Genomic DNA, 57,671 nt, shown 5'->3' on the forward strand with positions numbered 1-57,671 from the left:
CGAAATCAGAAGCGAATTGAAGAATATATTCGTAATCAATTACAAGAAGACGTGATAGCAGATCAGCTCAGTCTTTTTGAGGAGTATGATCCGTTTACAGGTGAGAAGAATAAAAGAAAGTAATCTTAAAGAGACCCGCTAGACGGGTCAGCTAGCAAAGGTGGTGCTGAAGGGAAACCATTCGGTAGGCCTTTAGGCCTCGGCCGGAAGCAGAGGCTTTCAGCCGAAGAGCAAGCCACCCGTTCTCACGGGTGGTTTTGACTTTTGTGTTCTGCTTTTCTAGAATCATTCTTGTTTAGGATAATATTGCGGAAAAGATGGATAAATATGCTATAATGATGCCATATCAAAAATAATAAAGTAGGTCAAGAAATATGCTCATATATGATGCGGCCTTAAAAACGCCTTACCGGATTCTTGGCATTAACCTCCCTAAGGATAGTCTTTTACACTTATCTAACCTAGGGTTGGCTGCCGGTGAAACGATTGAGGTGGTAACTAAGACCAAGAACAGTGCTATTATTATCGTTAAAGGGAGTCGCTTAGCCTTTGATGCGTCGATTCTGGATAAGATTGATTTGGCACCTGCGGAGGAAGATCAGGAAAAGATACCTCTTTCAGAATTACCAGTTGGACGTTCGGCTATCGTAACTGATATTTTTTCAGCCAATGAAACCAAACGACGTCTTATGGATATGGGAATTACAAAGCGTACTCGAGTGTTGTTGCGTAAGGTAGCCCCTTTGGGAGATCCTCTTGAAATTAGCTTGAGAGGGTATGAATTAACCCTACGCAAGTCGGAAGCGCAAATGATTAGTGTGGTCATGCTGGATGAGGGAGAGGAAAAATGACAGAAATTGCATTAATAGGTAATCCTAATAGTGGTAAAACCAGTTTATTCAACCTGATAACAGGGAACAATCAGCGTGTTGGTAACTGGCCGGGTGTTACTGTCGAACGAAAAAGTGGTCTGGTCAAAAAGAATAAGGATTTAGAAATCCAGGATTTACCAGGGATTTACTCAATGTCACCCTATAGTCCTGAAGAAAAGGTGGCGCGCGACTATTTGTTGAGCCAAAGGGCCGACAGCATTTTAAATGTAGTCGATGCGACAAATTTGGAGCGTAACCTTTATCTGACAACGCAGTTGATTGAGACAGGTATTCCAGTCACTTTAGCGCTTAACATGAGTGATGTTTTAGAGGCTCAGGGAAAACAGATTAATGTTGATAAATTATCTTATCATCTAGGCGTCCCAGTAGTAGCTACTAGTGCTCTCAAGCAAACTGGTGTTGATCAGGTTGTGAAGAAGGCAGCTCATACGACAACCTCTACAGTTGATGATATTGCCTTTCCAATTTATGACGATAAATTAGAAGCTGCTATTTCACAAATTTTGGAAGTTTTGGGAAATTCGGTACCGCAAAGGTCTGCGCGTTTTTATGCCATTAAACTCTTTGAACACGATGCTTTAGTTGAGACTGAGCTAGACTTGTCCCCATTCCAACGAAAAGAAATCAAAGATATCATTCGTATCACTGAGGAAGTTTTCACCGAAGATGCGGAGTCAATTGTCATTAATGAGCGTTATGCCTTTATCGAACGAGTTTGTCAGATGGCTCAAAGTCATACAGAAGATTTTGCTCTGACTTTGTCGGACAAAATTGATAGGATTGTCACCAACCGTATTTTGGCCTTGCCAATTTTCGCAGCAGTTATGTATTTGGTTTATTTCTTATCTATCCAAACTGTTGGAACCATGTGGACAGACTGGGCTAACGATGTGCTTTTTGGTAAGTATGTTCCAGATTTGGTAACTTCTGGTCTTGACTATCTTCAAGTTCAGGACTGGCTTAAGTCTTTGATTGTTGATGGGATTGTCGCTGGGATTGGGACAGTACTAGGATTCCTTCCTCAAATTTTTGTGCTCTTTATCTGTTTGGGCGTGCTTGAGGACATTGGATATATGAGTCGTATTGCCTTTGTTATGGACCGTATTTTCCGTCGTTTTGGACTTTCTGGGAAATCCTTCATTCCTATGTTGATTTCTACAGGTTGTGGGGTGCCAGCGGTTATGTCTAGTCGAACCATTGAAAATGAAAGGGACCGTCGCATTACCATTATGACGGCAACCTTCATGCCTTGTTCGGCCAAGTTGGAAATTATTGCCTTGATTGCTGGAGCTTTCTTCCCTAGTAATTCTTTAGTAGCACCAAGTACCTATTTTATTGGGATGGCTGCTATTATCCTATCGGGTATTGCCCTCAAAAAGACGAGTTTTTTAGGTGGTTTAACCAGTCCGTTTATTATGGAATTGCCTGCCTATCACTGGCCTAAAGCCATGTCAGTCTTGCGTTATGCTTTTGGTAAGGCTATGAGTTTTGTCAAACGTGCGGGAACCATCATTTTCAGTTTGACCGTTCTTATCTGGTTTATGTCTAACTACAACTTTACCCTACATACTGTAGATACGGAAGTTAGCATTTTGGCGACTTTAGGTAAGGGCTTGTCTTGGATTTTTGACCCACTCGGATTTGGAAATTGGAAGGCAACAGTTGCGGCTCTTACAGGTTTAGCTGCCAAGGAGACCGTTGTTGCCACCTTTGGTATTCTCTATCATAATAGCAGTGAGGTGGGTCTGGCTGAGGCTCTACGAGGAGATTATTCTTCCTTAGCTGCCTTTTCCTTCTTGATTTTTAACTTGCTTTGTGCACCATGTTTTGCGGCTATTGGAGCTATTAAGCGTGAAATGGCCAATCTGAAATGGACGGTTGGGGCTATCGGTTTCCAAACAGGTCTAGCTTATTGTGTGAGTTTAATCCTTTACCAGTTTGGTCAAGTCATCCTGTACGGTAAGTCAATGACAATTTGGACTTTTGTTGCTTTCTTACTTTTAGTAACGATGATTTACTTTGTTGTTCGTAAACCACGTCAGATTAAGGATCAAATCATTAGCTTGGATAATCTTCAAGAAGCTCATATTTAGGTTTAGGAGGAATTGTTATGTCTACCTTTATCATTGCTTTCATTATTTTTGCTTTGGCTGGTCTTGGCATCCGTCACTATATCAAAGGCAAAGGCTCTTGTGGCGATTGCGAGTGTTCTTGTCCGGTTAAGGAAGAAATGCATAAGGCTAATCGCTAATAAAATAATATATAGAAAAATGGTCTCTTATTCATTTAAGAGACCATTTTCTTACGATTGTAAGAAATGTATAAAGGTATCTAGGTTGGAAGTGTGATACTATAAGATAGATAAATAATCTAAATTTTTAACAAAAAAGGGAGATGTATAAGGAATGGTTTTGAACAAAGAGATTGTCCTAATTCATGGGACCTGGTGTGATGGCAATGTTTGGGGAGAATTTGCGACAGGTCTACGTCAAATGGGATATAAGGTTCATACACCTAGCTTTCGTTACCATGACCTACCTTATCAAGAGTGTCTAGCTAAGGTTGGGACTGTTACCCTGCAGGACTATCGAGATGATTTAGTGGCCTTGATTGAAAGTCTTGACCAACCACCACTTATCTTGGGACACTCTTTAGGGTGTTTAGTGGCTCAGATGGTTGCCGAAAAAACAGAAGTAGCTGGTATGATTCTCATGGGACCAGCACCAACAGCAGATATTTTTGCCTTTTATCCAACCATGTTAGCTTGTTTTGGCAAACACTTTTTACGTTGGGGATTTTGGAAAAAAGCCATGCCTCCGTATAAAAAGGAGTTTTTCAAGTATTGCATGAATGAACAAGAGGAATCTTTGAAAGAGGAAGTTTTTGCTGATTTGGTTCCTGAATCAGGAAAAGTTTATACTCAAATGGCCCTCCATTGGTTTGATAAGACAAAAGCAGCTTACGTAGACTTTAGTCGGATTTCATGTCCTGTTCTCGTCATTTCTGGGACTAAGGATAAGATGACTCATCCTAATATTGCCAGAAGAACGGCTAAGAACTACCGTGATTCCGTTCTTGTCTCCTTAACGGGTGCAGATCATATGTATGAAAGTGGCAAATTCCAGCAGAAGACCTTGAAGGTTATTAAGGGTTGGAGTCAGCAAAATGGTTTTGTGGACTAGTCACGAAGCTTAATCAGAAAAAAGTTGGAAGGTGACTCCAGCTTCTTTTTTAAGTTTTTCATTTGAAATGTCTTTTTGAAAATTTAGAAAATTTAGTCACAAAGAGCTCTCACTATGGTATAATTGAAAAAAAAAGTATGTATTGGAGAACACCCATGGCGATAATAATGGATGGTAAGGCCCTAGCTGCTAAAATGCAGGATCAATTGCAAGAAAAGGTAGCACGTCTTAAAGAAAATGAATGGATTGTGCCTGGACTCGTGGTAATCATGGTTGGTGACAACCCAGCTAGTCAGGTTTATGTGCGCAACAAGGAACGTGCTGCTAAAAAGGCTGGCTTCCATAGCCAGACAGTCAACCTTTCTGAGAGTATCAGCGAGGAAGAATTGATTGAGGTTATTGAACAATATAATCAGGACCCACTTTTCCATGGTATTTTGGTTCAATTGCCATTACCAAATCATATTAATGAAATGCGTATTCTTTTGGCTATTGATCCTAAAAAAGATGTCGATGGTTTCCATCCTATGAATACTGGTAATCTTTGGAATGGTCGCCGTCAAATGGTGCCTTGTACACCAGCTGGGATTATGGAAATCCTTCGTGAGTACAATGTTGAATTAGAAGGTAAGACAGCAGTTATTATTGGACGTAGTAACATTGTTGGTAAACCTATGGCTCAGCTTCTTTTGGAAAAAAATGCTACAGTTACCTTGACCCACTCACGAACACCGCATTTGGCTAAGGTTTGTAGCAAGGCAGATGTCTTGATTGTAGCTATTGGACGTGCAAAATTTGTAACAGAAGACTATGTCAAAGAGGGTGCCGTTGTCATTGATGTGGGAATCAACCGTGATGAAGAAGGCAAACTTTGTGGTGACGTTGATTTTGATCAAGTGAAAGATAAGGTTGGCATGATCACGCCTGTTCCAGGTGGTGTAGGCCCTATGACCATTACCATGCTTATGGAACAGACCTATCAAGCTGCTCTTCGTAGTGCGAAAGGATAGTTTATGAAAGTTGATGACGATTTAGCTAGGCAAGTGATAAAACCTCGCTTGAGAGAGTCCCATAAGGGTTCTTACGGTCGAGTGCTTTTAGTTGGTGGGCTTTACCCTTATGGTGGTGCCATCATTATGGCTGCCGTAGCTTGTGTCAATAGTGGGGCAGGCCTGGTCACAGTAGCTACGGATCGTGACAATATCACAGCCCTTCATTCCCATCTCCCTGAAGCCATGGCTTTTGACCTTAGGGAGACTGAAAGATTTCTTGATAATCTTAGGGCAGCTGATGTGGTATTAATCGGTTCTGGTCTTGGTGAGGATGGTGCAGCTAGCCAGGCTATGGACTTGGTGCTAGCAAATATTAGGACAGATCAGAACTTGGTTGTTGATGGTTCAGCTCTCAATCTTTTGGCTAAGAAGACTAAGAAGGACTTACCAGATTGTCATCTTACTCTCACCCCGCATCAAAAAGAATGGGAACGCTTGTCTGGTTTAAGGATTCCAGAGCAGGCAGTTTCTAACACTCAGAAAGCCCTGAGAGAGTTCCAAGCTGGGACAATCCTAGTTGCCAAGAGTCACAAGACCGCTGTCTATCAAGGTGAAAAAGTAGCTCATTTAGAAGTTGGTGGACCCTATCAAGCCACAGGAGGCATGGGAGATACCCTGGCTGGTATGATTACTGGTTTTCTGGCCCAATTCGCTTCAATTGACTCCTATAAAGTAGTTACAGTTGCTGTCTGGCTTCACTCAGCTATCGCAGATGATCTGGCTAAAAATGCCTATGTGGTTTTACCGACTCATATCAGTAAAGCTATTCCTAGTTGGATGAAAAAGTTGTCATTATAATCTAAAAAAACATGTCTTATATTGAGGCAAGTTTTTTTAGATTTCGACATTTTTTTAAGTTTGCTAAAGCTTATTTGTGATAAAATAAAAGAGAATTTTTATGAGAACATAGAGGAAAAAAAGTGACATCATTTTCGAAAAAACTCAGTCAAAAATGGGAAAAACGGCGCCAAAAACGGAAAGAAAAACGAGCGAATAAACCTAGAAAGCCAGTAAACATCTCCCGTCGTGTTTACTTGCTTTTTGGTGTAGTCTTTGTCCTTTTTTTGTTGCTTTTTGCACGTTTGACCTATATGCAGGTTTATAACAAATCGTTTTATACTAAGAAATTAGAGGATAACTCCAAATATACGGTTAGAATTGCAAGCGAACGTGGGCAAATCTTTGATGCTAAGGGGGTCGCTCTTACGACCAACCAGAGTAAGGACGTTATCACCTTTACACGTAGCAATTTGGTGTCATCAGATACTATGAAGAAGGTCGCTGAAAAGTTAGCGACCATGGTAACACTAACGGAGACGAAGGTAACAGCACGCCAGAAACGCGATTTCTATCTAGCAGATTCTGCCACCTACAAACGTGTGGTTAATGATCTTCCAAAGGACAAGAAAACAGATAAGTTTGGTAATAAATTAGCTGAAGCTACTATTTACAACAATGCTGTTGATGCCGTTCCTGATGAAGCAGTGGATTACACTGAGGATGAGCTTAAGATTGTCTACATTTACTCACAGATGAATGCTGTTTCTAATTTCTCAACAGTCACCTTGAAAACAGGAGACTTGACGCCTGAACAAATTGCGATTGTAGCAGCTAAACAGAAGGAACTTAATGGTATTACGGTTGCTAAGGATTGGGAGCGTCATACGGTTGATTCAGCCTTGTCTCCTCTCATCGGGAAAGTCTCAAGTTCAGAAGCAGGTTTGCCACAAGAAGATGCCAAGGAATACCTCAAAAAAGGGTATGCCCTTAATGACCGTGTAGGAACCTCTTATCTAGAAAAAGAATACGAGGAGAAGCTACAAGGGAAACATACTGTTCGTGAGATTACAGTGGACAAGGAAGGCGAAGTTGATAGTGATAAAATCACTCAAAAGGGAAGTAAGGGTAACAATCTGCAGTTGACCATCGACCTTGATTTCCAAAAAGGAGTTGAAGATATCCTAGGTCAACAGCTTTCTTCAGAGATTTCAGAGAACAAAGCTACCTATTCTGAAGGAATGTATGCAGTTGTTATGAATGCTGACACTGGTGCTGTACTTGCCATGGCGGGGCAAAAACATGAACAAGGAGCACAAGATTTTAAAGCAAATGCCTTAGGAACAATCACTGATGTCTTTATTCCAGGATCTGTTGTTAAGGGAGCAACCCTAACTGCTGGTTGGCGTTCAGGTGCCATCTATGGAAATCAGGTCTTGACTGACCAACCAATCAACATTGCTGGTTCAGCCTCGATTACGTCTTGGTTTACAGATCAAGGTAGCCGTCCTATTACCGCGACACAGGCTCTAGAATATTCATCAAATACCTATATGGTGCAGATTGCAATCAAACTACTTGGCCAACAATATGTTCCAGGCATGGCCTTGTCGACTGACAATATGGATAAGGCCATGACGACACTTCGTGATACCTACGCTGATTTTGGTATGGGGGTATCTACAGGGCTTGATTTGCCTGGAGAATCAGAAGGGTATATTTCTAAGAATTACAATGTAGCCAACGTCTTGACAGAAGCTTTTGGTCAGTACGACTCTTATACAACTATTCAATTGGCTCAATATGTTGCTTCAATTGCAAATGGTGGTAAACGTGTAGCACCTCATATTGTGGGAGGTATCTATGATGCTGGTACTAATGGTAGCTTAGGAACTCTAGCTTCAACGGTAGATACACGTGTATTAAATACCTTACCTCTTGATTCTGAGCAGATGGGGATTATCCAACAAGGCTTTAATGATGTCGTTAATTCCGGTTCTAGCCTTGCGACTGGTAAAGCTATGGCAAGTTCTATCATTCCAATTAGTGGTAAAACAGGGACAGCCGAAACCTATACGACAGACAGTTCAGGTAACACAGTAAAAACATATAATCTTAATGCCGTAGCCTATGCGACCGCCAAAGATGGTACTAAGTTGGCTGTTGGAATCATGTACCCACATGTTCTTGATTGGAAGAGTAAAAGCCCCCAAGTTGCAGTCAAAGCTATCATGGAACTTTATCAAAATACTCACTAAATATGAAAATCTCTTGTGCCTTGCACGAGGGATTTTTCTGTGATATAGTGTTTGAGTATTTGTTCTTGGGTAAAGACATATCCATGACAGTGACAAAAGATAAGAGATGAATAAAATCATATAAAGAACAGGAGACCTTCATGCTTTATCCTACTCCAATTGCGAAGCTGATTGATAGTTTTTCAAAACTCCCTGGAATTGGGGCTAAAACAGCGACACGCCTAGCTTTTTATACCATTAGCATGTCTGATGAAGATGTCAATGATTTCGCAAAAAACCTCTTGGCAGCCAAACGTGAATTGACTTATTGTTCGGTCTGTGGTCGTTTGACAGATGATGATCCCTGTAACATTTGTACAGATGAAACGAGAGACCGTACTAAGATTTTGGTTGTTGAAGACTCCAAAGATGTTTCGGCTATGGAAAAGATTCAGGAATACCGTGGTCTCTACCATGTGCTTCAAGGACTTATTTCCCCTATGAATGGTGTTGGACCAGATGATATTAACTTGAAAAGTTTGATTACTCGTCTTATGGATAGCGAGGTTGACGAAGTTATCATTGCTACTAATGCAACAGCAGATGGTGAGGCAACATCTATGTATATTTCACGTGTCCTCAAACCTGCGGGAATCAAGGTGACTCGTTTAGCGCGTGGTTTGTCTGTTGGTTCTGACATCGAGTATGCTGATGAAGTGACCTTGCTAAGAGCTATCGAAAATCGAACAGAACTTTAGGAAAAGTGTTGGTAAGTCCAGCGCTTTTTGTTTACAGTATGTAGGTTTCTCATTAAAAATTTGGTAAAATAAAGTAAACGCTTTAATGACGAGGGATCATGATGCAGATTGAAAAGATTTTAAACAACAATGTTGTTCAGGCTTTGGATAATAATGTGGAATACATTGTCATGGGCAAGGGACTGGGCTTTCAAAAGAAGGTCGGAGACTTTGTTGATAAGGAAAAGATTGAAAAGACTTTTGTTTTGGAAAATACAGAGGCAGTAGATGAATGGTCTCGTGTTTATGTCAATTTGCCTGAAGGTGAAATGCAGGTCTTTTTGAATATCCTTACTTTTGCTGAAGCGGTCTTACAAACCAAGTTTGATCCCTCTTTTTTCATTGCCCTAGCTGACCACCTACATTACGCCATTGAAAGAAGTGGAGAAGGTATTTCTCTGCAGAATCCCTTGGCTTGGGAGGTTCGAAAATTTTACCCTCGGGAGTATGAGATTGGAAAACAAGCTCTTCGTTTGATTGCCAAGGATTTAGAAGTTAAATTGGCAGATGATGAGGCTGCCTCTGTCGCTTTACATTTTGTCAATGCACAAAAGGATGCGGGTCTCCATGAAAAAGACCGACAGATGACTCAAATTGTGGTTGGAATTAGTGACATTGTCCGTCTTCATTTTGGTTGTGATTTGGAGGAGGATAGTTTCTCTTATAACCGATTTATTACACATCTTCGCTATCTAGCGCAACGGATTGTGAGTGGGGTTAGTGGTGGTAAAAATGATGCTTTTCTTTACGAGCAGGTTAGGGTAAATTATCCAGAATCCTTTATCTGTACCCAAAAGATTGCTAACTATATTAAGACAGGTTATACTTTTGAATTGAGTTTGGACGAACAGGTCTATTTAACCATTCATATTCAACGTCTTAAGGATAGTTTGGATAAGTAAATTGATTCACGGAGAGGCCATACAAAAAGCAGACAATTAGGCTTAAGTCTGCTTTTTCTGTGTCCTTATGGTATAATGAGGTGATTAATATTAAACTAAAAATACTCAAAGTTAGGATTCTATGTATTTGAGTATTTCTATAAAAAGCTAATGAGTTAGTGAAAGGAAGCGAGCGGTTCTGTGCTTGAAGTGAGCATAGCCGTTCCTAAAGAATCTTATGTATATTGAAATGATTGACGAGACTGGACAAGTCTCTGAGAAATTAAAAGAACAAACTTTGGAGTTGCTAGATTTTGCAGCAGAAAAACTTGGCAAGGAAGACAAGGAAATGGCTGTTACATTTGTAACCAACGAACGCAGCCACGAACTAAACTTGGAATATCGTGATACAGACCGTCCAACGGATGTCATTAGTTTGGAGTATAAGCCTGAATTAGATATTAGCTTTGATGAGGAAGAGTTGGCTGAAAATCCTGAATTAGCTGAAATGATGGGAGAGTTTGATAGTTATATCGGTGAACTCTTTATTTCCGTTGATAAGGCTCATGAACAAGCTGAGGATTATGGACATAGTTTTGAACGTGAGATGGGTTTCTTGGCTGTTCACGGTTTTCTCCATATCAATGGCTATGACCATTACACCCCAGAAGAAGAAGCGGAAATGTTTGGATTACAGGAAGAAATTTTGACTGCTTATGGACTTACGCGACAATAATCCACAAAAAAAGTGGAAAAATAGAGAATTTACAGCTAGTTTTGAGTTTGCTCTGACAGGAATAATAACGGCTTTTAAAGAAGAACGCAATATGCGCAAGCACTTGGTTTCAGCTATCTTGGTGGTATTGGCTGGCTTAATCTTTCGTGTGTCTGCGACAGAATGGCTCTTTCTTTTGATGGCAGTTTTTCTCGTAATAGCCCTAGAGATTGTTAATTCTGCCATTGAAAATGTTGTCGATTTAGCTAGTAATTATCACTTTTCGATGCTAGCCAAAAACGCCAAGGATATGGCCGCTGGTGCTGTTTTAGTGGTTTCTTGTTATGCAGTCATTACGGGGATGATTGTTTTCATACCCAAAATTTGGCACTTAATTTTCAATTAAAACGAAATAGGAAAGAAGTTATATGACATTTAAATCAGGATTTGTGGCTATTCTCGGCCGTCCTAATGTAGGAAAATCAACGTTTTTGAACCATGTTATGGGGCAAAAGATTGCTATCATGAGTGATAAGGCTCAAACAACCCGCAATAAAATTATGGGAATTTACACAACCGATAAGGAACAGATTGTCTTTATCGATACCCCAGGGATTCACAAGCCTAAGACGGCTCTTGGGGATTTTATGGTGGAATCTGCTTATTCAACCCTTCGTGAGGTTGATACAGTCCTCTTTATGGTACCAGCGGATGAGCCCCGTGGTAAGGGTGATAATATGATTATCGAACGCCTCAAACAAGCTAAAGTTCCAGTTATCTTGGTAATCAATAAGATTGACAAGGTCCATCCAGATCAGCTCCTAGAGCAGATTGACGATTTCCGTACACAAATGGATTTCAAGGAGATTATTCCGATATCTGCCCTCCAAGGGAACAATGTTTCCCACCTTGTGGATGTCTTGAGTGATAACCTTGAGGAAGGGTTCCAATATTTCCCAGCGGACCAAATCACCGATCACCCTGAGCGTTTCTTGGTGTCAGAGATGATTCGTGAAAAAGTCCTTCAGTTGACACGTGAAGAAATTCCACACTCCGTTGCGGTTGTCATTGATGAGATGAAGCGTGATGAAGACACGGATAAGATTCATATTCGTGCGACAATCATGGTTGAGCGTGACAGCCAAAAAGGGATTGTTATTGGTAAACAAGGTTCCATGCTCAAGAAAATTGGTACCCTTGCTCGTAAAGATATTGAAGTCATGCTTGGGGACAAGGTCTTCCTTGAAACCTGGGTTAAGGTTAAGAAAAATTGGCGTGATAAAAAACTTGATTTGGCCGATTTTGGTTATAATGAAAAAGAATATTAAAAAGCTGGGCACTTGCTCGGCTTTCTTGCTAGAAGGAGGAGCAGATGCCTGAGTTACCTGAGGTAGAAACTGTTAGACGAGGTTTAGAAAGGTTAGTAGTAGGTCGGACTATTTTGTCGCTTGAGGTCAAGGTTCCAAAAATGATTAAGACCTCCCACGATAGTTTTTTGACTGATTTACCTGGTCAAACCATTCAAGCCCTGCGACGAAGAGGTAAGTACTTGATTTTTGACTTTGGCCAGTTGATTATGATTTCCCACTTGCGTATGGAGGGAAAATACCTGCTGTTTACAGATCAAGTTCCTACCAACAAGCATTTTCATTTATTTTTTAAGTTAGATGATGGCTCCACCCTCGTCTATCAAGATGTCCGTAAGTTTGGGACCTTTGATTTATTGGCTAAAAGTCAAGAGGAGGCTTATTTTACAAGGAAAAAGCTTGGTCCTGAGCCTACTAAGAAGGCCTTTAAATACGCTCTATTTGAGAGAGCCTTGATGAATTCTGCAAAGCCCATTAAAAGTCTCCTCTTGGAGCAAAAATTGGTGGCTGGTCTAGGAAATATCTATGTTGATGAGGTGCTTTGGGCGGCCAAGGTTCATCCTGAAACGCCAGCAAAGGAACTCAGCAAGGCAGCCATGAAGCGGGTCCATGATCAAACGATTGCCATTTTACAGCTTGGCATTGAAAAAGGCGGCTCAACCATAAGGACCTATCGTAATGCCCTTGGTGAGGACGGAACCATGCAGAACTATTTGCAGGTTTACGGAAAAACGGGACAGCCTTGTCCACGCTGCGCAAGCACAATTGAGAAAATCAAGTTAGGAGGGAGAGGGACACATTTGTGTCCTCATTGTCAGAAACGATGATTATTGGGTTAACAGGTGGTATTGCTTCAGGAAAATCAACGGTTGTTGAAATGATTAAAGAGGCAGGTTACAAGGTCATTGATGCTGATCAGCTTGTCCACGATATGCAGGCCAAAGGAGGCCGTTTGTATAGTGCCTTGCTTGATTGGTTGGGAGAGGAGATTCTCCTTCCTAATGGAGAATTGAATCGTCCTAAACTAGGGCATCTGATTTTTTCGAATGAGGAGATGAGACATCGGTCTGCTGAGATTCAAGGGACAATTATTCGAGAGGAACTAGCAACTCAAAGGGATTGTTTGGCCAAGAAAGAAGATGTTTTTTTTATGGATATTCCCTTACTTATTGAGAATGGGTATCAGGACTGGTTTGACCAGATTTGGTTGGTGGCAGTGTTACCTGAGGTCCAGCGCCAACGCTTGATGAAACGTAATCACTTAAGTTCAAAGGAAGCTAGTATGCGTATCGCTAGCCAGATGTCTTTAGAAGAGAAAAAGCCTTATGCCAGCTTGGTTCTTGATAATAATGCTAGTCTCGATGATTTGAAGGAGAAAGTGAAGAGCGCAATAAATGATTTACCTAGCTCCTCATAGCTAGTCATTGTGATATAATGGATAGTGAATTTTAGAAAGAAGATGATTATTTGCGCCAAAAAGAGCTTAAAAGTACTGATTGGCAACGTAACCTTAAAATTGCATGGATAGGAACCTTCTTTACTGGAGCTAGTTTCTCCATTGTTATGCCTTTCATGGCCCTCTACATTGAGGAACTAGGTGTTAAAGGAGACATGGTTGAATGGTATACTGGTTTGTCTGTTGCCATCTCTGCTTTAGCCTCGGCCCTAGTTTCTCCTATTTGGGGACGCTTGGCTGACCGTTATGGCCGAAAGCCCATGATGATTAGAGCCAGCATGGTGATGACTTTTACAATGGGAGGTCTTGCCTTAGTCCCAAATGTTTTCTGGCTGCTTTTCTTAAGAACGCTGAATGGTTTGTTTGCGGGGTATGTCCCAAATGCCACAGCTTTAATTGCTAGTCAGGTTCCTCAGAACCGTTCTGGCTATGCCCTGGGGACCTTATCTACGGGTCTAACGGCAGGTGTTCTGATTGGCCCTTTGTTAGGTGGTACCTTGTCTGAGGCGTTTGGTATGAGAGGGACCTTTTTATTGGTGGGCCTCATTCTATTTATCTGCTGCCTCTTAACTGTCTTTGGTTTGCGAGAGAATTTTCAACCTATCGAAAAGGGAGAGATGATGACTCTTTCTCAGGTTTTTGCGAAAATTCCCAGCAAATCTATGTTGATTGGCCTTTTTGTGACCAGTATGATTATCCAGATTTCTGCCCAATCGATTGCGCCTATGTTGGCCCTTTATATTCGTTATTTAGGTCAGAGGGACAATATCCTTTTTTACTCAGGTTTAATTGTTTCTGCTATGGGCTTCTCTAGTCTCTTGAGTACCCCTTTTCTGGGAAAAGTGGGAGACCGTATTGGGAATCATCGCTTGCTTTTAATGGGGCTATTTTATAGTTTTCTCTTGTATTTCCTCTGTGGTTTTGCCGGTTCAGCCTTGCAACTGGGTATCTTACGTTTTGCTTATGGCTTTGGTGTAGGTGCTCTGATGCCTAGTGTCAATTCTTTATTGACCAAGATGACACCCAAAGAAGGAATCTCAAGAATATTTAGCTTTAATCAAAGCTTTTCATACATTGGACAAGTTTTAGGTCCTTTTGTTGGTTCAGCAGTTGCGACTGGACTAGGTTATCGCTGGGTCTTCTTTGTGACCGCAATAATTGTCTTTGGAAATTTTGTCTGGTCCTTAATCATTTTTAGAAAATCGCTAGGAGTCAAGAATATAGGTGAGAGTTAAAATCAATTTAAAGTGTAGTGAATGTGGGAGCATCAACTATCTCACAAGTAAAAATAAACAAAATCATCCTGAGAAAATTCAGGTACCCAAATTCTGCCCCAAGGATAGAAAAGTAACCTTACATGTTGAATCTTAAAGGGTTCTATGGTAGAATAAAAAGGACTTTTTCGGAGGAATAACTATGTACGACTTATTATTAACGCTGCTCTTGGTGATGTCAGCTATTATTGTGATTGCGGTATTCATGCAGCCACAAAAGAATCCAAGTAGCAATGTCTTTGATGGTGGTGGGTCAGAAGCACTATTTGAACGTAGTAAACCACGTGGTTTTGAAGCCTTTATGCAACGCTTTACAGGAATCATGGTTTTTCTATGGATTGTAGATGCAATCGTCCTTTCCATTCTCTCAAGTAAGTAATGAGCTGACTGAGGTTGGCTCATTTTTTGCGTTATAGTCAATAAATAAAAGAAAAGGAAATCATGAAAGAATCTATTATAAATTATTTGAAGGAGCATGGGAAATCCAGTGTAAACGACATTGCCCAGGCTCTTAATCATGCTGGGGGAGAAAAGTTTCCTCAGCTCATCAAGGCCATATCAGCCATGGAAAGTAAGGGACAGTTGCGTTTTAATCGAGATGGCTCTGTTTCCTTGCGTCCTAAGAAAGAAAATCCAAATCAGGTGACTGTTGAAGGTGTTTTCCGTGCCAATAAGAACGGTTTTGGTTTCTTGCATGTCGATGACAGTGAAGATGATATGTTCATTGGTCGTAATGATGTTGGCCATGCCATTGATGGTGATACTGTTGCTGTTGTTATCAAGAAGCCAGCGGATCGTTTGCGAGGGACGGCAGCGGAAGCACGAGTTGTTGAAATTGTAGAACGCTCGCTTAAGACTGTTGTAGGGAAATTTATCCTTAGCGACGAGAAAGAACCTTATGCTGGTTACATTAAGTCTAAAAATCAAAAAATTCAGCAGCCAATTTATATTAAGAAAGAACCAGTTGCCCTAGACGGTACTGAAATTATCAAGGTTGAAATTGAAAAATACCCTAACCGTCACTATGATTATTTCGTAGGAAGTGTTCGTGACATTATTGGTCATCAAGGGGATGCTGGTATTGATGTCTTGGAAGTCTTAGAATCAATGGATATTGTTTCAGAGTTCCCAGAGGATGTCATGGCGGAAGCAGAAGCTGTACCAGATGCACCTAGTCAGGAAGACCTCCTTGGTCGTGTTGACCTTCGTCAAGAGGTAACCTTTACTATTGATGGAGCTGATGCTAAGGACTTGGATGATGCGGTCCATATTAAACGTTTGCCAAATGGTAATTTTGAGCTTGGTGTTCATATTGCCGATGTGTCCTACTATGTCACTGAAGGTTCAGCTCTTAACCGTGAGGCCGTAGCACGTGGGACTTCGGTTTATGTGACAGACCGTGTGGTGCCAATGTTGCCTGAGCGTCTTTCAAATGGTATTTGTTCACTAAATCCCAATGTTGATCGCTTGACTCAGTCAGCCATTATGGAGATTACTCCAAAAGGTAAGGTGGTTAATCATAAGATTTGCCAATCTGTGATTAATACAACCTTCCGTATGACCTACAGTGATGTCAATGAGATGTTGGCTGGAAATCCAGAAAAGATTGAGCAGTTTAAGCCAATCATGGACTCTGTATCAGCTATGGCAGAACTGCATAAGATTTTAGAAGACATGCGTGAGCGTCGTGGTGCCCTTAACTTTGATACATCTGAAGCTCGTATCTTGGTAAATGAGAAGGGGATGCCAGTGGATATCGTGGTGCGTGAACGTGGAACAGCCGAGCGAATGATTGAATCCTTCATGTTGGCTGCCAATGAATGTGTGGCAGAGCACTTCGCCAAGGCTAAGTTGCCATTTATTTACCGTATCCACGAAGAGCCAAAAGCTGAGAAATTGCAACGCTTCATGGATTATGCCTCTATCTTTGGTGTTCAAATTAAAGGAACTGCCAATAAGATGGATCAGCTAGATTTGCAAGAGTTTATGGCCAAAGTTCAGGGAAAACCTGGAGCAGAGGTCATGAACATGATGCTGCTTCGTTCAATGCAACAAGCCCGCTATTCAGAACACAACCACGGACACTATGGACTTGCGGCTCAGTATTATACCCACTTTACTAGTCCAATCCGTCGTTACCCAGACCTCTTGGTTCACCGAATGATTCGTGAGTACACTAACAATATGTCTCAAGAAACACGTGAACATTTTGAAGAGGTTATTCCTGAGTTAGCGACATCATCTTCAACTCTTGAACGTCGTGCCATTGATGCTGAACGTGTCGTTGAAGCTATGAAAAAAGCGGAATACATGGAAGAGTTTGTTGGTCAAGAATTCGATGGTATTGTCGGAAGTGTGGTTAAATTCGGTATGTTTGTGGAATTGCCAAACACTATCGAAGGTTTGGTTCACATCACGACCCTTCCAGAATTTTACAATTACAATGAACGTACCATGACACTTCAGGGTGAGAAAACTGGTAAGACTTTCCGAGTTGGTCAGCCTATCCGTGTCAAGTTAACACGTGCGGATAAGGAAACCGGAGACATTGACTTCCAATACCTTCCAAGCGAGTATGATGTCACTGAAAAAGTAGACCACAAGGCTCGTCAGGAACGTGAAGAAAAGGCGAAAGCCTTCCGCAATAGAGGCCCACGTCGTGACCGTCAAAATGGAGACTTCGAACGTCGTGGTAAACGTGGGGATAACCGTAACCGTCAAGATGCTAATGGTCGTAAAGGCTCTTATGACGAAAAACGTAAGTCATCTAAGAAACCCGACAAGCGTAAGAATCAAAACCGTCCTCATAATGATAACAAGGGACGTGAGAGTGGCCGTCGTAAGAAGAAAGGGAACAAACCTTTCTACAAGGACGTTGCTAAAAAACGAAAATAGGATGAGAATGGAGGGACTGCTATGCCAAAGGGTGAAGGCAATGTTGTTGCTCAGAATAAAAAGGCTAGACATGACTATAGTATCGTTGATACTATTGAAGCGGGTATCGTGCTGACAGGGACGGAGATTAAATCCGTTCGTGCGGCACGCATCCAACTAAAAGATGGCTATGCCCAAATCAAGAATGGTGAGGCCTGGTTAATCAATGTTCATATTGCTCCTTTTGAGCAAGGAAATATTTGGAATCAGGATCCAGACCGTACGAGAAAATTATTGCTTAAGAAAAAGCAAATCACCAAACTTCAAAATGACCTTAAGGGAACAGGGATGACCTTGGTTCCTTTGAAGGTATACCTAAAAAACGGTTTTGCCAAGGTGTTGCTTGGTATTGCCAAAGGGAAACACGACTACGATAAGCGTGAGTCTATCAAACGTCGTGAACAAGAGCGTGATATCAAACGTATTATCAAGAGTGTTAACCGTTAAAACGCCTATCATCTAAGACTGCTATAGTCCTAGATGATTTTTTGTTTTTGGCTTTAAGACATGATATAATGGGAGTACCATACGGTCTTTAGTTGGGATAGTAGTTATACCTAACTCTGGTCGTGATACTGTAAAGGAGATTAGCGATGCCAGTAGATGCTAAAACAAAATACAAGGCCAAGAAGACAAAGATTGTTTTCTTCGACATTGACGACACCCTTCGTGTCAAAAAGACAGGCTACATTCCTGAATCTATTAAGGCTGTTTTCAAAGGGCTTAAAGAAAAAGGAATTTTGACGGGGATTGCCACAGGACGTGGCTACTATGGTGTCGTTGAGGACATTCGAGACCTAGAGCCCGATTATTTTGTAACCATCAATGGAACTTATGTGATTAATCGAAAAGGGGAAGAAATTTATAACCAGCCCCTAGCTCGTGAGGTTACAGAAGCTTTTGTTGCTTGGTGTAAAGAGATTGGGATTGCTTGGGGCTTTGCTGGTAAGGATAAGCCAGTTGTCTCAGAGCGTTCAGGTTTGATTGATGATGCTATGAAACCAGTCTATGGTCTTTGTGATGTGGAGCCAGACTTCCACTTGTCGAACGATGTTTACCATATGTGGACTTTTGCGGAAAATGATGGTGAGCTTGAGTTACCAGAAGAACTTGCGACACATGTTCGTATGGTACCTTGGCATGAACACTCATCTGACGTCGTAGCAAATGGTATCTCAAAAGCATCTGGTGTCGAGCATGTCTTGGAGCATGAAAACCTTAAACCGGTCAATGCTATGATGTTTGGGGATGGTCCAAACGATATGGAGATTTTTGACTATGTTGGACTTAAGGTTGCCATGGGTAATGCCACACCAGAACTGAAAGAAAAAGCAGATTACGTTACAGGAACAGTAGAAGAAGATGGCATTTTCAATGCCTTGGAGGAACTCGGATTGGTAGAAAAAGAACTTCATTTCCCACAACTTGACTTGGATGCAGTAGAAGGTCCAGTCGCAACAATTAAAACAAACCATGGTGATTTGGTCATCAAGCTTTTCCCTGATCATGCACCATTAACAGTTACTAACTTTGTCAATTTGGCCAAGAGTGGCTACTATGACGGTGTGATTTTCCACCGTATTATCAAGGACTTTATGATTCAAGGTGGTGACCCAACTGGTACTGGTATGGGTGGTGAGTCAAGCTTTGGTGGTAGCTTCCAGGATGAATTTTCTGAAGAGCTCTATAACCTCCGTGGTGCGCTTTCTATGGCCAATGCTGGACCAGATACTAATGGTAGTCAGTTCTTCATCGTTCAAACGCCTGAAATTCCTTATGCTAAAAAGGAACTCGAACGTGGTGGTTGGCCAGCACCAATCGCGGAAGCTTATGCTGAAAATGGTGGAACACCTCACCTAGACCGTCGCCACACAGTCTTTGGTCAATTGGTGGATGAAGACTCTTACAAGGTGCTTGATGAGATTGCCAATGTTGAGGTTGGGGCTCAAGATAAGCCACTTGAGGATGTTGTGATTGAAACAGTTGAGGTAGCAGACTAAGATGAAAATTGGAGACAAGCTTAGGGGTGTTATCACAGGCATCAAGCCTTACGGTGCCTTTGTTTCATTGGAAAATGGTACCACAGGCTTGATTCACATCTCGGAGATTAAGACAGGTTATATCGACAACATCTACAATACCCTCAAGGTAGACCAGGAGGTCTTGGTTCAAGTTGTTGATTTTGATGAATTTACACAAAAGGCTAGTCTTTCTTTGAGAACCCTTGAGGAAGAAAAAAATAAAATCCCTCATCGTCATCGTTTCTCTGATAGTCGTTTGAACTATGGCTTTAAACCCTTGGCAGAAGCAATGCCAGGATGGATTGAAGAAGGACTTGACTATCTTAGACAAGAGCATGAGGAAAAATAGTAAAAGCTGACTCTCGATGAGTCAGCTTTTTTGGTGTTTTCGATTTGGCTACAAACAAAAAGATCTTCAATTTAATTGAAGACCCATGTTTATTAATTAGACATCAAAATAGAGCAATTCTTTTGGTGTGTGTGTGAAGACTTCAAAGCCATCTTTTGTCACATAACCACAGTCCTCGATACGAACACCAACTTTTTCAGGAATGTAAATACCTGGTTCAACAGAGAAGCACATTCCTTCTTCGATTACCAAGTCATTTCCTTCCATGATTGAAGGGAATTCATGCACATCCATTCCGATACCGTGTCCGAGGCGGTGGTTGAAGTATTCACCATAACCAGCTTTTTCAATAACATTACGTGCTGCAGCATCGACTTCGCTGGCAGTTACACCTGGTTTAATCATATCTAGGGCAGCCTGTTGAGCTTCTAAAGTCAAGTGGTAGATTTCTTTTTTGAAATCATCGGGTTTTCCAACAGCGACTGTTCGCGTCATATCTGAAGCATAGCCATTCACCATACAGCCCAAGTCGAAGAGAAGAAGAGCATCTTTTTCAATTTTGTTGCTTCCAGGAATGCCGTGTGGGTTGGCTGCATTGTTACCAGTCAAGACCATAGTTTCAAAGCTCATTTCATAGCCCAAGCGTTTGATGCCAAATTCGATTTGAGCAATGATGTCTGTTTCAGTAACGTCAAGAGAGATATTGTCGAAACCGATATTAACAGCTTTATCAGCATAATCACCGGCAACAATCATTTTTTGAATTTCATCAGCTGACTTGATAACGCGCATTTTTTGAATGAATGGTGTCAAGTTTTCAAAGCGACCTTCAAAGACTGTTTGCAATCCTTGGAACTTAGTCACATTGAGATTGTCAAACTCTGCATAAATAATAGAGCTGTCTGTACTTGCTAGACCAGCTTTGATTTTTTGCCATGGATTTTCAGAATCCACATAACCAAAGACTGGGAAGTCGAGTACAGCAGAGGCACGTGCAACCTCAAGAGCAGGAACAAAGAGGGCAGGTTCACGATTTTCGTAGACGAAGAGGAACATTTGGCGTTCATGTGGGTCACAATCAAAACCAGTAAGATAATTGACAGTTACAGGATCTGAAACAATAGCTAGCCCTGCTTTATTTTCATTCAAAAAATGACGAATGCGATCAAGTTTAGACATAGAAAAAACTCCTTTGTATTTCTTACACTCATTCTGTCACTTTTATAGGGAAAATGCAAGTTGTTTTTTGGCTTTTCATTAAATCATTTACTTTCATTGAGACTTTTTTAGGCTAGTTTTGTAAGCGATGGATAGTCTTGGAAACACGAAATGAGAGGCCTTTTTCTGAAATGGCTTTCTTCCTCGTAACCATAAAGAAGGAATCCCTTTCATTTTTTTGTAAAAAATCAGTCAAAATAATTGAAAGTGTTTTCAGAATCTGATACAATTAGCATGAATAAGTGAGCGTAAAATGAGAAAGGAAGTGTTTTTATGAATACTGATGAAACAATTACTATATACGACGTTGCGCGTGAAGCAGGTGTTTCGATGGCGACTGTGTCTCGTGTGGTAAATGGAAATAAAAATGTAAAAGAAAACACCCGAAAAAAAGTGCTTGAGGTCATTGATCGTTTGGATTACCGTCCAAATGCGGTTGCGCGTGGCTTGGCGAGTAAGAAAACCACTACTGTAGGAGTTGTTATTCCAAATATTGCTAATAGTTATTTTGCTACTTTAGCAAGGGGGATTGATGATATTGCTACGATGTACAAGTACAATATTGTTCTTGCATCTAGTGATGAAAATGACGATCATGAAGTTACCGTGATTAACTCTCTATTTGCCAAACAAGTAGACGGTATCATCTTCATGGGTTACCACTTGACGGAAAAAATTCGTGCAGAATTTTCTCGTACCCGTACGCCGATTGTTCTAGCAGGAACAGTAGACCTCGAACACCAATTACCGAGTGTTAACATCGACTATAAAGCTGCCGTTGAGGATTCTGTAACGCAGCTTGCCAAGAATAATGAAAAGGTTGCCTTTGTATCAGGACCACTAATTGATGATATTAATGGCAAGCTCCGTCTAGCTGGTTATAAGGCTGGACTTGAAAAGAATAATTTGCGTTACAATGAAGGTCTTGTCTTTGAAGCTAAATATAGCTATAAAGATGGCTTTGATTTAGCACAACGTGTTTTGAACTCTGGTGCCACTGCTGCCTATGTTGGAGAAGATGAATTGGCTGCAGGTCTCTTGAATGGCCTCTTTGCTGCAGGTAAATCAGTTCCAGAAGACTTCGAAATCATCACAAGCAATGACTCACCAATTACAAGCTATACACGTCCAAACCTTTCTAGTATTAATCATCCTCTCTATGATTTAGGGGCAGTTAGCATGCGTATGTTGACTAAAATCATGAATAAGGAAGAACTTGAAGAAAAAGATGTTATTCTTAATCACGGTATTACCTTACGTCAGTCAACAAAATAAAAAAGGAGTTGGGACATAAGTTTGTCTCAACTTCTCTTTTTTAGAAAAAGGGAGAACCAATGACTTTTGAGGATGCTTATTTTAAAAAGAAAGTCCTAAAACCTGATAGCCTAGAACCTTTTGGTTTTACAGCTACTGAGCAAGGCTATGAGTTCAGAAAAACACTGATAGCTGAAGAACTTGAAGCTCGATTGTTTATTGATTTAGAAGGTAAGTTGACGGGACAGGTTGTCGATAGTGATCTTGATGAGCCTTATGATATCTTCAGGAGTCCTCAGGCTACTGGAACTTACGTTGGTCAAGTCAGAGAGGCTTATGGAGAACTTCTGTCACAGGTAGCTGATTCTTGTTATGAAGATCAATTATTCTCATCTCCACAAGCTAATCGCCTGGCTAAATTTTTAGCTCAAGAATTTTCAGACCAAGCAGACCATCCTTTCGAGAAAGAACCAAGCTATCTATCTTTTAGAGTTGATGGTAAATGGTATGCCTTGTTTTTTCCTCTTAAGGGAGAAAAACTAGGGCTTGATGGAGAAAAGGCAGAATTAACATATGATGTGGTTAACCTCAAGGTTAATCCGACGCAAATGGATAAGCTCTTGAAAATGGATGGCGTTTTTCCTAGCTACCATATGTCCAAGAAGACCTGGGTTAGTCTTGTTTTAGATGAGACCTTGCCAGACCAGACTGTTTTTGAGCTTCTTAGTGAAAGTCGTTCCCTAGTGGCTCCCAAACATCTTAGAAAGGCTTCGGAGCCTCATTATTGGATTATCCCGGTAAATTTGAAATACTACGATATTGGGGATGAGTTTTCCGCAAATGAGGAGATTCTTTGGACACAGAAAGCTAGTATGCAAAAGGGAGATTTTGTGGCTATCTATATTACGGCACCTACCAAGGCCATCCGTTACGTCTGTCAGGTTTTAGAGGCAAATATCCCTAATCAAGGTTATCGTGAAGAGGAGAGTATTAAAGAGTTGATGCGGATTAAGCCCTTATACACTTTTAATGACACTGACTTTGATAGTGATAGACTAAAGAGTTTAGGTATTAAAACTGTTCGAGGTCCTCGACATATGACGGAAGAGTTAGTTCAGGCTTTATCCCCTTACCTAAAAGAAAAATAGAAGGAGGACATCATGCGAATTTTGATTGCACCTGATTCATTTAAGGAAAGCTTATCTGCAAAAGAGGTCGCCTTAGCTATTAAATCAGGCTTTGAAAATGCCTTACCCGACGCTGATTTTGACCTCATGCCAATAGGGGATGGTGGCGAAGGCACCTTAGATGCTCTTGTTGAAAATCTAAATCTTGAGAAGAAAAGTATCAATATTCCTCATGCCTATACAAGTGATGGAAGTGTTTCTTTTGCCAGCAATGGCCAGACTGCCGTTTTTGAAATGGCTGCGATTTGTGGCTTGGAGCATATTCCTAAGGAAAAACGAAATCCTCTAGCTCTAACGACACAAGGCGTGGGTGAACTCATTGTTGATTTGGTTCAATCTGGCATTCGAGAGTTTATTATAGGCGTAGGTGGATCTGCTACCAATGATGGTGGTATCGGTATGGCATATGGATTGGGTTATCGTTTTTATGATTCTGAGGGACAGGAGCTTGAGCCAATAGGTGCTAATCTTGGTCTCATTAAGAAGGTATCCTCTAAAAATAAGCTTGATTTGTCTGGTGTCACCATTCGTCTGATTACTGACGTAGACAACCCCTTGTGTGGTCAATATGGAGCGACCTATATTTTTGGTGAACAAAAAGGCTTGTCTCCTTCACAATTTAAAAAAGTTGACCAAGATATGTCACAATTCTACACTGACTTTGCTCCAGGAGTTTTAAAACTGGCTGGTTCAGGGGCGGGAGGAGGCATGGCTGCAGGCCTGGTGGCCTTTGCAAATGCAGAAATTAAATCAGGGATTGACTTTGTACTTGATTGTGTTGATTTTGACAAACGTGTGAAGTCTGCTGATTTGGTTATAGTAGGAGAAGGACGGATGGATAGCCAGTCCTTGTCTGGTAAGGCACCGGTCGGGGTGGCTAGGCGGACACCATCAGCTATTCCCGTCATTGCTATCTGTGGTAGTTTGAAGGATGACTTGCCTGATTTTCCAGTAGCAGGTATCACAGCTGCTTTCCCTATCATTGGACAAGTATTAGAGTTAGACCAAGTTTTAGCTACCGCTAAGGAGAATCTCTATCGCACAGGACTCAATATTGGGAATGTCATCAAGCTCAGTAAAACATTGTGATATAAGAAAAAGCTGACTTTGCATCAGCTTTTATTTTCCGAATAGTTTAGCAAAAAATCCCTTTTTTTCAAGGATAGGTTCAGTTTCACTAGGAGCAAGGATATCAGGATAGAGTTCTGAAAATAACACTTTATCAAGATTCTCTGCTTGATTACTATGTACGATAAGACCGTATGGTGAGTGGGCCTTGGCCTCGTCAACGATAGTTGCAGAAATATTTAGTGCTTGAGCGGTCTTGATATAGGTAAATTGTGTCTGGTCGGCTAATTTTGGCGAAAGTTTGAGACTAAGATTAGGGTAAACGGCTAATAAGTCTTTTAATATTTGCGGAAAATTGTCAATTACAGTTTTCTTTTCGGCATTTTCCAATAGAACAGCTAGGACTACACGTTCCGCATAGGTTCCAAAATACTGACGAAGTTCATCGGGATTAAGGCGTTTTTCGCCACTAGCGCATTGGAGTACTTTGTTTTCAAGTGAAGTCATAGGAATCTCCTGTAAGTTTTCTACTTGTATTATACAATATTTTGAATTCCTTTTCATTCGGGTCGTTTTCTGAGATTTTCAAAAACAATTGAAAATATTAAAAAATAGAAAATCGCTAGAAAATTCTGGTTTTAATTTGCTTAAGCCTTGATATTATGGTAATATATAGGTGTAAAAAATTTTAACTCATAAGGAGAGTATTGTAATGTCAATTATTACTGATGTTTACGCACGCGAAGTCCTTGACTCACGCGGTAACCCAACACTTGAAGTAGAAGTTTACACTGAATCTGGTGCATTCGGTCGCGGTATGGTTCCTTCAGGAGCTTCAACTGGTGAACACGAAGCAGTAGAACTTCGTGATGGTGACAAAGCTCGTTACGGTGGTCTTGGTACTCAAAAAGCAGTTGATAACGTAAACAACGTTATTGCTGAACACATCATCGGATTCGACGTACGTGATCAACAAGGTATTGACCGCGCAATGATCGCTCTTGACGGTACTCCAAACAAAGGTAAACTTGGTGCCAACGCTATTCTTGGTGTGTCTATCGCTGTAGCACGCGCAGCTGCTGACTACCTTGAAGTTCCACTTTACAGCTACCTTGGCGGATTCAACACTAAAGTTCTTCCAACTCCAATGATGAACATCATCAACGGTGGTTCTCACTCAGACGCTCCAATCGCTTTCCAAGAATTCATGATCGTACCTGCTGGTGCACCAACATTCAAAGAAGCTCTTCGTTGGGGTGCTGAAATCTTCCACGCACTTAAGAAAATCCTTAAAGAACGTGGACTTGAAACAGCCGTAGGTGACGAAGGTGGTTTCGCACCTCGTTTCGACGGAACTGAAGATGGTGTTGAAACTATCATCAAAGCTATCGAAGCTGCTGGATATGTACCAGGTAAAGACGTATTTATCGGATTTGACTGTGCATCATCTGAATTCTACGATGCAGAACGTAAAGTTTACGACTACACTAAATTTGAAGGTGAAGGCGCTGCTGTTCGTACTGCTGCAGAACAAATCGACTACCTTGAAGAATTGGTTAACAAATACCCAATCATCACTATCGAAGATGGTATGGACGAAAACGACTGGGACGGTTGGAAAGCTCTTACTGAACGTCTTGGTGGTAAAGTTCAATTGGTTGGTGACGACTTCTTCGTAACTAACACAGCTTACCTTGAAAAAGGTATTGCAGAACACGCTGCTAACTCAATCCTTATCAAAGTTAACCAAATCGGTACTTTGACTGAAACTTTCGACGCTATCGAAATGGCGAAAGAAGCTGGATACACAGCAGTAGTATCACACCGTTCAGGTGAAACTGAAGATTCAACAATCGCTGATATCGCAGTTGCAACTAACGCTGGTCAAATCAAGACAGGTTCATTGTCACGTACTGACCGTATCGCTAAATACAACCAATTGCTTCGTATCGAAGACCAACTTGGTGAAGTTGCAGAATACCGTGGTTTGAAATCATTCTACAACTTGAAAAAATAATTCTATAGTCATATAGAATAAAAAGAGGTTCCTTAGGGAATCTCTTTTTTTGCTTGTTCTAAAGAACTTTTGACTAAGCTAGGCACCGTCTCTAAATAAGACTTCTAGACATAAAAAGCCCCCGCAATCCTATTGACTGCGGGGATTTCGTCTTAGAATAGACCTTTAATCTTGTCTAAAGCGCCACTGACCATTTCGTTGCCTGACACAAGAGATTTAGCTTGGTCGAAGTACTCGCCCAAATCATCTTTGTTTTCATCGACAAACTTTTTAGCAGCTTCGAAATCTTTCTTTTCGATCATTTCTTTTACTTGGTTAAATAATTCCATTGGATTCATATCTGTTCTCCTTTATAAGTTTTCTTACAAATCCTATTTAATCACGCTTATAGCAAACTAGCAAGAAATATGTTTGAGAGTAACTAGTGAGAAGAGAATTACAATTTTTCAGGCAAGTGGTTTTGAAACTTGTTTAATCTAAAAAAGCAGTCCATAGAGGACTGCCTTTTGGGGTTATTGTTGTTCCGTTGAAGAACTGCTTGGCTCTGATTCACCCGAACTTGAGCTAGAGCTTGATTCGGATTCTACAGGATGTAGCTCCTTGTAAGATGGGGTCTTGAATAGATCAGCTGTTGATTTATTGCCTTTTTGCTTGTAGAGGCTAGTTGATTTATCTTTCAGCTTTTTATTGATTTCTTTTAGTTGATCCATCTGTTTAGTGTAGGAAATCTTGCTAGAATCAACAGGCTTCAAACCGTTTGGCGTATAGAAACGAAGAAGGTCACCTGTTTGAACAGCGTCACTCATCGAAAGCTGAGTTGCTACTGCTTTACGAATGGCTTCGTTATCTTTTTTAGTTGTCTCATCAGGGTTGGTAATTTCTTCCCCTGTTTGAGTGTTATAAAGTCGACCAGAGTAGCTGGTGTATTGAGGAGTAACATATTGACCTGAGGTTCTAAATGCGACGGTTTGCTTATTATCAGGAGATAGGAGGTCTTGTCCCATCTGGATATAAGAGCTAGTGTCAACGCCAAGAACGTGAAGGAGAGTTGGAAGGGCATCAACCTCACCACCAAAGGTGTTAGAGATACCACCACCAGTATAGCCTGGAATATGAATCATGTAAGGAACACGTTGAAGCATGGCTTTATCATAGTTTGACCAAGTTTCAGGGTTCTTACCGAGAAGTTCAGCAAGATTGCCGCTTCGTGTATCAGAGATACCATAGTGGTCACCATACATGACAATAATCGAGTTATCGTAAAGACCGGTTTCCTTGAGGTAATCAAAGAAGTCTTTGATTGCTGAGTCAAGATAGTTAGCTGTTGCAAAATATCCGTTGACTGTTTCGTCTTTTGTTTCGGCAAGTGGGAAACCTTGTTCCTTTTCATCGCCTGAGAGAGAAGTATATGGGTAGTGGTTAGATACTGTAAGGTATTTAACGTAGAAAGGTTGTTGCATTTGTTCCAGATACTTGATGGAATCTGGGAACATGTATTTGTCATTTAGACCATACTGGAAGGAGTTTTCATCAGTTTTTTCAGTGAAGGCTGATGAGTCAAAGAAGTAGTTATACCCCCATTGTTTATAGGTATTATTACGATTCCAGAAGGATCCAGTGTTTCCATGGAAAACAGCTGATGTATAGTCACCTGTTTGAGCTAGGATAGATGGTGCCGCATAGGCTGTATTGGTACCCCCATAGTTTACCATGTATGACCCTGTGCTTAGTCCAAAGAGAGACGTTTCCATCAAGGTTTCAGCATCAGAAGTTTTACCTGATTTTACTTGGTGGAAGAAGTTTGAAAAGGCTAGAGTTTCATTTGAGTGATAAATGGAATTGATGAATGGTGTAACTTCATAGTCTTGACCGTCTACTTTGAGCTTGTAATCAATGAGGAACTGTTGGAAGCTTTCCAAGTGAATAACGATGACGTTTCTTCCTTTAGCAATTCCGTAATACTTAGGGTCAGGTGCCGCATAGTGCTCTTTAACGTAAGCCTCAACCTTTTTCATATCCTCAGCTGTTGCAGATGACCGAGCCTGTGAAGCTTGATAAGTTAAGTTACCAGAATAGGCTGTGAAGAAGGGAAGCCCCATAGCACGAACAATATAGTTATTTGAGAAACCACGTGTCAACAACTCGCCACGGTTAACTTCCGCTAAGAAGAGGTTAACTGAGAGCAGGAGTGTTGATAGTGCAGTAACTGCGAAACTAGCTCGTTTATTAAATGGCTTGCTGTCCAATTTAAGCTTTTTCCTGAAACCAGCATAGATGAAGAAAGGAACATCAATCAGGTAGAAAAGATAGCTTGGCTCAAGAAGGTTCTTGGCTGAGTCTCCTAGTCCTGCTGCCGAACTAGAACTTGCTAGGATGGTATTTACAGTGATGAAGTCTGTAAACTCTCCAAAGTAAATCACATTAGCAATAAGTAAGAGGTTAAGGATGACATAGATAGCAATGGTAATGCTATAAAAGAAACGTCGTTTCTTGAAGTATAGTCCTAAACCTAGAAGCATTAATCCTAGTGGAATAGGGTTAATCAGCGAAAGCATAACCTGATATCTGCTTTCCAACTCAAGATTAATGTTGACGTAATAAGCGAATATGGTTTTTAGCCAATAAAAGAAGAGTAACAAGAGGATAAATCCAAGTCTTGATGAAACTCCTTTCCAAAAGGCTTCAGTAATTTTTTTCAAAGTAATACTTCCTTTGATTCTATATTATCTTAATCATTATACCAAATAAGATAATGACTCTCAAAAATTTACTGCCATTGAGTGTGATATTCCTTGACATATAATTGATAAAATCTAGTTACGAAACAGAAATAATAGCATTTTTTTGGTATAATAGTGACATGAGTATATTGACGGTAAGTCCCTTTGCGGAGAAAAAAATCAAACAAGGAAAACAGCTTCTTTTAGCCGAAGATTTTCCAAATATAACTGAAAATAATCAGTTGGTTTATCTGTATAGTCGATCCAAAGACTTTTTAGGAACGGGCTATTTGTCGAGTCAAAATAAGGGGATAGGATGGTTTCTGTCCCCTAAAAAACAACAATTGACAGTGACTTATTTTCAAGGACTTTTTGAAAGGGCTAAGGCCAAACGTCAATCCTATTATGATAATGAGTTGACGACAGCTTTTCGTCTTTTCAACCAAGATGGTGACGATTTTGGTGGTCTCACAATTGATTTATATGGGGATTATGCCCTCTTTTCATGGTACAATGCCTTTGTTTATTCCTTGAAAAATGATATTGTAGAGGCTTTCCAAATGGTCTTTCCTGAGGTCTTGGGAGGCTATGAGAAAATCCGCTTCAAGGGTCTTGATTTCGAGTCAGACCATCTTTTTGGGCAAGAGGCGGCTGATACCTTCACCATTTTAGAAAATGGGGTAACTTATGAAGTTTTCCTCAATGATGGGCTAATGACGGGGATTTTCCTTGATCAGCATGAAGTGCGTGATGGTTTAGTTAATGGCTTAGCTTTGGGAAAATCAGTTTTGAATATGTTCTCCTATACGGCAGCTTTTTCAGTGGCTGCAGCTATGGGGGGAGCGGTTGAAACGACATCGGTTGATTTGGCTAAGCGTTCACGTGAATTATCGACGGCTCATTTTGAAGCTAATGGCTTCAGTATGGAAAATCATCGCTTGGTCGTGATGGATGTCTTCGATTATTTCAAATATGCAAAGAAAAAAGGCTTATCTTATGACCTTATCGTCATCGATCCGCCAAGCTTTGCTCGAAATAAGAAACGCACTTTCTCAGCAAATAAGGATTACCACAAGTTAATTGCACAAAGTCTTGATATTTTATCAGAGCATGGGACAATCATCGCAAGTACCAATGCTGCTAATATGACAGTGCAACAGTTTAAGAAACAACTACGTAAGGGCTTGGGAGATGTTTCAGCGGACTTCGTTAACCTGCAACAATTACCAGCGGATTTTACCGTCAATCCTAATGATCCAACATCAAATTATTTGAAAGTATACACAATAAAGGTAAATAAATGAAAATTGTAGTTCCGATTATGCCAACTAGTTTAGAGGAGGCACAAGCGCTTGAACTGTCTCGTTTTGAGGGGGCAGACATTATTGAATGGCGTGCAGATTTTTTAGATAAGGATAGTATCTTAACGGTTGCTCCGGCTATTTTCGAGAAATTCGCAGGCTTTGAGATTGTCTTTACCATCCGTACAACGCGTGAGGGTGGTAGGCTTGAGTTAACGGATGCGGAATATGTCGCACTGATTAAGGATGTAGCTGCGATTTATTCGCCAGATTATATTGATTTTGAGTATTTCACACGTAAGGCTGTCTTTGATCAAATGCTCGAATTTTCAAACTTGGTTTTGTCTTATCATAACTTTGAGGAGACACCTGAAAACCTCATGGAACTTTTGTCTGAGATGGCAAACTTGACACCACGACTGGTTAAGGTGGCAGTTATGCCTAAGCATGAGCAGGATGTTCTCGACCTTATGAACTTCACACGTGGCTTTAAGGCCTTTAATCCTGAGCAGGAGTTTGTGACTATGTCAATGGGTAAACTAGGTCGTTTGTCACGTTTTGCGGGCGACTTGATAGGGTCATCATGGACCTTCGCCAGTCTTGATAATGCCAGTGCTCCAGGACAAATTAGTTTAGCAGACATGCGCAGAATCAGGGAGGTTTTGGATGCAGATTGATGGACACACACGCCTAGCAGCTGTTGTCGCCAATCCAATCAAGCATTCGATTTCGCCATTCATTCATAATTCGGCCTTTGAGAAGACACAAGTTAATGGTGTTTATGTGGCCTGGGAGATTCCGGAATCAGACCTAGCCGAGACAGTTGAAAATATTAGACGTTACGACATGTTCGGTATCAATTTGTCCATGCCATATAAGGAAGCAGTCATTCCTTTTTTGGATGAGATTAGTCCTGCAGCTCAACTGATTGGTGCTGTCAATACAGTTGTTAATCATGATGGGCGTTTGATTGGTCATAATACGGACGGTTTTGGCTTTTTTGCTAGTTTAAAGAACTTTAGCCCTAAAGATGCCCATCTGATGATTTTGGGTGCTGGTGGTGCGGCTAAAGCTATTGTGACGCAGGCAGTTCTTGATGGTGCCAAAAAAGTAAGTGTCTATGTTCGCCCTCAGTCATTGGATAAGGCAAAAGAGAGCTTTAAGTCCTTACCTGAACAGACAACTTGTCACTTGGAGTTTCATGCTTTAAATGATCTTAAGTATTTTAAAGAGGAACTAGGCCAGGCTGATTTATTGGTGAATGCGACGAGAGTAGGTATGGATGGCGCATCCTTGCCTATTCCTACAGATACAAAATTTCCTAAGGGACTCTTGGTTGCTGATATCATTTATCAGCCTTTTGAAACACCTTTCTTGGCCTTGGCTAGAAAACAGGGAATAGAGGCTGTGAACGGACTTGGCATGTTGCTTCATCAAGCAGCAGGTGCCTTTAAATTGTGGACAGGCAAGGACATGCCAACAGACGCTATTTGGCAGGAATTAGAAAATATTTACAATAGCTAGGAGGGGACGACTATGAAACTAGAGGTAAATTTAACACATAACCCTTATGACATTATTATTGAAAAAGGAGCCCTTAAGACTGTCGGTAAATGGGTGAAGTCACTTTGGGAACCACAAAAGATTGCCCTTATTACGGACAATCATGTGGGAGCTCTATATGCAGAAAAAGTTAAGCTTAGCCTGGAGCACGAAGGTTTTGAGGTTGTCGTTTTTGATTTCCTAGAAGGTGAAGCGAGTAAAAATCTTAAGACTGTTAACAAGGCTTATGAGTTTTTGATTAAGAATGGCATGACTCGTAGTGATGGCATTGTTGCTCTTGGTGGTGGCGTTGTTGGTGACTTGGCAGGCTTTGTCGCTTCAACCTATATGCGTGGGATTCATTTCGTTCAGGTTCCAACCAGTCTAACTGCCCAAGTGGATTCATCTATTGGTGGTAAGACAGGTGTGAACACACCATTTGCTAAAAATATCGTGGGAACTTTTGCTCAACCTGATGGGGTTTTGATTGATCCTAATGTCCTTGAGACACTTGGTAAACGCGAATTGATTGAAGGTATGGGTGAGGTTGTCAAATACGGTTTGATTGATGATCCTGAGCTTTGGCACCTGCTTGAAAGCATTGATGGTTCAGTTCACAGTATCCTAGAAAACTCAGAAACTATCATTTATCGTTCATGTAATGTTAAGCGTAAAATTGTGGTTGAAGACGAGTTCGAAGGTGGCGTCCGTATGTATCTAAACTTTGGTCATACGATTGGGCATGCCGTTGAACAAACAGCTGGTTACGGTAAAGTCATGCACGGTGAAGCGGTAGCTATCGGAATGGTTCAGATTTCACGAGTTGCTGAGGAAAAAGGTCTGATGCCTAAGGAAATCACACGTCAAATTGCTGAGATGTGTGTCAAATTTGGCTTGCCAGTAGACTATGAGCCATGGCGTGTTGAGGAGCTTTATACAGCCCTCACACATGACAAAAAAGCCCGTGGTAATAGCATTAAGACAGTTATCGTTCCAGAGATTGGTAAGGCAGCAATCAATCAAATTCCTTTAGTTGAAATGAAAGAGTACTTGGAGAAATAAATGAGATATTTAACAGCAGGTGAGTCTCACGGCCCACGTTTAACAGCAATTATCGAAGGTGTTCCAGCAGGTCTTCCCTTGACGGCAGAAGATATCAATGGCGATTTGAAACGTCGTCAAGGTGGCTATGGTCGTGGTGGCCGTATGAAAATTGAGTCTGATAAGGTTGAAATCACTTCTGGTGTTCGTCATGGGAAAACAACAGGGGCTCCAATCACCCTTCATGTTATCAATAAGGACCATCAAAAATGGTTGGACATCATGGCTGTGGAAGATATTGAGGACCGTTTGAAAACCAAACGTAAAATCACTCACCCACGTCCAGGCCATGCTGACTTAGTTGGTGGAATGAAATACCGTTTCGATGATTTGCGTAATTCTTTGGAACGTTCTAGTGCGCGTGAAACAACCATGCGTGTGGCAGTAGGTGCTGTCGCTAAACGTATCTTGGCTGAGCTTGATATTGAAATTGCTAACCATGTCGTTGTCTTTGGTGGTAAGGAAATTGATGTGCCTGAGAATTTGACAGTCGCTCAAATCAAGGAATTGGCCCAACAATCAGAAATTTCAGTTGTTAACCAAGAACGTGAACAAGAAATTAAAGATTACATTGACCAAATCAAAAAAGAGGGAGACACAATCGGTGGTGTCGTTGAAACTGTTGTTGGCGGCGTCCCTGTTGGCCTTGGTTCTTATGTCCAATGGGATACCAAACTTGATGCTAAGATTGCTCAAGCAGTTGTATCCATCAATGCCTTCAAGGGTGTAGAATTTGGACTTGGTTTCAAGGATGGCTACCTCAAGGGCTCTCAAGTAATGGACGAAATTCTCTGGAATGAAGAGGATGGCTATACACGTCGCACTAACAACCTTGGTGGTTTTGAAGGTGGTATGACCAACGGGCAACCGATTGTGGTTCGTGGGGTTATGAAACCTATTCCAACCCTTTACAAGCCATTGATGTCAGTAGATATCGAAACACATGAAGCTTACAAGGCAACAGTTGAGCGTTCAGATCCAACGGCCTTGCCTGCAGCGGGTGTCGTTATGGAATCCGTAGTTGCTACAGTTGTAGCCAATGAAATCTTGGACAAATTCTCTTCTGACAACATGGAAGAATTGAAAGAAGCGGTAGCACGTCACCGTGACTATGTGAAAAACTTTTAAGCAGCATCAGACAATAGATGGGAGTAGTAATGAGTAAGAAAACTATTTATATCGCAGGATTGGGCTTGATTGGTGGCTCCTTGGCCTTAGGGATTAAAAGGGACCACCCTGATTATGAGATTCTTGGATATAATCGCTCTGACTATTCCCGAAATATTGCGCTTGAGCGTGGCATCGTTGACCGTGCAACAAGTGATTTCAAAGAATTTGCTCCCCTCGCGGATGTTATTATCCTTGCAGTGCCAATTAAGCAAACTGTGGCCTACTTGAAGGAGTTGGCTGACTTGGAGCTCAAAGATGATGTCATCATCACAGACGCAGGGTCTACTAAGTTGGATATCGTTGAGGCAGCTGAACGTTACCTAACAGGTAAAAATGTTCAGTTTGTAGGTTCTCACCCTATGGCTGGTTCCCATAAATCAGGGGCTATTGCAGCTGACGTGACACTTTTCGAAAATGCTTATTATATTTTCACACCGACGAGTCTAACAAGAGAGACAACTATCCCTGAACTTAAGGACATCTTGTCAGGGCTTAAGTCACGATTTGTGGAAATTGATGCGGCTGAACATGATCGTGTAACTAGTCAAATCAGTCATTTCCCACATCTTTTGGCTTCTGGACTTATGGAGCAGGCAGCTGATTATGCTCAGGCTCACGAGATGACCAATCACTTTGCGGCTGGGGGCTTCCGAGATATGACCCGTATTGCAGAAAGTGAACCTGGCATGTGGGCTTCCATTCTCATGACCAATGGGCCAGCTGTTTTGGATCGTATTGAAGATTTCAAAAAACGTTTGGACCATGTGGCTGACTTGATTAAAGCTGAAGATGAGAATGCCATTTGGGAGTTCTTTGACAACGGTCGTAAGAAACGTAAAGAGATGGAAATTCACAAAAAGGGTGGCGTGGAAAGTGCCTTCGATATTTTCGTGGATGTGCCTGACCGAGAAGACGTTATCCTTAGCATTATGGAATTGTTACGAGGAACGTCTTTGGTTAACCTTCGTATTAATGAGGAAAATCGTGAGGATATTCACGGTATCCTCCAAATTACTTTTAAAAATGAAAAAGATCGCACACATGCTAAGACTGTTATTGAAGCCAATACGGATTATCATGTGGTGATCGCCTAGGAGAATAAAATGACAAATATTTATGATTTAGCAAATGAGTTGGAACGTGGCATTCGTGCCCTTCCTGAGTACAAAACTTTGGTAGAGAAAAAAGAAGCGATTGCAGCTGATGCTGAAGCTAGCGCTCTTTTCAAAGAGTTTACTGATTTCCAAGAGGATTTCTATGCTAAAATGCAAGCTGGAACAATGCCAACAGCAGAAGAACAAGCAGCTGTTCAAGAATTGGGTCAAAAGGTAGAAGCTAATGCACTTTTGAAAGAATACTTGGCTGCACAACAAGGTTTGTCTGTTTATTTGAATGATATTGAACGTATCATCTTCAAACCTTTGCAAGAATTGAATAGTTAATCAAAGAGGGTGTGTCAATTGACAGGCCCTTTTCTGCTTTCAAAAGAGAGTGTCCAAGGAAGAAGCGAGAAATATTAAAGGAGGAAAATGATGAGTCGTAAGATTGGAATTATTGGTATGGGAAACGTTGGAGCTGCAGTAGCTCATGGAGCAATTGCTAAAGGCTTGGCTGATAGTTATGTCTTTATAGATATCAATGAGAAGAAGGCCGAGGCAGATGCCCAGGATTTTAAGGATGCCATGGCAAATCTACCTAGCTATGCAAACATTGTTGTCAATGATTATGCAGCACTTGAAGATGCTGATGTGATTATTTCATCTCTTGGCAATATTCAGTTACAGCACAATGCTGGTGAGGACCGCTTTGCTGAATTTCCATTTACTCGAGAAGCTGTTTATCAGGTTTCTCAGGAACTTAAAAAATTGGATTTTAAAGGTATACTCTTGGTTATCTCGAATCCTGTAGATGCCGTATCGGCCCTCTATCAGGAGTTCACAGGCTGGCCAAGAGAACGTGTGATTGGGACAGGGACTCTACTCGATACGGCGAGAATGAAGGCTGCGGTAGGAGATGATTTGTCAGTCAATCCCAAATCAGTATCTGGCTACAATCTTGGCGAACATGGGAATTCCCAATTTACTGCCTGGAGTCAAGTCAAGGTTAAAGGGCAAGACATTACAGAATTGACCAGCGAAGAAGAACGTCAAAATCTCTTTATGGCTTCCATGAAGGGTGGTCATAAGGTTTTTTATGGTAAGGGCTATACTTCATACGGTATTGCCAGTGCTGCTCTTCGTTTGGTGACAATTATCCTTTCTGACGCTCAAGAAGAGGTGGCAGTATCAAGCTATCAAGAAGCCTATCAAACCTATCTTGGCTATCCAGTCATCCTAGGGCGTCATGGGGTGGCTGCTCCAGTTCGCTTGTCTTTGTCGGCTGAGGAAAAAAATCTTTTGCAGGAGTCTGCTAACTTGATTCGGAACCGTGTTCAAGAGGCGGTTGCCTTCTTGAAAGAAAAGTATGGTAATACAAGCGAGTGAATATTTTGACAATTCAGTCTATGGTTAGGCTTTCAAATATGGTATAATGGGAATAACTATAAAATTTTTAGGAGTAACCTATGAAACTAGAAACCAAGGCTCAAGGTCTTCATGGCAGCTTGCGCATCCCTGGTGACAAGTCAATCAGTCACCGTTCTATCATGTTCGGAAGTCTTGCCAAAGGTGTGACAACTGTTCGTGATATTTTACGAGGTGAGGATGTCCTCTCAACTATGCAGGTCTTCCGTGATTTGGGTGTGACTATCGAGGATGATGGTGATGTGGTACGCATTCACGGTGTTGGTTTTGATGGTCTCAAGGCTCCTCAAAACAAGTTGGACATGGGGAACTCTGGAACATCGATTCGTTTGATTTCAGGTGTGCTTGCAGGTCAGGATTTTGATGTGGAAATGTTTGGAGATGATTCCCTTTCAAAACGTCCAATGGACCGTGTGACCATTCCATTGCGTCAGATGGGTGTAGAGGTTTCTGGTCAAACAGACCGTGATTTGCCACCATTGAAAATGCACGGTAGCAAGTCCCTTAAACCTATTCATTACCAATTGCCAGTTGCCTCTGCTCAGGTAAAATCTGCTCTTATTTTTGCAGCGCTTCAAGCTGATGGCGAATCTGTCATCATTGAAAAGGAAAAAACACGTAATCATACGGAAGATATGATTCAGCAGTTTGGTGGTCAGCTTCAAGTAGATGGCAAGGAAATTCGTATTTCTGGTGGCCAAAGCTTTACTGCTCAAGAAGTCGTGGTTCCAGGTGACATTTCTTCAGCTGCCTTTTGGTTGGTAGCAGGACTTGTGGTACCTAACTCTAAGATTGTCTTGGAAAATGTTGGTATCAATGAGACGCGTACGGGTATCATTGATGTGATCAAAGACATGGGTGGTAAGATTACCCTTTCAGATATTGACCAGGTTGCAAAATCTGCGACCATTACGGTTGAAACTTCAGAACTTAAAGGAACTGAAATTGGTGGAGATATCATTCCACGTTTGATTGATGAACTTCCAATTATCACACTCTTGGCGACACAAGCCCAAGGTAAGACTGTGATTCGTGATGCTGAAGAACTTAAGGTCAAAGAGACTGACCGTATTCAGGTTGTAGCGGATGCCTTGAATGCTATGGGTGCTGATATTGTACCAACTGAGGATGGTATGATTATCACTGGTAAGACGGCTCTTCACGGGGCAGAGGTTAATACCTTGGGTGACCACCGTATTGGTATGATGACAGCTATTGCTGCCCTTTTGGTTCAAGATGGTGAGGTTGACTTGCAACGTGCGGAAGCTATCAATACAAGTTACCCAAGCTTCTTTAGTGACTTGGAAGGATTGCTCCATGGCTAAGGTTTTATTGGGCTTTATGGGAGTTGGTAAGAGTTCCGTCGCCCCATACCTGGATGGTCGTTTCGTGGATATGGATCAGGTCATCGAGGAGAAAATCGGCATGTCCATTGCTGATTTTTTTGCAAAAGAAGGTGAAGCAGCCTTTCGTCAGATTGAGTCTGAGACTTTGGAGGAACTCCTTCAAGAGGGAGATGACGTCATCATCTCTACTGGAGGTGGTGTCGTTGTGACGGAGCGCAATCGTCAGCTCTTGACGAAAAATCGTAAGCATAACGTTTGGCTCCATGCTTCTTTCGATGTGGTCTATGATCGCATTGAAAAGGATACCAAGAATCAGCGCCCACTCTTTCTCAATCATTCCAAAGAGGATTTTAAGGCTATTTATGACGGTCGAATGGCACTCTATCAAGATTTAGCAGATTTGGTTGTCACAGTTGATAACCGAACGCCAGAAGAAGTAGCAAGGTTTATCAAATGTATGTAGGTTATTTGGGCCCTAGTGGGTCGTTTACGCATAATGCAGCCTTAAAGGCTTTTCCTGAGGCAGAATTGGTTTCTCTAGGTACCATTACCGAGGTTATCAAGTCTTATGAAGAGGGACGTGTGGATTATGCGGTCATTCCGGTGGAAAATTCCATTGAGGGCTCTGTTCATGAGAGTTTAGACTATCTCTTCCATCAGGCCGATATTCGTGCTGTGGCAGAGATTGTTCAGCCCATCAAGCAGCAGTTGATGGCGACGAAACATCATGAGAAAATTGAGAAAATCTTCTCACACCCACAGGCTATTGCCCAAGGGAAAAAGTATATTAAACAGCATTTTCCACATGCCAAGATTGAGACAACAGCCAGTACAGCCTTTGCGGCGCGTTTTGTCGCTGATAATCCAGATCAGCCATATGCGGCCATCGCTCCGCATGCAGCTGCTAAGGAATACGGTCTTCAAATATTGGCTAAGGATATTCAGGAGATTGAAAAGAATTATACCCGCTTTTGGGTGCTGGGGAACACTGTTCCTGAGATTCCGCTCAATCAGATTGATTGCAAATTAACGCTGGCCTTGACCCTGCCTGACAATATGCCAGGGGCACTTTACAAGGCCTTATCGACCTTTGCCTGGCGAGGCATTGACTTGACCAAGATAGAAAGTCGTCCTTTGAAGACGGTACTTGGCGAGTATTTCTTTATTATTGATTGTGATTATACAAAGGAAAAGTTGGCTCAGTTCGCTCTTGAAGAGCTGACTGCAGTTGGAATTGGATATAAAATCTTGGGTGCTTACCAAGTCTATGAAATTTAAAGGGAAATCTTATGACCAAATCTAACAATGGGCCGTTTACGCATCATGAACGGTTACGTTACAGCTATCTTTTAAAAAATCTTGCTCACCTGAATGGACAGCAGGCCTCAGAATTCAATTATCTTCAAGGAAAGTTGGATGCCTATGAAGCTGAGCGGCGGTATCAAGCGCAAATAGAGGACTATCAAGCAGCATGGCGCCAGCCTTATGACAATCGTTCTGACTACTATCAAGAACGTGATTATGAGTCTGTCAATCAGCTAACTGAGGAAGGTTTGCCCGTCTATCGGGAGGAAGTCGCTCAAAGTAAACCTAAACCTAGACGTAAAAAGGTTCGAAGGCAAGCAACTCCTTCAGCAACGTCGGCTCCAAGGTCCAAGTCGCAAGTAGCCAAGAAGAAGCGACCAAAGAAAAAGAGAAGGCTCAAGAAAGTTGTTAAGCTGGTGCTTAGTTGCTTGAGTCTTGGAGTTGTGTTCTTAGTGATAGCCATGGCCTATCAATTTTACAAGGGAACAGACCTTTCTGCTGCAGGTAATAATGGTAAATCCTATCAGCCTGCCGTAGTTGAGACCTTTAATGGTAAGGATACTAAGGATGGGGTTAATATCCTTATTCTAGGTTCTGACCAGCGAGTTAGCCAAGACTCTACCGATGCCAGAACGGACTCCATCATGGTTGTCAATGTGGGCAATAAAGAAGGTAAGATTAAGATGGTTAGCTTTATGCGAGATACCTTGGTCAATATCAAGGGAGCTTCAGAAACCGACTATTCTCAGGACTTGAAACTTAATACGGCTTTCAATATTGGTGAGCAAAATAATCATCAAGGGGCAGAACTCATGCGTGAGACCCTCAAACGAAACTTTGACATTGATATTAAGTACTATGCCATGGTTGACTTTGAAACCTTTGCGACAGGGGTCGATACCCTCTTCCCGAATGGTGTGGAAATCAATGCGAAGTTTGCGACCATTGATGGTAAAAAAGTGTCATCAGTACAAGTCCCAGATGATTTGAAGATGGACAAGAATGGTCATGTGCCAAATCAAACCATTAAAGTTGGTAAGCAGGATATGGATGGTCGCACCCTACTGAATTATGCTCGTTTCCGTAAGGATGACGAGGGAGATTATGGCCGTACCAAGCGCCAGCAACAAGTGATGCAGGCTGTTATGAAGCAGCTTAAGAATCCACTTAATCTCTTCAATGGACCTGAGGCTTTGGGGAAGGTTTACTCACTGACCTCAACCAATATGAGTATGACTGATATGTTGGATTTGGGACTTTCAAATGCTGGTAGTTTCAAAAAAGGGATCAATTCGCAAACCATTCCTTCGGATGGTGATTGGATTGACAGTTATGATTTGTATGGCGGTCAAGGGATTGAAATTGATTTTGATAACTATCAGTCAAAATTAAAAGAACTAGGATTTAGATAAGAAAACAAAGCAGGTTCACACTGAACCTGCTTGTTTTTTGGTATTAAGCGCTTGTATAAGCGCCTTGTATAAGAGTTTTAGAAAATGATAGAGCAAATAGGTCATGATGCCAAGAACGAAGACGAACTCTACCTTATAAACCAATTGGGTAGCTGGATTGACTAGTCCAAGACTGGTAGTGGCTGCCTTAAAAGCATTGACACTATTGACTAAGGGAAAGCTAAAAGCTGCAAAAAGTGGCATAAAGCCTTTTCTAACCAGTTTTACAAAGAGATTAAGAGCATAGAAAAAGAATGCTTGTGAGAATAAAAGTAGGGCAAGTAAAATGATAGTTGCAGGTCTTTGATTACTCTTGATTGAGCTGGTAATGAGAAGGGCCAGAGGTGCTGCTAAAATGGCAAGTATAGGCTGATATAGGTGAGGGATGGCTATCTGTCTCATTCTCCATAAAACAAGTGGAAAGAGGGCCAAAGTCGCTAATCCCGTTACTCCTAGAATAAGTCCCTTGATGCTAGTTGGAACACTAGCCGGTACTGTCACAAGACTGATAGCAGGGCCAACATAGACCACGAACCAGCTTGGAAAGACTTGGTTCAAAGATAGTGGGCGCATAAAACGCAGACTGAAAAATATAATATAGGCAATATAAAGTCCAAGGAGTCCAACCCAAGTCACACTTAAGCCTGTTTGAGCTAGTGGGAGGCGGCTGGCAAAGAGAAAGGCAGCCATAAAGAAGCTAGCAAAGGCCGAAGCAACGACTGGGTTTCGCAAATCTTCTCTTATTTGTTCAAATCCAAGAATCAAGCGTCCCAGTATAAGTATAAAACCTATACTGGCTAAACACCAAATACCCTGAGCAATCAGGGTATAGTGGCTTATTTGATTGGATAAACTAAAGAGGGCAAGAACTAGACTAGATAGGGCCAAGGGAATTTTCTTAAAAAATACCTTCATTGGTCTACCGGCCTTTCTAGCTAGCTGCAAGAATGTGACGAAGCTGTACCGCACTCGGAGATACAATTGGAAGGAAGACGCCTTCATTCCAACGACGGATAAAGCTTGACTCTGATTCTTTCAAATAGCCACGACCACCACTAGCCTGAAGTTCGAGGAGTAGGCTGTTGGCTACGACGTCGACAATATCGATACGCAATTGGAAAAGTTCACGTGGTTTTTCAATGAAATAATTAGCATCATTAAGACCCGTAAAGAGTTGGTCTTGAATAGCAAGAAGATTTCCACGTGTTGCTTCAAATTCCTCACGAAGAACGCTACGGTTACTGTTTAGACTAGCTTCAACCTCATCAAGAGAACGTTGTGCCAAACCAAAGGCAAGACCAAACTGGAAACCAAGGAAATTCGGACGTGTTTTGGCAATATAGTCTGTACCTTCTTTTGAAAGGACCCAATTAGGATCTAACTTAACGTGATCAAAAGTAAGAGAGGCAGTGTTAGCACCTTGAAGGGAAACAAATTCCAAATCTTCAGAACGACTGAGGCCTTCAGCTTCAGATGGAATGGTGATAATCCAAGGTTGGCTACCGTCTTTAAAGTCAGCAGCAAAGAGAGCAGCGAATTTATCAGAACGAAGGTTAGTCACCCAAGGCAAACGACCATCGAGATAGTAGTCATCACCTTCTTGGCTGATAGTAACATTCAATTCTTCAATATCAGACAAGAATTTGACTGCATTAGACAAGCCAGTTCCACCAGCACGCTCACCAGTATACAATTCTTTCAACCATGTTTCACGAGGGTAAGCATTGTCGCTAGCTAGGATATACTCGATGAAAGTACGGTGTCCCCAAGAAATAAAGGAAGCTGTCAAAGAATGTTGTGCCAATTCATTAAGCACATCAACAACTTGAGTAGGACCACCACCTAGGCCATCAAACTCAGCAGGTACGCCGATTTTAAAGACGTCGTTTTCAGCAATTTTTTCAAGAAGTTGGTCCGCAATTGGTCCAGACTCTTGGTCAATATGGTCAGCGTTGGTGTCCAACCAAGTAAGGAATTCTTTTGAAAAATGTGACATAGGCTTAGGTCCTCCTCTAGTTTATCCTTTGGTTTTGAATTAAGCGAATTCTTGAAGTTCAGGGTTAATCGGTGTTTGTGCGAGATTGTTAGCGTAGTTACACAAGCTAGCAAGGCTGACACCCAAGATAACGTCAAGGGCATTTTGAGCAGTGTAACCAGCTTCCAAGAAGTCATTGTAGGCTTCGTCACCAACAGCACCTTTGGTATTGATCACGGCAATAGTGAATTTAGCAAGGGTATCAAGTTTTGGATCGTCTTCGATTGGTGTACGGTTACGAAGGGCTTCCAAGAGTTGTGGTGTCATTTGGATTTGCTTGATTGAAAAGGCTGTGTGACCTGCCACACAGAAAGCACATCCGTTAGTAACAGCAGCTGTAATTTGAACAACCTCACGTTCAGTTGGTGTCAATGAATTGCGACGGTTGATTTCACCGACAGTACGGTAAGTTTCAAGCGCAGTTGGCGCATTAGCAAGGAGACCAATCAAATTTGGAATGAATCCCCCATTGGCATCTTTGACTGTTTGAAGGACGTCTTTGACTTCTTCTGGTGCAGTTTCGATTGTATGAATGGTAATATCTGGCATGATTATTCTCCTTTAGATAGAAACGACATCTAGCCAAGTTGCTGAGTCGTTTAATTTTTTGTCATGGACCTATGATAGCACTGTATGACTTTTCTGAAAAATCTATATTATTTATGGCCAGCCATAAATTTGATTTATATGTGCTATAATGGAGGGTAGTAAAAGGCTTTGGAAGATATGCTTAAGCCCTATAAGAGTAAAGAAAGTTGAATTATGTTAAATAAAAACGCTATTGTAGAAGTTGAAATTGTCGATTTGACACATGAAGGAGCAGGCGTTGCCAAGGTGGACGGCTTTGTCTTTTTCGTGGATAATGCCCTCCCAGGCGAAGTCATCAAGATGCGAGTGCTTAAGCTCAAGAAAAATATCGGCTTTGGTAAGGTTGAGGAGTATGTGACCCTTTCACCAAACCGTAATCAGGACATTGATGCAACCTATCTCCGTTCAGGAATTGCTGATTTTGGCCATATGACCTACGAGGAGCAGCTCAAGTTCAAGCGTAAACAAGTTGTGGACAACCTCTATAAGACAGCAGGTATCTCAGACGTAGAAGTCGCTGAAACATTGGGAATGGATACACCGTACGCTTACCGTAATAAGGCGCAGGTGCCAGTTCGCCGTGTTAAAGGTCAGCTTGAAACAGGTTTCTACCGCAAGAATTCGCACGACTTGATTCCAATTGAAGATTTCCTTATCCAAGACAAGGAAATTGATAAACTCATTGTCTTTGTCCGTGACCTTCTCCGCCGCTATGACCTCAAACCTTATGATGAGAAGGAGCAGACAGGTTTGGTTCGTCATTTGGTGGTTCGTCGTGGTCATTATTCAGGTCAGATGATGTTGGTCTTTGTAACGACCAGACCAAAAGTTTTCCGCATTGACCAAGTCATTGCTAAGATTACGGAAGCCTTCCCGAGTGTCGTTTCAATCATCCAAAATATCAACGATAAGAACACTAACGCCATCTTTGGTAAGGAGTTCCGCACCCTTTATGGCCAAGACACCATCACAGACAGTATGTTGGGCAATGACTATGAGATCTCTACCCAATCTTTCTATCAGGTTAATACCGAGATGGCTGAAAAACTCTATCAAACAGCTATTGACTTCTCAGATTTAAACAGCAACAGCATTGTTATTGATGCCTATTCAGGAATCGGGACAATCGGTTTGTCATTTGCCAAACAGGTCAAGGAAGTCTACGGCGTTGAAGTCATTGAAACAGCCGTCGAAGATGCCAAGAAAAATGCAGAACGCAACGGCATTACAAATGCCCACTATGTGGCTGACTCAGCTGAAAATGCCATGGCCAAGTGGAGCAAGGATGGCATCAAACCAGATGTTATCATTGTGGACCCACCACGCAAGGGCTTGACAGAAAGCTTCATCAAAGCCAGTGTTGCCATGCAACCTGAGAAGATTACTTACGTCTCATGTAACCCAGCAACCATGGCGCGTGATATCAAACGCTATCAAGAATTGGGTTATGGATTGAAGAAAGTCCAGCCGGTGGATCTTTTTCCTCAGACGCATCATGTTGAGGCGGTATCACTACTTGTACGAGCTGAGACTTCAGCGAAGTAGAAGTAGAATAGTAGTTTATATTCTTGCAGAAAATCTAGCAATGTTATAGTAAGTATTAGGAAATATTGCCTTCAATTTTTAGATGGACTGAAGTAGAGCTGTAAGAGACTGTGACTGAGAGGTTGCAGTCTTTTTGTGGTTTTAGTGGTATAATAACCTATATAAGTAAGCTGTTTTGGACGGACGGATGGATTGAGTTTCTTAGGGATAAACTAAACAATGAGGATTTTATTATTGCCTTACAAAATTCGCCGTGTTCCTCGGGTCCTCTAGTAAAATCAATGGTTGATTGCTACTTTAATCGCAACTTTTATGCGGCATACACTATGGGGAGTTTGGCAATTGATGGTGCGCTAAATAGAATTTCAGAAGTAACTTCGTTTGAGAAAAAAATACCAGTAGGTCATCGATCGATTAAAGAAATTGATAATATATTTATTGATATGTCGTTTAGCGATGTAGGACTAATGCACTGGCTGTATAATTTCTTTAAAGATACAAAAAGGTTTGCACTAGATGAACCTAATACACATATGGTGGGATGCGGCCGTTGGGAAAAAGAAATCGGCGAAACGGATTTTTTGTAGCTATTTAATAAATTGTTGTACATCTGTGATGAGTATAATTATTGGGAAGAAATTATAGAGAATCTAGAGGCTGAAAGATTAAAATAAATTTATGAGAGAGTTGAAGGTATGAGGTTTAATAAAATATATAAAATTATCTTGTCGCTTATAGCGATAGTATTATTAATATTTTTTAGGCAGTTTATAGTGAATTTTGTTGTTTCTACTAATTTAGAAGTCTCGAAAGGGAATCTATTTGTATTAACTATTATATTTTTGTTAGAAATACTCTATATATTAGTGATATATGATTTAGTAATTATTAAGTTATATAATGGAGTAAGTGATTGTTTGAGAGAACTAGGGCAATGGGCGATAAGAACGAAAAAGGTGAGTATTGCACTTTACACAATTAGAGTAAATTATTATTTGTTAAGACTAAGTCGATTATTACGTGTAGGTTGGGTAACTTATGGTAGCGGTGAAAAAAATTCAGTCTGGATAGGGATATCTAAACTCACCTTGACTCAGCTATCACTTAATATATTTAGACTTATAATAAGTACACCGATGTTCTTTGCATTTTTATCTGCTTGTTTCTCTTTGAGAATATTGAAAGGAGATATTACCTTTTATTTGCATAAGCTTCAAGAAATTCTAAGAGGTATTTTACAAATAAAAGTAAATATTGGTGATATCTTTTCAAGATTACCAGCCCTTGTAGCTTTGATGACGATATTACCAATCGTCTTTTTCTTCTATTTCTATAGTCAAAAACGTGATGTTCGAAAAATAATTGATAAGAAAAATAGTCAATATTTTGAAGAAGTTGTTTTATTGTATGAAAAATTATTGATTTGGATTGATAATCATATTTATGAATTATCTGATAATTTTAATTATGTAATTAAATGCCAAGATACAATTGTTGAGATATTTTTAAAAAAGGAGGTTCCTAACTATATATCATTAGCAGGGAAGCAGTATTATATACCCGGAGAGATTGAGACATTTAGATTTGTTGAGATAACTGATTTGACTGAGTTTCGAGAAATTATGAGTAAATTGTCTAGTGATAGATTAAGGAAATGTACACAAGTATTTTCAGTTAAACAATTTGATATCTGGTATCTTTATTGTTTTGATTTTCCTTTATTGAATGAAGAAGAGAAAATTGAAAGATCTTTCTATACTAAAAAAGGGATGAGTTCTAAATTGGGTAATCGTCCTACTTTTCCGTATGACTTTACTCAAGAGGAAATTGACAAGAGGAGGAAAGAGGAACATTATCGTTTATCTTGGTCTATTTATGACGAATTGGAGTTGCTATACAGGTTTAAGAGAGTAAGAGATTCGTTAAGAAAATATCTTTATTCTTCAAGAACAGAGCGACTGCTACTAAAAGCATTTAATAAAGATAAATAATTCTATTTCATAGTATTATTCTAAAATTGCCCATCACATTTCATTTGTATAGTATAGGTAGACACTATCAGCACATATTGAGGTAGTTAATTTTTTAGAAAAACTTAGTTAAACGTTTAAAGATTGGTAGGCTTAAAGTTGTATATATTAGAGTTATATCAAAACAATTCCTCAAAGGATTTAGCCACGTTTGATTCTTTAGAAGAGGGGAGAGCCTTTGTAGCTCAAATCCCTGGGTATACTTTAGAAACAGAAGATGGGTTTGAAGTGGAGTATGTGAACCCAAAATACTTGCCGGATTATATGGAAATTGTCTTTAACGGAAATATTGTTCCTCTATCTAGATTTTCGTTCAATTCTGAGGAAAATGTGGACATTATTTGGAAAGAGATTTCGAATCTATCCGTTAAAAACGATAAAGTGATCGAAGGTTATTCAAAAATCGACGCGTATGTCGTTAACAACGATGAAGTGAAAGCCTATGTCGAAGCCAGAGAAGCAAACTATGGCAAGGCAAAAGACTTCTTAGAGCGCAACGGATATGAAGCCGACAGAAGTTTTTTCGGAAGTGAAGACGGCGAAGCGATTCTCTACAGAAAACGCGGTGCCGAAGATTGGCACTTCTTGTGTCACTTAGACCCGCTGTTTGTAGATATTGAAGATGTAGAAGGATATGTGAAAGAAGAGATTCAATCGTTAAACTAAAGAACGTTGCGAAGGCGTGGAGTGAGTTATATTTAAAAAGACTTCTATTTTGCTAGATGGTGGAATTAAGGAGAAATTTATGACCTTAAAACAAATTAAATTTAATCCTTTTAAACACTGGGAAATCATCAGCAACTTGTATAAACAGTCCTTCACAAAGGAGGAGCGACTTCCCTTCTTTGGACTTGGCTCTTATCATTGAGAAAAATGGATTTACACTGTGTCCCTATCTCATTCGTGAATTAGGCGTTGACTTTGCTCTTATGAGCCAGACAGGGTAACTAATTCCATTCGACTATCAGGATATCTTTGACAATTTCTCTTTTGGACTTGGAGATGTATCGATTCGTCCGATAAATTAATAAAACGTACCTTACCAAAATTGTACTGAACTAAAAATATTATCTAATTGAGAAAAGAACAAAAGTTTTGGTCTATAATATAGATATTTTCTAGCATCACATGTGGAGGCAGTATCGCTGCTTGTACGAGCTGAGTCATCAGCGTAGTAGAAGTAGATGTTCTGCCCATGCGACAAGGTAAGACCGAAGGTTGAGAAGGTACTCTGGGGTATAGCTGTCGTAGAGTAAGGATTTTACGACGAAACGATACGGTAAGTCCGAACCGCTGAGTGTGTGTGCTTATTGGTAAAATGCAGTTAAACATCTCGAATCTTTCATTCTAGGCGAAACGCTTCAAAGCTCCACTGGAGCTTTAAACTCCCACAGATGCATTATGTTGAGGCGGTATCACTGCTTGTCAAAGCGTAGAAAAATATGTAGAAGGAAAAGCCTTGGTTTCAAGGCTTTTTGTCGTATATGTTGAAATATCGGACTGATAGTAACAGTTGAGTGCTAGGTCTGAAGGATAGGATTGCTAGGTTTCTATTTCCATTTACACTTATGGTATAGATTTATTTCCAATGAGTATAGCTTTATGGGAATGAATCTATACCCATCTCTATATCTCATTAATGCTCAATTGGAGTAAGAGAATAGAAATTGATGCAAAGTTTTTGTTCTTTAGATATTAGAAAATAAGATAACTTTTATTGCAAATCAACTGATGCAATGGTATAATTAGTCCATTAGTATAGACGTTAGTAGTTGATTATCGACTATTAAGGTGTGTATTAGTATATAACATTTTAGGGTTTAACTTGGATATTGGACTTCTATGTGATTTAATTCAAACTATTTTGGCCATTGCTAGTATAGAAAGAGGTACATCAATGAAGTTGTCTATTTCAAATTTGGTGGTAAACGGCGTGATTGGAGCGACCTTTTGAATTGTTCCCTAAGTTATAGAAAGTACTCAAATTGCGCCTAGAGGGTTCGAATCCCTCACGCTCCATATTTAGCCATTCTTATGAGTGGCTTTTTTTATTTTTTCATAATGTGATTCATTGGCTCTTTGTCAACTGTAGTGGGTGACGAAAAGCTAACATCTAGAGAGGACCAGATAGGTTTTCTCTTTTTGTATGTTCAGAGTGATGAAAACACGCTTCCTAAAGTTAATAAAGTTTCTAAAACCGAAGCCCAGACGTTTGATGTCTTTGATAAGCTTATTGGTCCCCTTCAATTTTGCATTTGAGTAATGTGTTTCTAGTGCGTTTTTGATGTATGGTTTGTGTCTAAGGAAGGTCCTAAAGATAGTTTTGAAGTAATGATTGACCTTGCTTATATTCTCCTCTATGAGCTCAAAAAACTCATCTACTCTCTTCTCCTGAAAGTGAAAAAGTAAGAGCTGATAAAGTGTATAGTAGTCGGTAAGCTCTTCTGAAAAATCTAGTGTTTTCCCAACAACTTCATGTGGACTTAAGGTTTGACGGAAAGTCTTTGAATAGAAAGAATTGAGAGATAACTTACGGCTGTCCTTTTGAAAGAGTTGCCAGTGATTTTTCAAGGCTCGATAGGGTAGAAGCTTCTTATCGAACTGGTTCATAATCGCAATTCTTGTCTTTAAAAAGGCACGCCCAAGGTGCTGAATAATGTGAAATCGATCAAGAATGATTTTGGCGTTTTGAAAGAGTTTGCGAGCCAGTGGAATATAAGCTCCAGACATATCCATCGTGATAAACTGTACCTGTTGTCGGACTTTCAATGGATACTTCAAAAAGTAGTTTCGTATAGTAGTTTGGCAGCGATTATCAAGGATGGTTATGAGTTTGTTTGTCTCATAGTTTTGAGCAACAAAAGCCAATTCCCCTTTCTTGAACCCAAACTCATCCCAGGACATAACCCTTGGGAGTTTGTCAAAATGTTCCTTGAAAGTAAACTGGTCAAGTTTACGATAAACGGTGGACGTTGATACACGAAGTCTTCTGGCAATATCCGTTAGTGATACCTTCTCAGTTAGAAGTTGTGCAACCTTTTGTCGGACGAGGTTGGAGATTTGGTGGTTTTTCTCAACGATTGAGGTTTCAGCCACCGTTACTCTCTTACACACTTTACACTGGAAGCGACGTTTCTTCAGACGTAGTAGTGTTGGAGTTCCAGCTTGTTCGAGAAGAGGGATTTTAGAAGATTTTTGAAAGTCATATTTGATCATTATTCCTTGACAATGAGGGCATGGTGGTGCAGAATAATCAAGTTTTGCATGAATCTCGATATGAGTATTAGTTTCCAAAACAAGAGAAATAATGATGTTAGGGTCTTTAATTCCAATTAATTCTGTGGTATTCTTAATAAGTCTCATAAGTTCTTCCTAATGATAGTTTGGTCGCTTTTCATTATAGTTCTTATGGGACTTTTTGTGTACACTCAAAAAGCTCCATAATCTCTACAGTGGTTTTACCCACTACAGAAATTATAGAGCCATAATGAAAAGCCTTGATTGTAAGGCTTTTTTTGTGTTTTTGTGATAGAGTATAGGTAGTTATAATCGACAGCAACTAAGAAGCAGCAACAAATATTACATACAGAATAATCAAGATAAGGGCAATAAAATGACAGAAATTGACAAAAAGAATTTTAAAAATTATCTTTATTGTACATTTGGAATTACTTATATAGCTTGGGGGCTTCTTGCCATCTTTACTCAATCTCATATTTTGGGATTAGAAACATTTATAGGGAGAATGTTACATATAGTAGGTGCACTTGGTCCAGCTATTGCAAGTATCATTTATTTTAAAAGGAATAATATAAAATTTAAACATTTTCTATTTAGTAAGAAAGAAAATAGTAGTATTTATTTAATTATTCATTTGTTAGCAATTTTGATACTATTTTCTGTATCTTCCTTAGAATTTAATGGAGTATCCATTTATCTGATGCCATTATTCTTTATACAACTAATTTTTTTTGGTGGTGGACATGAAGAATTAGGATGGAGAGGAATATTACAACCATTACTTGATAAAAAATATACTTATTGGCAATCTAATTTGATTGTAGGTTCAATCTGGGGAATTTGGCATCTGCCTTTATGGTTTATAGTTGGAGAAAGTCATCAAGGATTTCCTTTTATTTTATTTTTTATCTATACATTATTTTTAAGTTTTGTTTTAGGGCTTCTTTATCGTCAAACCAAATCTGTGGGCTACTGCATCTTATTTCATGCGTTCGCAAATTTGTTAAATCTCTATTTTGTGTTAAAAATTAATAGTATTTTTATTATCATTTTTATTGCTTATTTAATTTATACGATATTGGCGAGTAATAGAATTAGTAAGGAAAAGTATTTTAAATTTTAGGTCAACATATCCATTATTGAAAGTAACGATTGGCTAATTAGATAATCAATGTTAGAGAATTTTCTATTCTAATTTCAAATAGAAGGATGGATGTCGTTTCTTTTGGAAGATGTGAAAATCTTTTCTGTTCCACAGCATCATTTGAAAATCATTGTCAGTACCTTTCGTCTATTGGTATAAAGAAAAATATCACTACACGTTGAAGCAGATGTTCGACCCGTGCGACAAAGATCGAGAAGGTGCCCTGGGTTATAGGACTCGTGGAATGAGGAAGGACACCGACGAGATGATACGGAAAGTCCGAACCGCTGAGTGTGTGGGATTGCTTATAAAAGAGTAAAAAACTTGTAACGAAGCAACAATGAAAAGCCTTGATTGCAAGGCTTTTCATTTTGTGCTAGGGAAGTATCAGAGTTAGTATTTTTTGGAGTGAGTAGAAGTGATATCTAGAAATTATCTAATTCTATTTATCTTGTGGAGATATGTTTGTTTCCATTGACAAGGTGTTTGTGGGTAAAGAAACGTACTCCACCTCCAATATCGCTTAATTGATCTTTGGAAGTATCAGTATTAAAATTGATACAATTTTTATTATCCTTTTAGTTTTTCTTAGCTTTATTTTTGTGTTTGTTATCGAGAAATCATTTCATTCATAAAAATTTTAGTGATATAATAAATTCAGATAATTGTTGAAAAATAGAGAGTATATATGGGTAAAAATAAAAAAACACTGGTCTTAGACTTAGATATTACCGATTCTGGATATCAATTTGCATCAAATATAAATGATGCATTATCTGAAGCTGAGCTTGAATTAAATACTATCAATGAAAGACTTAGTGAAGACTATTATGCAATAGAGCATGTAACACCTAATTGTGATAAATCAGATTATATTCTAGCCTCTAGCTGTGGCGCTCTTTGTAGCATAATAGATATATTTTTTGTAGGGAGGCCTGGAGAGTCTCCATTGGGTAACATAACAGATGAGTGGTTTAAAAATCGTACTAAAGATTTTGCCAAACTTTGTGGTTGGGAAGATAATGGATCGAATAATATCTCTTCTGCGGTGAGGTACTTAGAAAGAAGATTTAAAGTTCCTTACGATCAACGTGGAGCTGGTGATGCGGCAAGCTTTATTTTCGATTTGAATCCAAAGAATCATCACTTTAAATCTCTTGCACATAATCCTACTTTGCTCGGACTATTTTTTTCAATTTTAGATCAGTTCAATAATACATCGCACTTTGTATCTGGTGGTGAACTTATTTCACTTCAAAACGCTAATCCAGGCTTTGAGTTACAAGGAAATAACTTTTCAAGCAAATTTTACTGTGCTTTTATTAATTGGATTGGACATTTGTTTTCAGATGTTTCTGGTTCGTCTGGTAGTAAGAGTCGAGGGATGGGGATCCCATCACCACTATGGAGCTGGATTAATGACATTATAGCTCTCAAAAGGAAGTTGAACATACCTGTTACTGAATTTGATAACAGCTTTAATGAATTAGCTCTCAATATATACAAAGAGGGATATGATGTTAGATTCCAGACTGCTCAAGCACTTTCAGTTTTTATTAATGAACTTTTAGTACGCACAGTATACTCAGTTAGGAGATTAATAAGATATTTCAGCGATTTTGATAAAAGTAAAAGGGTATTCTCTCTATTATGGAAAACGTGTGAACCTTTTTCTAATGCATCTGTAAAGAGGATGCTGACAATATCTCATGGGACATTCTGCCTGATTGATTTATCTGATGCTATAATCAGAGGTGTTATCTCTGGTAAAGGAAATTTCGACGTTTCAGAATTTGTAATGAGGCTTAATATTGTTGGTTTAGGTAGACTGGGAATATCATTGTATGGCGAAGGGAATAACGCTTTTATTCGGCATAAGCTAAGTAACAAGATATATGATAACAGACGAGAAATGAAGATTCTAAACTACTATGTTGAGGGCTTAAGAGAATTATCAAATATATACGATGATGTTGATTTGTTAACCTTCGTTACTGACTTGGAGAATAGTGAAATGTATAGGTCTGCGTTCGACAAGTCAGTCTTACTTGCTGAAAAGAGGAATGTTGATTCCAATAAAATTTTAAGAAATAAGTCCGATATTGACTCTTACTTTCGTGGAGAATGATGATGAGAATAAGAAAGAAAAATAAAACTAAGTTACAGATTGCTAAGGATAATACTCAGAATGCAATTCATGAGGTTAATACTCAGATAAATACATTAGGTGGTTATACTAAAGGATTACACGAAGCTTTGACAGAGATTCAATACACCTTTGATAAAATACGCAATGTTCCTAGTGAACAAAAAATTCAGTATGAAGAATTAAAAAAGATAAGATTAAATTGGAAGCAACAAGTAGTTAAGATTGAAAAGGACTATAAAAACGCAACAGTAAAAAATGCAGGTGTAGGAACAGCAGGAGCTGGACTGGGGGTTGCAGTAGTAACAATGGGACCGACAGTAGCAATGGGTGTTGCTACAACTTTTGGAGTTGCATCAACTGGTACTGCCATCTCTACTTTAAGCGGAGCTGTGGCCACTAATGCTGCATTAGCATGGCTTGGTGGTGGAGCACTTGCTGCAGGTGGTGGTGGAATGGCAGCAGGAGAAGCTTTTCTTGGTTTGGCAGGTCCAGTTGGATGGGCTATGGCCTGTGTTTCTTTATTAGCTAGTGGATTAATCTTTTGGAAAAGTAAGATTGATAAGAACCATTTAGAAAATTTATTTATTGCTATAAGTGAAAGAGATATACAATCATATAAGCTTGCTATTGTTGAATTACAAGAGCGGATAACGAGAATTAAAAATGAGCAATCACTGTTGAATAGAGCAATAAATAAAATTCAGACATTTGGTCTTGACTATGATAAAATGTCCGACCAACAGCAGTATGAACTAGGTACATATGTCAATTTGATGAATTCTTCTACTCAATTACTGGTTAACCCCATTTTAGGTTTAGTTCCCAAATATACAGTTCAAGATTTTGATGAATATAAAGCGTCAATTATTGATGAAAAGGAGACTAAGTTTTTAAATGTATTTAAACCTTTAATTATTTCACTAGCAAATCTACTTTACAGCATTGAACTTGATACAAAAGCTAAAAAGCTATTATGGAAGTCTCTAAGAAACAATAAAGATTTTCTTAAAAGTTTGAACTTTAAAAAGAGAAAACTAAAATCTAAAGTCATTGATTTAGCGGTGGATGCCTTAGAGTTCAAGTATAAAGACTAGTTAGACACCTAATAATTCTTCTATAGACCAGAGTTAAACGATAACTCTGGTCTATTTTTGTCTCTCGAAAACCACTAGCTATGCTAGTGGTTCCGAAAAGCTTTTAGCGATGTATCAAAAAGGTCCCCCCTAAAGTGTTATATTAGATAAGGTTTCCCGACCACTAACTAATATACAAAAGGAGGACCCTTGATGATACAGGATAACAATAGTTTAGCACATATTACATGGAATTGTAAGTATCATAATGAAGTATATGCCATTTGTTGGGGAAATTACTGGACGGCCGTCTGTACTTGAAGGTTCCATTGATAATATGATTGCTCAAGCAAAAGAATGCTTGGCGAAAGGGGTATATGGATTCGATTTATTAGGTTATCAATATACTGGTAATCCAGTGGAATTAAACAATGCTTTTGTAGAAGCAATCCAAGCGCCTGTTTGTCTAGCTGGTAGTATTGATTCTTATCAACGTTTGGATGAGGTACTTGAAACAAACCCTTGGGCCTTCACTATCGGAAGTGCATTTTTTGAAGAAAAATTTGGTTCTACTTTTAGTGAACAAATTAATAACGTTTGTGACTATATAGATAAATGAAAAGCCTTGGTATCAGGGCTTTTTATTGTAAGTCATTTCTATTTTTAGTTGAATACTTTTTCTTTTATATGTTAGAATGTATATACAAAATGTATTTACAAAAGGAGTTTTTAGTATGGCAAAGACACAAGCGGTAAATTTTCGAGCAGATTCGGTATTTTACCAAAAAACGAAAGACATCTTAGCAGACGAAAAAATTACGGTATCAGATGTCCTGAATGCAGCACTTAGAAAAATTGCCAATAGGACAGTTGATGCAAGAGAATTTGTTTCTAGTGATTTGCAGGATACGCAGTATCAAGTGGCTTTTGAGGATTTAAAGAAGGAAATTTTAATTGGGCATCAGGAAATTGCTCAAGGTAAAGTCACTTCTGTAGCGGATGTGAGAAAGGAATTTGGTCTTGACTAAGTTGAAACGCTATCAGGTTTTTCTTGCGGATCGAGCTAAGCAGGACATACGAGAAATACACGACTATATCGTTATGAATTTTTATAGCCAACAATCTGCGGATGGGAAAGTCGATTTGATATTAACTGCTCTTGAAACCTTAGAAATATTTCCAGAAGCATGTCCACTTGTGTCTAGTAGAGGTTACGGTGAAATGACTGACGATGGGAAAACCTATCGTTATATGCCAATAGAGAACTATCTCGCATTTTATTATATTGAGAATCATACAGTATTTGTTGCTCGTATTCTAAGTGCAAAGCAGGATTGGGTCAAGATTTTCTATAAGTAGAATGAAAAAGGCAAGCATAGGCGTTCAAAAAAAGAATAGTACTGGCTATATGAGACATTTTGGAGGGTATCAAATATGAAATTTCATGAATTTGGTGATAAAAATTTGCCTCCCGTTTTATTAATACATGGTGGGGGTAGCTCTTGGTGGAATTATCTTAGACAAGCTCGTATACTGTCTCATAAATACCATGTCATTTTACCTACACTTAATGGTCACGGTGAAGAGTATCAACTTGATTATGTTTCTACTGAAGATTCTGCCTTAGAAATCCTAGACTATATCAAAGAGAATTGTGGTGGGAAATTATTTGCTTTAGGTGGAGTTTCTCTTGGTGGTCAAATTGCCATGGAGATCTTGTCCTTAGACAGCGATATAGCTGAGAAGGCTATCATAGACGGAAGCCTCTGTATTCCTCAACCAAGGTTGGCGAGATTTAGCATCTTGTTGGTATCTTTATTTGGTAAACTGATGTTTAGTAAATCCTCTTGTAAACTTCAGTTAAGCTTAATGAATAAATTCTATCCCCAATTAGCTTACCCAGACGAAATAAAAAATTATTATATGGAGGATATGCCAAGGACGCCTATCAAAACATTAGTGACCATTTATCGAACTTATATGGGACACTACAAGTTGAATAGTAGAATATCTAAAAGTAAGGTACAGGTTCTCTATATTTATGGCGAAAAAGAATTGAAATGTGTTAAGGAATCAGCTAGATTATTTGAGCAGTTGTATCCCAACACTATCTTGTTTGAGGCAAAGGGCTATAATCACGGCTATTTATCAGCCTACCTACCTCAAGAGTGGATTGACTTGGTTGTTCCATTTTTGGAGAATAATGATTGATTATACTTTATTAATTTAGAAAGCAGAGTCTCATGGAAGTCAAAAAATATAGTCCCCTCAATTCCTTAAAAAAGATAGCAGATAACCTATGGATTGTAGATGGGGAAGAAGTACAGATGGATTTCAAATTATTCAAAGTGCCTTTTTCAACTAGAATGACGGTTATCCGTTTGAAGAATGGTGGTATTTGGGTGCATTCACCGATTAAGCCTAGTGACAATTTGCTTTTTGAAATTAAGCAATTAGGTGAGGTAAAACACCTTATTGCACCCAATGTCTTACATTATAGTTATATAGATGAATGGCATCAACTATTTCCTGAAGCAAAAGTTTGGCTAGCTAGTGGTGTTCAAAAGCGTGCCAGAAAATCGGGAATGAGTTTGGATTATGGTCAGGAATTAAGCAAGGCCAATTGGAACGAAGAAATTCTTTTTACAACATTTGAGGGAAGTTTTTATGTAAAAGAGGTTGTTTTTTTCCATAATGAAAGTTCAACTCTGATTTTAACGGATCTTATTG

The 57,671-nt window shown here is 40.0% G+C and carries 57 protein-coding genes and 2 pseudogenes (1 of these 59 running past the window's edge); 51 read left to right on the forward strand and 8 right to left on the reverse strand.

Annotated elements, in window-relative coordinates; translation table 11 throughout:
* The 22 genes and pseudogenes from ADH51_RS09855 to ADH51_RS05695 form a co-directional block, all read left to right on the forward strand.
* Window positions 1-123, forward strand: a pseudogene (locus tag ADH51_RS09855) (IS200/IS605 family transposase); the annotation flags it as partial.
* A 251-nt stretch (window positions 124-374) separates the two neighbouring features.
* Complete coding sequence (locus ADH51_RS05600; protein WP_037599232.1) at window positions 375-851, forward strand: ferrous iron transport protein A; 477 nt, start codon at window positions 375-377, stop codon at window positions 849-851.
* Window positions 848-2,986 carry a ferrous iron transport protein B gene (feoB, locus tag ADH51_RS05605; RefSeq protein WP_048675091.1) on the forward strand — a complete coding sequence of 713 codons (2,139 nt, stop codon included), beginning with the start codon at window positions 848-850 and terminating at the stop codon, window positions 2,984-2,986. The genes ADH51_RS05600 and feoB overlap by 4 nt, the downstream gene beginning before the upstream one ends.
* Before the next feature lie 17 nt (window positions 2,987-3,003).
* The gene (locus tag ADH51_RS09860) at window positions 3,004-3,144 is read left to right on the forward strand and encodes a FeoB-associated Cys-rich membrane protein (RefSeq protein WP_002890392.1); all 141 of its coding nucleotides are present in this window, start codon (window positions 3,004-3,006) and stop codon (window positions 3,142-3,144) included.
* A 154-nt stretch (window positions 3,145-3,298) separates the two neighbouring features.
* Window positions 3,299-4,075: an alpha/beta fold hydrolase gene (locus tag ADH51_RS05615; RefSeq protein ID WP_002886229.1), complete on the forward strand. Its 777-nt coding sequence runs from the start codon at window positions 3,299-3,301 to the stop codon at window positions 4,073-4,075.
* A gap of 155 nt (window positions 4,076-4,230) precedes the next feature.
* Complete coding sequence (locus ADH51_RS05620; RefSeq protein ID WP_037599235.1) at window positions 4,231-5,085, forward strand: bifunctional methylenetetrahydrofolate dehydrogenase/methenyltetrahydrofolate cyclohydrolase; 855 nt, start codon at window positions 4,231-4,233, stop codon at window positions 5,083-5,085.
* Window positions 5,086-5,088: 3 nt separating this feature from the next.
* Window positions 5,089-5,925, forward strand: coding sequence for an NAD(P)H-hydrate dehydratase (locus ADH51_RS05625; protein ID WP_048675094.1), 837 nt, complete (start codon window positions 5,089-5,091; stop codon window positions 5,923-5,925).
* A 122-nt stretch (window positions 5,926-6,047) separates the two neighbouring features.
* Complete coding sequence (pbp2b, locus tag ADH51_RS05630) at window positions 6,048-8,162, forward strand: penicillin-binding protein PBP2B (RefSeq protein WP_048675097.1); 2,115 nt, start codon at window positions 6,048-6,050, stop codon at window positions 8,160-8,162.
* A gap of 140 nt (window positions 8,163-8,302) precedes the next feature.
* The gene (gene recR, locus ADH51_RS05635) at window positions 8,303-8,899 is read left to right on the forward strand and encodes a recombination mediator RecR (protein ID WP_048675100.1); all 597 of its coding nucleotides are present in this window, start codon (window positions 8,303-8,305) and stop codon (window positions 8,897-8,899) included.
* 101 nt (window positions 8,900-9,000) lie between these two features.
* On the forward strand, window positions 9,001-9,840 hold the full coding sequence (gene licT, locus ADH51_RS05640; RefSeq protein WP_048675103.1) for a BglG family transcription antiterminator LicT: 840 nt from the start codon (window positions 9,001-9,003) through the stop codon (window positions 9,838-9,840).
* 217 nt (window positions 9,841-10,057) lie between these two features.
* The gene (ybeY, locus tag ADH51_RS05645; RefSeq protein WP_037599238.1) at window positions 10,058-10,555 is read left to right on the forward strand and encodes an rRNA maturation RNase YbeY; all 498 of its coding nucleotides are present in this window, start codon (window positions 10,058-10,060) and stop codon (window positions 10,553-10,555) included.
* Window positions 10,536-10,940, forward strand: coding sequence for a diacylglycerol kinase family protein (locus ADH51_RS05650; RefSeq protein WP_002890438.1), 405 nt, complete (start codon window positions 10,536-10,538; stop codon window positions 10,938-10,940). The genes ybeY and ADH51_RS05650 overlap by 20 nt, the downstream gene beginning before the upstream one ends.
* A gap of 22 nt (window positions 10,941-10,962) precedes the next feature.
* Complete coding sequence (era, locus tag ADH51_RS05655) at window positions 10,963-11,862, forward strand: GTPase Era (protein WP_013990908.1); 900 nt, start codon at window positions 10,963-10,965, stop codon at window positions 11,860-11,862.
* 44 nt (window positions 11,863-11,906) lie between these two features.
* Complete coding sequence (gene mutM / locus ADH51_RS05660) at window positions 11,907-12,728, forward strand: DNA-formamidopyrimidine glycosylase (protein WP_048675106.1); 822 nt, start codon at window positions 11,907-11,909, stop codon at window positions 12,726-12,728.
* A complete protein-coding gene (gene coaE, locus ADH51_RS05665; RefSeq protein WP_037599241.1) occupies window positions 12,725-13,318 on the forward strand; it encodes a dephospho-CoA kinase in 594 nt (197 codons plus the stop codon). The genes mutM and coaE overlap by 4 nt, the downstream gene beginning before the upstream one ends.
* Before the next feature lie 50 nt (window positions 13,319-13,368).
* Window positions 13,369-14,592 carry a multidrug efflux MFS transporter gene (locus ADH51_RS05670; protein WP_048675108.1) on the forward strand — a complete coding sequence of 408 codons (1,224 nt, stop codon included), beginning with the start codon at window positions 13,369-13,371 and terminating at the stop codon, window positions 14,590-14,592.
* A complete protein-coding gene (gene rpmG / locus ADH51_RS09865; RefSeq protein WP_002890443.1) occupies window positions 14,582-14,728 on the forward strand; it encodes a 50S ribosomal protein L33 in 147 nt (48 codons plus the stop codon). The genes ADH51_RS05670 and rpmG overlap by 11 nt, the downstream gene beginning before the upstream one ends.
* Window positions 14,729-14,773: 45 nt before the next feature.
* Window positions 14,774-15,010, forward strand: a complete 237-nt coding sequence (secG, locus tag ADH51_RS05675; protein ID WP_002886135.1) for a preprotein translocase subunit SecG — start codon at window positions 14,774-14,776, stop codon at window positions 15,008-15,010.
* A gap of 62 nt (window positions 15,011-15,072) precedes the next feature.
* The gene (gene rnr / locus ADH51_RS05680; protein WP_048675111.1) at window positions 15,073-17,526 is read left to right on the forward strand and encodes a ribonuclease R; all 2,454 of its coding nucleotides are present in this window, start codon (window positions 15,073-15,075) and stop codon (window positions 17,524-17,526) included.
* A 21-nt stretch (window positions 17,527-17,547) separates the two neighbouring features.
* Window positions 17,548-18,012, forward strand: a complete 465-nt coding sequence (gene smpB / locus ADH51_RS05685) for an SsrA-binding protein SmpB (RefSeq protein ID WP_002885905.1) — start codon at window positions 17,548-17,550, stop codon at window positions 18,010-18,012.
* A 146-nt stretch (window positions 18,013-18,158) separates the two neighbouring features.
* Window positions 18,159-19,565 carry a Cof-type HAD-IIB family hydrolase gene (locus ADH51_RS05690; RefSeq protein WP_048675114.1) on the forward strand — a complete coding sequence of 469 codons (1,407 nt, stop codon included), beginning with the start codon at window positions 18,159-18,161 and terminating at the stop codon, window positions 19,563-19,565.
* 1 nt (window position 19,566) lies between these two features.
* Window positions 19,567-19,935, forward strand: coding sequence for a S1 RNA-binding domain-containing protein (locus ADH51_RS05695; protein ID WP_002886108.1), 369 nt, complete (start codon window positions 19,567-19,569; stop codon window positions 19,933-19,935).
* A gap of 96 nt (window positions 19,936-20,031) precedes the next feature.
* Here ADH51_RS05695 and ADH51_RS05700 read toward each other — a convergent pair whose 3' ends face one another.
* The gene (locus tag ADH51_RS05700; protein ID WP_014634135.1) at window positions 20,032-21,114 is read right to left on the reverse strand and encodes a M24 family metallopeptidase; all 1,083 of its coding nucleotides are present in this window, start codon (window positions 21,112-21,114) and stop codon (window positions 20,032-20,034) included.
* A 312-nt stretch (window positions 21,115-21,426) separates the two neighbouring features.
* Between ADH51_RS05700 and ccpA the strand changes: the two genes are divergently transcribed.
* From ccpA to ADH51_RS05715, 3 genes are read left to right on the forward strand one after another with little or no spacing between them, the layout of a single operon-like run.
* Entirely contained in the window at window positions 21,427-22,428 is a 1,002-nt protein-coding gene (gene ccpA / locus ADH51_RS05705; protein ID WP_014634136.1) for a catabolite control protein A, read from the forward strand.
* A gap of 59 nt (window positions 22,429-22,487) precedes the next feature.
* Window positions 22,488-23,555 (forward strand): MmcQ/YjbR family DNA-binding protein, encoded by a 1,068-nt coding sequence (locus ADH51_RS05710; protein WP_002886051.1) that lies wholly within the window; start codon window positions 22,488-22,490, stop codon window positions 23,553-23,555.
* Between the two features lie 12 nt (window positions 23,556-23,567).
* A complete protein-coding gene (locus ADH51_RS05715) occupies window positions 23,568-24,683 on the forward strand; it encodes a glycerate kinase (protein WP_048675117.1) in 1,116 nt (371 codons plus the stop codon).
* Window positions 24,684-24,713: 30 nt separating this feature from the next.
* Here the strand turns inward: ADH51_RS05715 and ADH51_RS05720 are convergent, their stop codons facing one another.
* A complete protein-coding gene (locus ADH51_RS05720; RefSeq protein ID WP_048675120.1) occupies window positions 24,714-25,169 on the reverse strand; it encodes a YueI family protein in 456 nt (151 codons plus the stop codon).
* 205 nt (window positions 25,170-25,374) lie between these two features.
* Here ADH51_RS05720 and eno point away from each other — a divergent pair, with 205 nt between their 5' ends.
* Complete coding sequence (eno, locus tag ADH51_RS05725; RefSeq protein WP_002886048.1) at window positions 25,375-26,679, forward strand: surface-displayed alpha-enolase; 1,305 nt, start codon at window positions 25,375-25,377, stop codon at window positions 26,677-26,679.
* A 152-nt stretch (window positions 26,680-26,831) separates the two neighbouring features.
* Here the strand turns inward: eno and ADH51_RS05730 are convergent, their stop codons facing one another.
* Both ADH51_RS05730 and ADH51_RS05735 read right to left on the reverse strand, forming a co-directional pair.
* A complete protein-coding gene (locus ADH51_RS05730) occupies window positions 26,832-27,017 on the reverse strand; it encodes a hypothetical protein (RefSeq protein ID WP_002886071.1) in 186 nt (61 codons plus the stop codon).
* A gap of 174 nt (window positions 27,018-27,191) precedes the next feature.
* Complete coding sequence (locus tag ADH51_RS05735) at window positions 27,192-29,378, reverse strand: LTA synthase family protein (RefSeq protein ID WP_048675123.1); 2,187 nt, start codon at window positions 29,376-29,378, stop codon at window positions 27,192-27,194.
* Window positions 29,379-29,539: 161 nt separating this feature from the next.
* Here ADH51_RS05735 and ADH51_RS05740 point away from each other — a divergent pair, with 161 nt between their 5' ends.
* The 12 genes from ADH51_RS05740 to ADH51_RS05795 all read left to right on the forward strand — a co-directional run bounded on the left by ADH51_RS05740 (window position 29,540) and on the right by ADH51_RS05795 (window position 41,098).
* Window positions 29,540-30,703 carry a class I SAM-dependent rRNA methyltransferase gene (locus tag ADH51_RS05740; protein WP_048675126.1) on the forward strand — a complete coding sequence of 388 codons (1,164 nt, stop codon included), beginning with the start codon at window positions 29,540-29,542 and terminating at the stop codon, window positions 30,701-30,703.
* Window positions 30,700-31,377 (forward strand): type I 3-dehydroquinate dehydratase, encoded by a 678-nt coding sequence (gene aroD, locus ADH51_RS05745; RefSeq protein WP_002890457.1) that lies wholly within the window; start codon window positions 30,700-30,702, stop codon window positions 31,375-31,377. The genes ADH51_RS05740 and aroD overlap by 4 nt, the downstream gene beginning before the upstream one ends.
* Window positions 31,367-32,224 (forward strand): shikimate dehydrogenase, encoded by an 858-nt coding sequence (locus ADH51_RS05750; RefSeq protein ID WP_048675129.1) that lies wholly within the window; start codon window positions 31,367-31,369, stop codon window positions 32,222-32,224. The genes aroD and ADH51_RS05750 overlap by 11 nt, the downstream gene beginning before the upstream one ends.
* Before the next feature lie 12 nt (window positions 32,225-32,236).
* The gene (gene aroB, locus ADH51_RS05755; protein ID WP_048675132.1) at window positions 32,237-33,304 is read left to right on the forward strand and encodes a 3-dehydroquinate synthase; all 1,068 of its coding nucleotides are present in this window, start codon (window positions 32,237-32,239) and stop codon (window positions 33,302-33,304) included.
* Window positions 33,305-34,471, forward strand: coding sequence for a chorismate synthase (aroC, locus tag ADH51_RS05760; RefSeq protein WP_048675134.1), 1,167 nt, complete (start codon window positions 33,305-33,307; stop codon window positions 34,469-34,471).
* 29 nt (window positions 34,472-34,500) lie between these two features.
* Entirely contained in the window at window positions 34,501-35,607 is a 1,107-nt protein-coding gene (locus ADH51_RS05765; RefSeq protein WP_014634146.1) for a prephenate dehydrogenase, read from the forward strand.
* Window positions 35,608-35,616: 9 nt separating this feature from the next.
* The gene (locus tag ADH51_RS05770; protein WP_002890462.1) at window positions 35,617-35,955 is read left to right on the forward strand and encodes a YlbF/YmcA family competence regulator; all 339 of its coding nucleotides are present in this window, start codon (window positions 35,617-35,619) and stop codon (window positions 35,953-35,955) included.
* Between the two features lie 90 nt (window positions 35,956-36,045).
* Complete coding sequence (locus ADH51_RS05775) at window positions 36,046-36,996, forward strand: L-lactate dehydrogenase (RefSeq protein WP_014634147.1); 951 nt, start codon at window positions 36,046-36,048, stop codon at window positions 36,994-36,996.
* 80 nt (window positions 36,997-37,076) lie between these two features.
* Complete coding sequence (gene aroA / locus ADH51_RS05780) at window positions 37,077-38,360, forward strand: 3-phosphoshikimate 1-carboxyvinyltransferase (RefSeq protein ID WP_002890464.1); 1,284 nt, start codon at window positions 37,077-37,079, stop codon at window positions 38,358-38,360.
* Window positions 38,353-38,844: a shikimate kinase gene (locus ADH51_RS05785; RefSeq protein ID WP_037597597.1), complete on the forward strand. Its 492-nt coding sequence runs from the start codon at window positions 38,353-38,355 to the stop codon at window positions 38,842-38,844. The genes aroA and ADH51_RS05785 overlap by 8 nt, the downstream gene beginning before the upstream one ends.
* Window positions 38,835-39,659 carry a prephenate dehydratase gene (gene pheA / locus ADH51_RS05790; RefSeq protein WP_002890467.1) on the forward strand — a complete coding sequence of 275 codons (825 nt, stop codon included), beginning with the start codon at window positions 38,835-38,837 and terminating at the stop codon, window positions 39,657-39,659. Before ADH51_RS05785 ends, pheA begins: the two co-directional genes overlap by 10 nt.
* An 11-nt stretch (window positions 39,660-39,670) precedes the next feature.
* Window positions 39,671-41,098 (forward strand): LCP family protein, encoded by a 1,428-nt coding sequence (locus ADH51_RS05795; RefSeq protein WP_002890468.1) that lies wholly within the window; start codon window positions 39,671-39,673, stop codon window positions 41,096-41,098.
* A 15-nt stretch (window positions 41,099-41,113) separates the two neighbouring features.
* Here the strand turns inward: ADH51_RS05795 and ADH51_RS05800 are convergent, their stop codons facing one another.
* Genes ADH51_RS05800 through ADH51_RS05810 form a run of 3 tightly spaced genes read right to left on the reverse strand, consistent with a single transcriptional unit; the run spans window position 41,114 to window position 43,721 of the window.
* Complete coding sequence (locus tag ADH51_RS05800) at window positions 41,114-42,052, reverse strand: ethanolamine utilization protein EutJ (protein ID WP_048675137.1); 939 nt, start codon at window positions 42,050-42,052, stop codon at window positions 41,114-41,116.
* A 16-nt stretch (window positions 42,053-42,068) separates the two neighbouring features.
* Window positions 42,069-43,133 carry an acyl-CoA dehydrogenase family protein gene (locus ADH51_RS05805; RefSeq protein ID WP_048675140.1) on the reverse strand — a complete coding sequence of 355 codons (1,065 nt, stop codon included), beginning with the start codon at window positions 43,131-43,133 and terminating at the stop codon, window positions 42,069-42,071.
* Window positions 43,134-43,172: 39 nt separating this feature from the next.
* Window positions 43,173-43,721 (reverse strand): carboxymuconolactone decarboxylase family protein, encoded by a 549-nt coding sequence (locus ADH51_RS05810; RefSeq protein WP_002888987.1) that lies wholly within the window; start codon window positions 43,719-43,721, stop codon window positions 43,173-43,175.
* Window positions 43,722-43,934: 213 nt separating this feature from the next.
* On the opposite strand from ADH51_RS05810, the gene rlmD reads away from it, so the two are divergent.
* From rlmD to ADH51_RS10275, 5 genes are all read left to right on the forward strand, one after another.
* Window positions 43,935-45,305, forward strand: a complete 1,371-nt coding sequence (rlmD, locus tag ADH51_RS05815) for a 23S rRNA (uracil(1939)-C(5))-methyltransferase RlmD (protein ID WP_048675144.1) — start codon at window positions 43,935-43,937, stop codon at window positions 45,303-45,305.
* Window positions 45,306-45,640: 335 nt separating this feature from the next.
* Window positions 45,641-45,892: a hypothetical protein gene (locus tag ADH51_RS10215; protein WP_229056981.1), complete on the forward strand. Its 252-nt coding sequence runs from the start codon at window positions 45,641-45,643 to the stop codon at window positions 45,890-45,892.
* 108 nt (window positions 45,893-46,000) lie between these two features.
* Window positions 46,001-47,296 (forward strand): hypothetical protein, encoded by a 1,296-nt coding sequence (locus ADH51_RS05825; protein WP_048675147.1) that lies wholly within the window; start codon window positions 46,001-46,003, stop codon window positions 47,294-47,296.
* Window positions 47,297-47,434: 138 nt separating this feature from the next.
* Complete coding sequence (locus ADH51_RS05830; RefSeq protein ID WP_048675150.1) at window positions 47,435-48,001, forward strand: hypothetical protein; 567 nt, start codon at window positions 47,435-47,437, stop codon at window positions 47,999-48,001.
* Between the two features lie 79 nt (window positions 48,002-48,080).
* Window positions 48,081-48,203, forward strand: a complete 123-nt coding sequence (locus tag ADH51_RS10275) for a hypothetical protein (RefSeq protein WP_259318295.1) — start codon at window positions 48,081-48,083, stop codon at window positions 48,201-48,203.
* 1,245 nt (window positions 48,204-49,448) lie between these two features.
* Here ADH51_RS10275 and ADH51_RS05835 read toward each other — a convergent pair.
* Window positions 49,449-50,698 (reverse strand): annotated as a pseudogene (locus tag ADH51_RS05835) (ISL3 family transposase).
* A gap of 250 nt (window positions 50,699-50,948) precedes the next feature.
* Here ADH51_RS05835 and ADH51_RS05840 point away from each other — a divergent pair.
* From ADH51_RS05840 to ADH51_RS05875, 8 genes are all read left to right on the forward strand, one after another.
* Window positions 50,949-51,698: a CPBP family intramembrane glutamic endopeptidase gene (locus ADH51_RS05840; protein WP_048675156.1), complete on the forward strand. Its 750-nt coding sequence runs from the start codon at window positions 50,949-50,951 to the stop codon at window positions 51,696-51,698.
* Window positions 51,699-52,407: 709 nt separating this feature from the next.
* Entirely contained in the window at window positions 52,408-53,847 is a 1,440-nt protein-coding gene (locus ADH51_RS05845; protein ID WP_048675158.1) for a hypothetical protein, read from the forward strand.
* Window positions 53,848-53,849: 2 nt separating this feature from the next.
* A complete protein-coding gene (locus ADH51_RS05850) occupies window positions 53,850-54,962 on the forward strand; it encodes a hypothetical protein (protein WP_171021837.1) in 1,113 nt (370 codons plus the stop codon).
* Window positions 54,963-55,218: 256 nt separating this feature from the next.
* Window positions 55,219-55,560 (forward strand): hypothetical protein, encoded by a 342-nt coding sequence (locus ADH51_RS05855; RefSeq protein ID WP_229040022.1) that lies wholly within the window; start codon window positions 55,219-55,221, stop codon window positions 55,558-55,560.
* 115 nt (window positions 55,561-55,675) lie between these two features.
* Window positions 55,676-55,969, forward strand: a complete 294-nt coding sequence (locus tag ADH51_RS05860) for a hypothetical protein (RefSeq protein WP_048675163.1) — start codon at window positions 55,676-55,678, stop codon at window positions 55,967-55,969.
* The gene (locus ADH51_RS05865; RefSeq protein ID WP_004182882.1) at window positions 55,962-56,300 is read left to right on the forward strand and encodes a type II toxin-antitoxin system RelE/ParE family toxin; all 339 of its coding nucleotides are present in this window, start codon (window positions 55,962-55,964) and stop codon (window positions 56,298-56,300) included. The genes ADH51_RS05860 and ADH51_RS05865 overlap by 8 nt, the downstream gene beginning before the upstream one ends.
* A 75-nt stretch (window positions 56,301-56,375) precedes the next feature.
* Entirely contained in the window at window positions 56,376-57,152 is a 777-nt protein-coding gene (locus ADH51_RS05870; RefSeq protein WP_048675165.1) for an alpha/beta fold hydrolase, read from the forward strand.
* A 32-nt stretch (window positions 57,153-57,184) separates the two neighbouring features.
* Window positions 57,185-57,671, forward strand: partial view of a DUF4336 domain-containing protein gene (locus tag ADH51_RS05875; protein WP_048675167.1) — the 5' portion only. It continues 251 nt past the right edge of the window; only the first 487 of its 738 coding nucleotides appear in the window; it begins with the start codon at window positions 57,185-57,187; its stop codon lies off the right edge, out of view.

It is taken from the genome of Streptococcus sp. 449_SSPC, from assembly GCF_001073005.1.
Lineage (GTDB): Bacteria > Bacillota > Bacilli > Lactobacillales > Streptococcaceae > Streptococcus > Streptococcus salivarius_F.

What these genes read in the sequence shown, in the direction of transcription:
- ADH51_RS05860 (WP_048675163.1), top strand. Translation starts at nt 55,676, where the DNA reads ATGGCAAAGACACAAGCGGTAAATTTTCGAGCAGATTCGGTATTTTAC.
- aroD (WP_002890457.1), top strand. Translation starts at nt 30,700, where the DNA reads ATGAAAATTGTAGTTCCGATTATGCCAACTAGTTTAGAGGAGGCACAA.
- pheA (WP_002890467.1), top strand. Translation starts at nt 38,835, where the DNA reads ATGTATGTAGGTTATTTGGGCCCTAGTGGGTCGTTTACGCATAATGCA.
- ADH51_RS05740 (WP_048675126.1), top strand. Translation starts at nt 29,540, where the DNA reads ATGAGTATATTGACGGTAAGTCCCTTTGCGGAGAAAAAAATCAAACAA.
- ADH51_RS05850 (WP_171021837.1), top strand. Translation starts at nt 53,850, where the DNA reads ATGAGAATAAGAAAGAAAAATAAAACTAAGTTACAGATTGCTAAGGAT.
- ADH51_RS05800 (WP_048675137.1), bottom strand. Translation starts at nt 42,052, where the DNA reads ATGAAGGTATTTTTTAAGAAAATTCCCTTGGCCCTATCTAGTCTAGTT.
- ADH51_RS05770 (WP_002890462.1), top strand. Translation starts at nt 35,617, where the DNA reads ATGACAAATATTTATGATTTAGCAAATGAGTTGGAACGTGGCATTCGT.
- ADH51_RS05805 (WP_048675140.1), bottom strand. Translation starts at nt 43,133, where the DNA reads ATGTCACATTTTTCAAAAGAATTCCTTACTTGGTTGGACACCAACGCT.
- ADH51_RS05825 (WP_048675147.1), top strand. Translation starts at nt 46,001, where the DNA reads ATGAGGTTTAATAAAATATATAAAATTATCTTGTCGCTTATAGCGATA.
- eno (WP_002886048.1), top strand. Translation starts at nt 25,375, where the DNA reads ATGTCAATTATTACTGATGTTTACGCACGCGAAGTCCTTGACTCACGC.
- secG (WP_002886135.1), top strand. Translation starts at nt 14,774, where the DNA reads ATGTACGACTTATTATTAACGCTGCTCTTGGTGATGTCAGCTATTATT.
- ADH51_RS05775 (WP_014634147.1), top strand. Translation starts at nt 36,046, where the DNA reads ATGAGTCGTAAGATTGGAATTATTGGTATGGGAAACGTTGGAGCTGCA.
- ADH51_RS05720 (WP_048675120.1), bottom strand. Translation starts at nt 25,169, where the DNA reads ATGACTTCACTTGAAAACAAAGTACTCCAATGCGCTAGTGGCGAAAAA.
- recR (WP_048675100.1), top strand. Translation starts at nt 8,303, where the DNA reads ATGCTTTATCCTACTCCAATTGCGAAGCTGATTGATAGTTTTTCAAAA.
- ADH51_RS05700 (WP_014634135.1), bottom strand. Translation starts at nt 21,114, where the DNA reads ATGTCTAAACTTGATCGCATTCGTCATTTTTTGAATGAAAATAAAGCA.
- mutM (WP_048675106.1), top strand. Translation starts at nt 11,907, where the DNA reads ATGCCTGAGTTACCTGAGGTAGAAACTGTTAGACGAGGTTTAGAAAGG.
- smpB (WP_002885905.1), top strand. Translation starts at nt 17,548, where the DNA reads ATGCCAAAGGGTGAAGGCAATGTTGTTGCTCAGAATAAAAAGGCTAGA.
- ADH51_RS09860 (WP_002890392.1), top strand. Translation starts at nt 3,004, where the DNA reads ATGTCTACCTTTATCATTGCTTTCATTATTTTTGCTTTGGCTGGTCTT.
- ADH51_RS05785 (WP_037597597.1), top strand. Translation starts at nt 38,353, where the DNA reads ATGGCTAAGGTTTTATTGGGCTTTATGGGAGTTGGTAAGAGTTCCGTC.
- rnr (WP_048675111.1), top strand. Translation starts at nt 15,073, where the DNA reads ATGAAAGAATCTATTATAAATTATTTGAAGGAGCATGGGAAATCCAGT.
- ADH51_RS05615 (WP_002886229.1), top strand. Translation starts at nt 3,299, where the DNA reads ATGGTTTTGAACAAAGAGATTGTCCTAATTCATGGGACCTGGTGTGAT.
- ADH51_RS05690 (WP_048675114.1), top strand. Translation starts at nt 18,159, where the DNA reads ATGCCAGTAGATGCTAAAACAAAATACAAGGCCAAGAAGACAAAGATT.
- aroB (WP_048675132.1), top strand. Translation starts at nt 32,237, where the DNA reads ATGAAACTAGAGGTAAATTTAACACATAACCCTTATGACATTATTATT.
- ADH51_RS10275 (WP_259318295.1), top strand. Translation starts at nt 48,081, where the DNA reads ATGACCTTAAAACAAATTAAATTTAATCCTTTTAAACACTGGGAAATC.
- era (WP_013990908.1), top strand. Translation starts at nt 10,963, where the DNA reads ATGACATTTAAATCAGGATTTGTGGCTATTCTCGGCCGTCCTAATGTA.
- feoB (WP_048675091.1), top strand. Translation starts at nt 848, where the DNA reads ATGACAGAAATTGCATTAATAGGTAATCCTAATAGTGGTAAAACCAGT.
- ADH51_RS05795 (WP_002890468.1), top strand. Translation starts at nt 39,671, where the DNA reads ATGACCAAATCTAACAATGGGCCGTTTACGCATCATGAACGGTTACGT.
- aroA (WP_002890464.1), top strand. Translation starts at nt 37,077, where the DNA reads ATGAAACTAGAAACCAAGGCTCAAGGTCTTCATGGCAGCTTGCGCATC.
- ADH51_RS05620 (WP_037599235.1), top strand. Translation starts at nt 4,231, where the DNA reads ATGGCGATAATAATGGATGGTAAGGCCCTAGCTGCTAAAATGCAGGAT.
- ybeY (WP_037599238.1), top strand. Translation starts at nt 10,058, where the DNA reads ATGTATATTGAAATGATTGACGAGACTGGACAAGTCTCTGAGAAATTA.
- ADH51_RS05845 (WP_048675158.1), top strand. Translation starts at nt 52,408, where the DNA reads ATGGGTAAAAATAAAAAAACACTGGTCTTAGACTTAGATATTACCGAT.
- licT (WP_048675103.1), top strand. Translation starts at nt 9,001, where the DNA reads ATGCAGATTGAAAAGATTTTAAACAACAATGTTGTTCAGGCTTTGGAT.
- ADH51_RS05715 (WP_048675117.1), top strand. Translation starts at nt 23,568, where the DNA reads ATGCGAATTTTGATTGCACCTGATTCATTTAAGGAAAGCTTATCTGCA.
- ADH51_RS05870 (WP_048675165.1), top strand. Translation starts at nt 56,376, where the DNA reads ATGAAATTTCATGAATTTGGTGATAAAAATTTGCCTCCCGTTTTATTA.
- ADH51_RS05710 (WP_002886051.1), top strand. Translation starts at nt 22,488, where the DNA reads ATGACTTTTGAGGATGCTTATTTTAAAAAGAAAGTCCTAAAACCTGAT.
- ADH51_RS05855 (WP_229040022.1), top strand. Translation starts at nt 55,219, where the DNA reads ATGCCATTTGTTGGGGAAATTACTGGACGGCCGTCTGTACTTGAAGGT.
- ADH51_RS05810 (WP_002888987.1), bottom strand. Translation starts at nt 43,721, where the DNA reads ATGCCAGATATTACCATTCATACAATCGAAACTGCACCAGAAGAAGTC.
- ADH51_RS05625 (WP_048675094.1), top strand. Translation starts at nt 5,089, where the DNA reads ATGAAAGTTGATGACGATTTAGCTAGGCAAGTGATAAAACCTCGCTTG.
- rlmD (WP_048675144.1), top strand. Translation starts at nt 43,935, where the DNA reads ATGTTAAATAAAAACGCTATTGTAGAAGTTGAAATTGTCGATTTGACA.
- ADH51_RS05650 (WP_002890438.1), top strand. Translation starts at nt 10,536, where the DNA reads ATGGACTTACGCGACAATAATCCACAAAAAAAGTGGAAAAATAGAGAA.
- ADH51_RS05750 (WP_048675129.1), top strand. Translation starts at nt 31,367, where the DNA reads ATGCAGATTGATGGACACACACGCCTAGCAGCTGTTGTCGCCAATCCA.
- ADH51_RS05765 (WP_014634146.1), top strand. Translation starts at nt 34,501, where the DNA reads ATGAGTAAGAAAACTATTTATATCGCAGGATTGGGCTTGATTGGTGGC.
- ADH51_RS05695 (WP_002886108.1), top strand. Translation starts at nt 19,567, where the DNA reads ATGAAAATTGGAGACAAGCTTAGGGGTGTTATCACAGGCATCAAGCCT.
- ADH51_RS05730 (WP_002886071.1), bottom strand. Translation starts at nt 27,017, where the DNA reads ATGAATCCAATGGAATTATTTAACCAAGTAAAAGAAATGATCGAAAAG.
- ADH51_RS05600 (WP_037599232.1), top strand. Translation starts at nt 375, where the DNA reads ATGCTCATATATGATGCGGCCTTAAAAACGCCTTACCGGATTCTTGGC.
- ccpA (WP_014634136.1), top strand. Translation starts at nt 21,427, where the DNA reads ATGAATACTGATGAAACAATTACTATATACGACGTTGCGCGTGAAGCA.
- aroC (WP_048675134.1), top strand. Translation starts at nt 33,305, where the DNA reads ATGAGATATTTAACAGCAGGTGAGTCTCACGGCCCACGTTTAACAGCA.
- ADH51_RS05840 (WP_048675156.1), top strand. Translation starts at nt 50,949, where the DNA reads ATGACAGAAATTGACAAAAAGAATTTTAAAAATTATCTTTATTGTACA.
- coaE (WP_037599241.1), top strand. Translation starts at nt 12,725, where the DNA reads ATGATTATTGGGTTAACAGGTGGTATTGCTTCAGGAAAATCAACGGTT.